This window comes from Zobellella denitrificans (assembly GCF_002407485.1).
GTDB classification, from domain to species: domain Bacteria; phylum Pseudomonadota; class Gammaproteobacteria; order Enterobacterales; family Aeromonadaceae; genus Oceanimonas; species Oceanimonas denitrificans.
In genome coordinates this window covers 2949114-3005260 of the sequence record NZ_CP012621.1, presented here as the reverse complement: position 1 = coordinate 3005260, position 56147 = coordinate 2949114, and the positions used below count along the sequence as shown (strand labels likewise).

Below are 56147 nucleotides of genomic sequence, written 5' to 3'. Positions count from 1 at the left end.
AGCTCCGGTGGCGAGGGGCTGTCCGCGCCCTGGGCCAGCAGCCGGCCCCGGGCGTCGACGAGCCAGATGCCACCCAGCCCGAAGTTTTCGCGGAAGCGATCCAGATCCGCCTGCAGGGGAGCGGCCTGGCGCGGGCTGTTCAGGAAGGCGCGCAGGCTGGAGAGGGAGGCCAGGGTGTGGGCAATGTCCTTGATCTGCTGGCTGCCCCGCTGCAGATCCTGGATGGCGGTGGCGGCGGCCAGGCTGCCCTGTTGCCTGAGTTCTTCCTGCTGGGCCAGGATGCGCAGCCCTATCCAGTGGCGGCTGATAAACCAGCTCGACAGCGCCACCGCCACCAGCAGCAGCAGAATGGCACCGAAGCCATAGTAATCCCGGGGCAGCCAGCGAGTTTTGTTGTGCAGCATCATCCGCGTACCTGTGCGGCCCGGGGGCCTTGTTATCGTTGGGGGTGAGAGCGCTTTTATTTTAGTAGAGAAACGCGGGGACGGCGGTGTGGCAGTGGTGCACGGTTAAAGTTGCAAGTCACATGCCTGTTATGATGATCCAGATCAACGGCGATCCGGAGCCGATGCCACAGTATGGGATCCGCAGAGGGGATGAATGCCTGACCCCGGGAGTGATTATGCGCCTGACCCATTACACCGACTATGCCCTCAGGGTACTGATATACCTGAACCTGCACCGCTCGCGCCGCTGCACGGCGCCGGAGATTGCCGCCCATTTCCGGGTATCCCACCACCATCTGCGCAAGGTGATCCAGGATCTGCACCAGCGGGGCTATGTCACCACCATCCGGGGCAAGGGGGGCGGCCTGCACCTGCTGCGCGCCCCCGAGCAGATAGTGATAGGCACCCTGGTGCGGGAGCTGGAGCCGGACATGAAGCTGACCGACTGTTTCGAGTCGCGCCACCACTGCGTCATCGCCCCGGCCTGCCGGGGCCGGCAGATGTTCAGCCTGGCGCTGAAGCAGTTCCTGGCGGTGCTGGATCAGCACACCCTGGCGGATCTGATGCCGGCCCGGGTGCGCGGCCAGTGCATCGAGCTGCTCTATCAGGAGTGATGCCGGTACCGGGCCAGCTTGTCGTACAGGGTCTTGCGGGGAATGCCGAGCCGCTCGGCGGCCAGGGCCACGTTGCCGTCGGCCCGGGCCATGGCCGACTGGATCAGTTGCTGCTCCAGCTCCGCCAACTGCTGGGGCAGGGAGAGGCGGGTGTCGCTGCCGGCAGGCGGCAGCACCCCCAGCACGTACTGCTCCGCGGTATGGCGCAGCTCGCGCACGTTGCCCGGCCAGTCCCGCTGCAGCAGTTGCTGCATCAGTTCGTCGCCGGGGGGCGGCGTCTCCCGGTTGTACTGAGCCTTGGCCTGCTCCACGAAGTGCAGGAACAGCAGCGGTATGTCGGCCCGTCGTTCACGCAGGGGCGGCAGCGCCAGGGTGACCACGTTGAGCCGGAAATAGAGATCGGAGCGGAACAGTCCGGCCTCGCCGGCGCTCTGCAGATCGATCTTGGTGGCGGCCACCACCCGGGCATCCACCTCGATAAGCTTGTTGCCGCCGAGCCGTTCCAGCACCGACTCCTGCAGCACCCGCAGCAGCTTGGCCTGCAGGTTGAGCGGCATGCCTTCTATCTCGTCGAGGAAGAGGGTGCCGCCGTCGGCGTACTCCACCTTGCCGATGCGGCGCTTGGTCACGCCGGTGAAGGCGCCGGGCTCGGCGCCGAACATCTCGCTCTCGAAGATGGACTCGGGCAGGGCGGTGCAGTTGACCGCCACGAAGTTCCCCTTGCGGCCGCTGCCCTGGTGCAGGCTGCGGGCCACCATCTCCTTGCCGGTGCCGGTTTCCCCCAGGATAAGCACGCTGGCGCTGGTGTCGGCGATATTGTCGATCTGCCGGCGCAGCAGCTCGATCTGCGGGCTGTGGCCGAGCAGCAGGCCCGGATCCCGGCGGGCCGCCAGCTGCTCGCGCAGGCGGCGGTTTTCCAGCACCAGGGCGCGCTTGTCCATGGCCCGGCGCAGGCTGTGCAGCAGTTGCTCCGGTTCATAGGGCTTCTCGAAGAAATCCTGGGCGCCCTGGCGCATGGCGGCCACCGCCATGGGAATGTCGCCGTGGCCGGTCAGCAGCAGCACCGGCAGCTCGGCGTCCTGCTGGCGCAGTTGCTGCAGCAACTGCAGGCCGTCCATGCCCGGCATGCGTACGTCGGACAGCACCACCACCGGCGCCTCGGGGGACAGCGTCTGCAAGGCCTGCTCGGCCCGGGCGAAGCCGCGGGCCTTGATGTCGGACAGCAGCAGGGTCTGCAGCAGGGTCTGGCGCACGTCGTCGTCGTCCTCGACCAGCCAGACTTCAATCTCGGGGTTGTTCATGCTCTCTCCAGCTCAGGGTAAAACAGGCCCCGCCCTCGGGCCGGGCGGCGATCGCCAGCCGGCCGTCGCTGGCCTCCACCAGATCCCGCACTATCGCCAGGCCCAGCCCCAGCCCCTGTCCCGCCTGCTTGGTGGAGAAGAAGGGCTCGGTGACCTTGTCGAGCAGCTCGGGTGCGATGCCGGGGCCATTATCCCACAGGTGGAGGCGGCGGTCGTCCGCGTCCAGGGTGATGGCGGCGTCCGCGGTGTCCGCCAGGGCGTCCAGGCCATTGCCGATCAGGTTGGCCAGCACCTGCTCCAGGGCGTGCAGCTCCATCGGCAGCACCACCCCTGGCGCGGGGCGGTGGAGGCGGACGCCCTGTTCCTCGACCCGGGGGCCGAGCCAGCTCAGCACATTGTCCAGCGCCTCGTCCAGCCGGGCCCGGCCGCGGGTCTTGCGGCGGGTGGCGGCGAACAGCTTGAGCTGGGAGGTCAGCCGGGCGATGCGGTCCACCAGCCGGCCCATGGTCTGCAGGCTCTGCTCCACCTGATCGGCATGGCCGCGCTGGGCCAGCAGCAGGGTGTTGACCGACTGGTTCCTGAGCGCGGTGAGCGGCTGGTTGATCTCGTGGGCCACGCTGGCCGCCATCTGCCCCAGGGCGGCCAGCCGGTTGACCTGGATCAGTTCGTGTTGCATGGATCTGAGCCGGGCTTCGGCCTGGAAGCGCTCCTGTACCTGCCGCTCCAGCTGGCGGTTGGAGGCGGCCAGGGCGGCGGTGCGCGCCATCACCTTGCGCTCCAGCTCGCCCTTGGCCCTGAGCTGGGCCTGCACATAGCGGCGGCGCTGGCGCCAGTAGAGCAACAGCAGCACCAGGGCGATGATGCTCACCCCCGCCACGGCGGTGACCAGGCTGGCGGTGTCGTACAAGGGCCGGCTCGGCCACCACAGCTGCAGCCGCCAGCGCAGCCGGGGCAGGGGCAGCTCGCTCACCCGGTACTGGTGGCCCTGCCAGGACAGCTGCTCGCCCTGGCGGCCAAGCGCCAGGGGGGTGAGGGACATGGGATGGTACTGGCGGGTGCGTTCCAGCCGCGCACGGGCCTGGGGGGACAGGGGAAGCAGGGTCTGGAACTTGAGTTCGGCACGGGAGGCCAGGGCGATCACCTGGTCAGGGTCCACCACCATCACCAGATCCTGGGCCGGCTGCCAGCTCCGCTCCAGCTCGAGCAGGGTGATCTTGGTGGCCAGCACCCCGGTGACCCCGGCTTCCCGCCCCAGGCGCAGGCCGAAGAAGTAGCCGGGAATGCCGGTGGTGGCGCCCACGCCATAGAACTCGCCGAAGCTGCCTTCGAGGGCGTCGGTGAAATAAGGACGGAAGCGGTAGTTCTGGCCGATAAAGGAGTGGGGCTGATCCCAGTTGCTGGCGGCCAGGGTGGTGCCCTCGCCGTCCATCATGTAGAGCGCCTCCACTCCGGTGTCCGCCGCCAGTTGCGCCAGCAGCAGGTTGGCCTGGTGCAGGGCTTGCGCATTCCGGGGCGAGGCCAGGGCGCGAAGCAGCACCGGGTGGGAGCGCAGGGCGCGGGGGATGTTCTCGAAGCGGGCGATCTCCGACTCCAGCGCCGCCCGGTATACCAGCAGTTGCTGCTGGGCCCGGAGTTCCTGCTCCGTGGCCTGGCGTTGCCAACTGCCGTGCCAGATCCAGGCCAGCAGCAGGGCGAACAGGGTGATGCCGAGCAACCACAGCAGTCGCTTCTTGAGTGGGGTATTCAGTCGACCTCCGCAACCTCACAGGCGGTGAGGGTAACGCCGTGCCCGGCCGGCAGCCAGTGGCTCAGGGGCCGGCAGGGCCCCGAGCCCGGGCACAGGGTATATTCGCCGGTAAATTCCGAGCCGGCAAGGGTTAGCTGCGCCAGGTGCAGATCCGGGTGCCAGCGCCAGGCGCCGCCTTCCAGCCGGGCCTCGGGCGGCGGCTCCATGCCGGCGCCAGAGCCCCGCACGCTGGCCTCCACCAGGTGCAGCCGGTCCCCGTCGACCCGGTAGTGCTCGCTCCAGCGGATCTTCTCCACCGAGTGATCCCAGCTCAGGGTGAGGCTGCCGGTCAGCAGCATCACCAGGGCGGATCCCGAGGCCAGGCAGATCATCAGGCCACCGCCAGCGCCCGCTGGCGACGGTACCGCCACCAGTGGCGCCCCAGCAGCAGGGCGGCCAGCCCCAGGCCGAGCTCGTCGGTGAGCGGCAGCGAGAACACCAGCAGGGCGGCGGCGGCCACGGCGGCCAGCCGCTCCCACCAGGCGAAGGGGGCCAGCCAGTAGCCGATGGCGCCCATGCCCCACAGCGACACCGCCAGCAGCGCCTTGAACACTACGAAGACGGTGGCGGCGAGACCGGCATCGCCCTGCAGCATCAGCTCGGGGGCGTACACCGCCATATAGGGCACCACGAAGCCGGCGATGGCGATTTGCAGCGAGCGGATGCCTATTTTCAGCCCCGAGGCCTTGGCGATGGGCGAGGCGGCGAAGGCGGCCAGGGCCACCGGCGGGGTCAGATCCGCCATGATGCCGAAGTAGAACACGAACATGTGCGACACGATCAGCGGCACGCCGAGTTCGAGCAGCGCCGGGGCGGCGATGGAGCTGGTGATGATGTAGTTGGGGATGGTGGGAATGCCCATGCCCAGCACCAGGCAGGTGAGCATGGTCAGCGCCAGGGACAGCAGCAGGCTGTGCTCGCCCAGCTGGATGATGTAGCCGGCGACGATGGTGGCGGCGCCGGTGAGCGAGATCACGCCGATGATGACCCCCACCAGGGCGCAGGCCACGCCCACCGGCAGGGCGTGCAGGGCGCCCTGGTAGAGGGCGTTGACCACGGTGGCGAGGATGCCCTGCTCGCGTTTGGCCAGCAGCAGCACGGTGAGCACCGCCACGATCACGAAGATGGCGGTGATGCCGAACTGGTTGAAGGTGGCGCAGGCCAGGCCCAGGCCAATCCAGAAGGCGTAGCGCAGCCCCTTGGGACCCAGGTGTTTGGCGATGCCGTTGCCCATGATCAGCACCACGGTGAGCGCCAGGCCCATCATGCCGGCGAACAGGGGGGTGAACCCGGAGAACAGCATCACCACCAGCGCCACCAGCGGCAGCAGCAGGTACCAGCGGCTCTTGAGCGCGGCCAGGGGGCTCGGGCATTCATCCTTGGGCAGGCCGTGCAGGCCGGCGCGGCCCGCCTCCAGGTGCACCATCAGGAAGACGGTAAAAAAGTAGAGCACGGCGGGGATCAGCGCGGCCTTGGTGATCTCCACATAGGGCACGTTGATGGTTTCGGCCATGATAAAGGCCACGGCGCCCATCACCGGCGGCATGATCTGGCCGCCCATGGAGCTGGTGGCTTCCACCGCGCCGGCAAACTCGGCCCGGTAGCCGAACTTCTTCATCAGCGGAATGGTGAACTGGCCGGTGCTGACCACGTTGGCCACGCCGGAGCCGTTGATGGTGCCCATCATGCCGGAGGACAGCACCGACACCTTGGCCGGACCGCCACGGGTGTGGCCCACCGAGCCGATGGCCACGTCGTTGAACAGCTTGAGCATGCCCGCCTGCTCGAGGAAGGCGCCGAACAGGATAAACAGGAAGATGTAGCTCGACGACACATAGGTGGGGGTGCCGTAGATGCCTTCGGTGCTGAAGGCCAGCTGCGACACTACCTGATCCAGGCCGTAGCCCCGGTGCATCAGGGCGTCGGGCAGGTACTGGCCGAACAGGGCATAGGCAACGAAGGCCAGGCAGATCAGCGGCAGGGCCCAGCCCATCAGCCGGCGGGCGGCGTCGAACACCATCACCAGGGTGACGCTGCCGATGACCCAGTCCGCCTGGTTCATGTCGCCGGCGCGATAGATGAGGTCCGCCTCGAACCACCAGTGGTAGAAGGCGAACAGCAGGGCGAGGGCGCCCAGCAGCATGCTCCAGACGGACGGCCGGGACAGGGACTGGCCGCGCGCCCCGTAGAGCTGGTACACCAGAAACAGCAGAAAGCCGACGTGGATGGCCCGCACCACGGTGGTGGACAGGGGGCTGAAGGCGGCGGTGACTATCTGGAAGATGGAAAAGGCCAGGGCGCCGTAGAAAATCAGCGCGTGGGGCCGGGTATTGGCACTGTTCATCATGCTTGCTCCTGGGGACGGCGCCCGGGGCGCCGCCTCCTGTGGCCGGATGTGTTCCGGCCTTGTGTTATATGGGGTCGAGGGGGTGGGGGGAGCCGCTCCCCCCAGGGCTCAGTTCAGCAGGCCCTTTTCCTTGAAGTAGCGCTCAGCGCCCGGGTGCAGCGGCAGCGGCAGCCCTTCCACCGCCAGCTCGGGATCGATGCCGTGGGCGGCGCTGTGGGCGTTGCCCAGGGCGGGCAGGTTCTCATAGACCTGCTTGGCCATCTGGTAGGCGGTGTCGTCGGAGACCTTCTCGTGGGTGACCAGCAGGTTGCTGATGCTGACGGTGGGCACGTCCGCGTCCTGGCCGGTGTAGGTGCCGGCGGGGATCACCCCGGTGCGGTAGGCGTCATTGCCGATGCGGGCGACCACCTCCTCGGGAATGGGGATGAACACCACCGGGGCGTGGGAGGCCAGATCCCGGAAGGCGGCCATGCCGAGGCCGGCGGACTGCAGGGTGGCGTCCAGCTGGCGGTTTTTCATCAGCTCCACCGACTCGCCGAAGGGCAGGTATTCGGTACGGGAGAAATCCTCGTAGCCGAGGCCGGCGGCCTTGAAGATGGCGCGGGCATTGAGTTCGGTACCGGAGCGGGGGGCGCCGACCGAAATGCGCTTGCCCTTGAGATCTTCCAGGCTGGTGATGCCGCTGTCGGCCCGGGCCACGATCTGGATATAGTTGGAATAGGTGGAGCCCACGGCACGCAGTTTTTTCAGCGGCGCCTGGAAGCCGGCTTCCTCCACCCCGTTCCAGGCGTCGGCCACGCTGTCGGCCAGGGCGAAGCCGATCTCGCCCCGCCCGCGATCCAGCAGGGTCAGGTTTTCCACCGAAGCGCGGGTCGCCTGCACCTGCACGCGGGCGTTGGGGATGTGTTCGCCGTAGAGCTGGGAAATGGCCACGCCGAGCGGGTAGTAGACGCCGCTGGTACCGCCGGTGAGCACGTTGATGAACTCGTTGGCCTGGGTGGCGGTAACGGAGAGGGCCAGGGTGGCGCCGAGCAGACAGTGTTTGATGACCTTCATTGGTTAGCTTCCTTGGTTATGGGTGTGCAGCAATAAGGTTGCAGTTTTGATGCCAATGGTTAACAGGGTGTTTTATGTGGTAAGTTGTTGATTTAAATGAGAGCCTTTAAGAGGGTATTCCGGGTTTTCAGAATTTTTGCGGATACTGTTCTGATTTTTCAGAAGGCTGGGCGGTGGCGGCCCCATGCCGTTATCCGGCCCCCTGTAGTATGATCGGGCCCGGCCACAGGCTTGGTACCAGGATAATCACAAGGAGCCGACATTGATTTTGCTGAGTTTGGTGGTGCTGGCGATCGCCGCCCGGGGCGTGGACTGGCGGGCATGGCTGGCGGACAAGCCACGGCAGCACCTGTGTTTCGGGGCGGCCATCGCCCTGGTGCCCCTGTGGTGGCTGCAGGCCGGTGTCAAGGAGGGGCTGGAGGTGCACTTTCTCGGCCTGACCACCCTGGCCCTGGTGCTGGGCTGGCGGCTGAGCCAACTGATGGCCCTGCTCAGCCTGTTGCTGGTGACCTTTTTTGGCGTCGAATCCTGGGATGAGTTCGGCGTCAACCTGCTGCTGGGGGTGATATTGCCGCTTGGCGTCAGCTATTTCGTGTTCCTGCTGACCTATAGTTACCTCTACCGGCACCTGTTCGTGTATATCTTTGTGGCCGGTTTCTTCAATGCCGCCCTGACCATCGCCGTCAAGACCCTGGCCCTGGCCGGCTTTATGGTGTGGTCCGGCCAGTATCCCTGGCCGACGGTGCTGGACAACTATGTGGCCATCTTGCCGCTGCTGCTGTTTCCCGAGGCGCTGCTCAACGGCATGGCCATTACCCTGCTGGTGGTGTTCCGGCCCCAGTGGGTCTGTACCTTTTATGACCGGGACTACCTGAACAACAAGTAGTGCCGAGCACTGTTGGTGGCCGAGCCGGTCTGTTAGGCTGCCCTGACCCAAACCGAAGCGAGAACGTGATGAAACAGACATTGCTGAAAACCCTGGTGCCGGTGCTGGCCCTGGGCCTGTTGCCCGCCGCCCAGGCCGAGATGAGCCGGGAGGAATTCAAGGAGCTGGTGCGCGAGACCCTGCTGGAGCGGCCGGAGATACTGCGCGAGGCCATCATCAAGCTGGAAGAGAACGACAAGCTGGCTCAGCAGCAGCAGTTCGAGCAGCAGTTGAAGGAGCAGTCCGAACTGCTGTTTGCCAACAAGACCGACGGCATCATGGGCAACCCTAGGGGCAAGATAGAAATGGTGTATTTCACCGACTACAACTGTCCCTACTGCCGCCGCCTCAACCAGAGCCTGCTGGAGGTGCTGAAGACGGAGCCGGAACTCAAGGTGATCGTCAAGGACATCGGCATCCTGGGGCCGGATTCGGTGCAGGCCGCCCGCCTGGCCCTGGCCGCCGCCCGGGAGGCGCCCCGGCAGTACGAGGAGTTGCACCAGGCGCTGATGAGCCAGCAGCGGGTGCAGGCGGCGGCCCTGGCCACCATCGCCGACAAGGCGGGGCTGGACGCCAAGGCGCTGCAGGCCAAGGCCGACAGCAAGGAGATCGCCGACAAGCTGACCGAGAACCTGAGCCTGTTCCGCAGCCTGGGCCTGAACGGCACCCCGGCGCTGGTGTTCCCCGACGGCACCCTGATCCCCGGCGCCATCGACGCCGCCGGGCTGAAGGAGATCCTCAAGGACAAGCAGTCCTGAGTTCGGCCTGAGCCTAGAGCACCATATAAAGCAAAACCCCGGCCAATGCCGGGGTTTTGCTTGATGACAAGATCGCCTGTGTGATCGGGATGAGCCGGCCCAAGGGCCGGCCATACTGATCATCAGCGGCTTCTTATCCCCACTGGGCGGCGCGCTTGGCCTTTTGCAGCTTCTCGTAGGTGGCCAGCAGCGCCTGGTGGGCGGCGAAGTCCGCCAGGCTTTCGTCGGCGGCGGTCAGGCCGTGGAAACGGGCCTCGCCCGCTACCTGTTGCCAGGCCTGGGCCACGGTGTCGGCGCCGAACATGCTGTCGAAGGCGGCCCGGTATTGCGCCGGCTCGCGGTGCTCGTCCAGGTGCAGCTCCAGGGAGGCCTTGAGGCAGCGGTAGTAGCGGTGGCGTTCTTCGGTAAAGACGGAGGCGTTGAAGCTCAGGGTCCAGTCGGCGTAGTCCAGGGCGGTTTCCAGCTCGCCGGCGGCCAGGGCCAGCATGCACTTGAGTTCGCCCACCCGCAGGGTGTGCCAGGCGGTGCCCTTGTTGGGGGCGATGCCAATCAGCTCCCGTACCCGGGTAAAGTCGTCCAGCCCTTCTTCTTCCAGCTGCTCGTACAGGCCCATCAGCTGCTCGCCGTCGGCGTCGCTGCTGGGCAGGCTCAGCAGGGTGGCGCGCAGGTGGGCCCCCATGTTGTTGTTGGCCAGCTCCAGATCCTCCACCGGGTAGATGTCGGACATGCCGGGCACCAGGATACGACAGGCGTACACGCCCAGGTGTTCATAGTCGGCGATGTACACCGGCTGCTCCAGCTCGTTGAACACCGCCATCAGGTGGTTGAATTCCTGCTCGGACGTGCCGCTGAAGTCCCAGTCGGCAAAGGCGTAATCGGCCTGGTCCTTGAACAGATCCCAGCTGATCAGGCCGGAAGAGTCGATAAAGTGGGTTTCCAGGTTGTGGTGGTCGGCCACTTCGTCGTCGTCGAAGGAAGGCGGCACGAACACGTCCAGATCCTTCAGGCTGCGGCCCTGCAGCAGTTCGGTGACGGTGCGCTCCAGCGCGACCTGGAAGCGGGGATGGGCGCCGAAGGAGGCGAAGCAGGTGCTGTTGGCGGGGTTGAACAGTACCACGCAGATCACCGGATAGCGGCCGCCCAGCGAGGCGTCGAAGGCGTGGATGGGGAAGCCTTCCGCTTCCAGCGCCGCGATGGATTCCTGGATGTGCGGGTAGCGGGCCATCACCTCGGCGGGGATGGTCGGCAGGCTGATGCGCTCACTGATGATGCGGTTCTTGATATGGCGCTCGAACACCTCCGACAGCCCCTGGGTACGGGCTTCGGTCCTGGTGTTGCCGGCGCTCATGCCGTTGGACACATAGAGGTTGCCGACGATGTTCATCGGGATGTAGACGGTTTCATTGTCGCCCTGGCGCTCGAAGGGCAGGGCGCAGATGCCGCGCTCGGCGTTGCCCGATTGCAGATCGATCAGCATGTCGGCGGTAAGTGCCCGCTCCGGATCGTAGAAACCGCGGGTAAAGTCGTCGAGCAGCCCGGCGGGCAGCTGGTTGCTGGCCGGCAGGGGGAACCACTTCTCGTTGGGGTAGTGCACGAAGTCGCCCTCGGCGATGTCCCGGCCCAGGTAGAAGTCGGCGAAGAAGTAGTTGGTGGCCAGCCGCTCGAAGTATTCGCCCAGGGCCGAGGCCAGGGCCGCCTTCTGGCTGGCGCCCTTGCCGTTGGTGAAGCACAGCGGGCAGTCCTTGTCGCGGATATGTACCGACCAGACGTTGGGCACCGGGTTGAGCCAGGAGGCCTCTTCGATGTTGAACCCCAGGGACTGGAGCTGGCGCTGGAAGTAGTCGATGGAGTCTTCCAGGGCAGCATCTTTGCTGGGGATAAAGGTTTTCATGGTGTCCTCGGGCATGATCGGCAAAAAAGGGGGCGATCCTAACCCGAGGTGATAATTTGAACAAGTGGGAAGGAGAAAAGCGTAGCAACCGGGTGCTGGGGGTTATCCCCCCACCGCCCCGTCGTCGCGGTTTCAGCCGCGAGATCCAGCGCCATGTCACTCCCGTGCAGGTGGGAGTCCATCGAACCCAGCCAGGAGCAAGACCTGTGCTGGCCGCTTCTGGATGCCCGCCTTCGCGGGCATGACGGATTTTTGGAACCGGTGTTGTTTGCCGCACGGCTAAAGCTGAGCACCGCAGAGCGGAAATTGAGGTGGCCAAATAAAAACGCCCGCCAAGGGCGGGCGTTAGCTCGGCGCGTTAGTGCTGGCTTACGGCAGCAGGTGCAGCATGCGGCGCAGGGGCTCGGCGGCGCCCCACAGCAACTGGTCGCCCACGGTAAAGGCGGACAGGTACTCGGGACCCATGTTCAGCTTGCGCAGGCGGCCCACCGGCACGGTGAGGGTGCCGGTCACGGCGGCCGGGGTCAGCTCTTCCATCGACAGCTGGCGATCGTTGGGGATCACCTTCACCCAGTCGTTGTGGCTGGCCAGCAGCTTCTCGATCTCGGGGATGGAGATGTCCTGCTTCAGCTTGATGGTGAAGGCCTGGCTGTGGCAGCGCAGGGCGCCGATGCGCACACACAGGCCGTCTACCGGAATGGCGGCGCCGGTCTGCAGTATCTTGTTGGTCTCGGCCTGGCCCTTCCACTCTTCCCGGCTCTGGCCGTTCTCGAGCTGGGTGTCGATCCAGGGGATCAGGCTGCCGGCCAGGGGCACGCCGAAGTTGTCCACCGGCAGATCGCCGCTGCGGGTCTTTTCGGTGATCTTGCGCTCAAGCTCCAGGATGGCGGAGCCCGGGTCGGCCAGCTCGGCGGCCACTTCGTCGCGAAGCATGCCCATCTGGGTCACCAGCTCGCGCATATGGCGGGCGCCGCCGCCGGACGCGGCCTGGTAGGTGGCCACGGACACCCACTCCACCAGATCCTGCTCGAACAGGCCACCCAGGGCCATCAGCATCAGGCTGACGGTGCAGTTGCCGCCGACGAAGGTTTTTACGCCGTTGCTCAGGGCCTGCTGGATCTGCTTGCCGTTGACCGGATCCAGCACGATGATGGCGTCGTCGTCCATGCGCAGGGCGGAGGCGGCGTCGATCCAGTAGCCGTTCCAGCCGGCGGCGCGCAGCCTGGGATAGACTTCCTTGGTGTAGTCGCCGCCCTGGCAGGTCAGCACCACGTCCAGCGCCTTGAGGGCGTCGATGTCGTAGGCGTCCTGCAGGGTGCCGGCGTCTTTACCGAAGTCGGGGGCAGGCTGACCGGCCTGGGAGGTGGTGAAGAAGACCGGATCGATACGGGCGAAATCGCCTTCTTCCACCATGCGGCTCATCAAGACGGAGCCGACCATGCCACGCCAGCCGACCAAACCTACTTTTTTCATCATCGAGTGTCCTTTCTTGGAAAGTGAGTAAACAAAAGCCTCTTTCACAATACTGATTGAGCGCAAAGGTGCAAGGGGCAAGAGGGGATCACGGGAGGATTTTTGGCCGGCTCAACCGGCGAGCAGGGGGTTGGCCTGGGTCATGTCGGCGCAGGCGGCGACCACCGCCAGCGCCAGGGCGGAGCGGATCACCTGCTCCTGTCGCTGCTGCTGCATCTGCAGCAGGCCGGGATCCAGCTCGCCGGCCGGGGGCGGCGCCGTGAAGGGCTGCACCTCCATGGCGGCCACCATGTGCAGCGCCTTGAGCGGCTCGGCGATTTCCGGGTCGGCGAGGCGGTATTCGTGCCCCTGGCTGTTGAGGTAGTCCCTGAGCTTGATCAGCCGGTCGATGTCCTGGTACAGCTGCTGGGAAATGATGCCGAGGCCGTAGATAAGCTTGAGCCGCACCGCCAGATCCGCCAGCGGCCCCATGGTGCCGAGCAGGGGCTCGACCGCGAACTTGACCGCGTAGTCGTCCTTGCGAAACACCTTCTGGATCAACTGATCGAGCATGTCGTCGAACACCTCGACCATGGCGATCACAAAGCCCCGGGCGGAGGGGCTGCGGTGCAGGCGTTCGAAAATCTCGGCTTCTTGCTCGCGGCTTATCATGTTCTGACTCTTCGACTGCTCAATCCGCCCCGGCTCAGTGGCTGAGCGCGAGGTACCTCTGTTCTATCTGCTCGGCGACGACGCTGCCGGCGTCCAGCCCGGTGTAGTGGGCCAGGGCGGTCTTCAGCCCCTCCGTTGCCAGCCGCTGCTGCAGCTCCACCGCCTGGGGATCGTCGTCGTTGCGGTAGCAGAAGGCGGCGGCAATGCCTTTTAACAGATTTGCGTTGTCGATGCCATATTCCAGGGTGCCGAGCAGGGGTTTGATCAGCCGGTCCTCGGGGCCCAGCTTGCGGATGGGCTGGCGGCCGACCCGGTCTATTTCGTCCACCAGGTGGGGGTTGGCGAAGCGGCCGAGGATCTTCTCGATGTAGGCCTGGTGCTGCGCTTGGTCGAAGCCGTAGCGGCGGATCAGCACGGCGCCGCTTTCCTGCATGGCGGCCTTGACTTGCGCCCGGATCGCCGGATCGGCAATGGCCTCGCCGATGGTGCGATAGCCCGCCAAGGCGCCCAGGTAGGCGGTGATGATGTGGCCGGTGTTGAGGGTGAACAGCTTGCGCTCGACAAAGGCCATCAGGTTGTCGGTAAGCTCCATGCCGGGAATGGCGGGAACGGGGCCCCTGAACTGGGTCTGATCCACTATCCATTCGCTGAAGGTTTCCACCGTGACCGCCAGGGGATCGCTCTGGTCGGTGGAGGGGGGCACTATGCGGTCCACCGCCGAGTCGACAAAGCCGACAAACTGCTCCAGCTCGGGCAGGTAGCGGGCATCCAGGTGCTTGAGCACTTCGCCCTTGAGGAAAGTGGTACCGCGCACCTGGTTTTCGCAGGCGATGATGTTGAGCGGGGCGGTGTTGCCGCGCTCGAAGCGCCGTTGCAGGCCCTCGGCCAGGGTCCTGGCGATCAGGGTGAGCACGGTCGGGCCCACGGCGGTGGTGATGAGGTCGGTGTTGGCGATAAGCTCCAGCAGCTCGGGACGGCGGGAGTCGATGGCGTCGACGCCGGTGACGGTGTCGGTGCGCACCTCCTGGCCGACGATGTGCACCGGGTAGCTGTGCCGGCTGCTCAGGGCCTCTACCAGTTGCGGATTGACGTCGGCGAAGGTCACGTGGATGCCGGCGTCGGCCAGCAGCTTGCCGATAAAGCCGCGGCCGATATTGCCGGCGCCGAAATGAATGGCGGTTGTCATGGGTTCACCTGTTTAAGGGAGGCCCGAGGGCCTCGGGTTGCTGACTAGTTTTGGCGTACTCGGGCAAAGGGCCGACTCCACCGACACGCCGCAAGAGATGACACTCGCCGTTTCAGCCTGCTGCGAACATTCACTGGATGTTCGGTCAGGCTGAAACGACTCGTCACGGCGAGACAAGCTCGCCCCCTGGGGGCTCGGACATGCCGTCCCTGGCATGTCACGGTCGGTGGAGTCGCTCCCTTTGCCCTCTGGGTATCGCCAGTACCCTGGCTCAGGCTGGATTGAGCGCCTTCAGTACCTCGTCCACATTGCCGGTGGTGGTCAGTTTGGCGATCACGGCGTCGTCGTCGAGGGCGCCGGTGATGGCGGCGATCACGTCGAGGTGCTCGTTGTTGCGGGCGGCGATGGCGATCACCAGCCTGGCGATGTCGTCCTCGTCGTCACCGAACCTCACCCCCTGCGGGTACTGGCAGACGATGACCCCGGTCTTTTTCACCGCGTCCTTGGCGTCGCTGGTGCCGTGGGGTACGGCGATGGACTCGCCCAGGTAGGTGGAAGTCAGTTGCTCCCGGGCCAGCATGGCGTCCACGTAGGAGGGCTCCACGTAGCCGCCTTGCACCAGTTGTGCGCCGGCGAAGCGGATGGCGTCTTCCTTGCTGGCGGCGCTCAGCCCCAGGTGGATGTTTTCCGCCCGCAGCCGGAAGGGGGCATTGTCATCCGCGCCGGTCCCGTCGGCGGCAACCGGAGCCGCGACCGGGGCCGGTTCGGCCTTGGCGCGACCCTTGCTCAGCCGGGCGACCAGGCTGTCGTAGAGGGAGCCGTCGAGGAAGTTGCTGAGCGAGATATGCTCGGCCTGGGGCGCATGGCGGCGGGCCCGGTCGGTCAGATCCTTGTGGGTGAGCACGATGTCGACGCTGTCGTCCAGGTTGTTGATCGCCAGGTTGCTGACCGAGATGCCGAGTCCCGCCGCCGCCACCTTCTTGGCCAGCATGCTGGCGGCCATGGCGCTGGAGCCCATGCCCGCGTCGCAGGCCACGATGATCTTGCGCACCGCGGCCGGATCCTTGGTGACGCCGGCGATCGCGCCGGCACCCTTGCTCTCGGCCTTCATGGCCTGAACCTTGGCGGCGGCGGCTTCCAGCTCGTCGCCGTTTTCGGTCTGGCGCTGGGTCTTCAGCAGCAGGGAGGCGATGGTGAAGGACACCGCCATCGAGGCCAGTACCGCCAGCACCACCCCGGCATGGGCGCCCTTGGGGGTCATCAGCATCACCGCGAAGATGGAGCCGGGGGAGGCCGGAGCCTGCAGGCCGGCGTTGAACAGGGTCAGGGTGAACACCCCGGTCATGCCGCCGGCGATGACCGCCAGCAGCAGGCGCGGGTTCATCAGCACGTAGGGGAAGTAGATCTCGTGGATGCCGCCGAAGAAGTGGATGATGGAGGCGCCGGCGGCGGACTGCTTGGCGTTGCCGCGGCCGAAAAACATGTAGGCCAGCAGCACGCCCATGCCCGGGCCCGGGTTGGCCTCGATCAGGAAGAAGATGGACTTGCCGAATTCACTGGCCTGCTGCACCCCGAGCGGGGTGAAGATGCCGTGGTTGATGGCGTTGTTGAGGAACAGGATCTTGGCCACTTCCACGAAGATGGAAGTCAGCGGCAGCAGGCCGGCGTCCACCAGGAAGCCGACGCCGGCGGCCAGGGCCGTGGACATCAGCTTGACGAAGGGGCCGATCAGCAGGTAGGCGACGATGGCGCAGAGCATGCCGATGATGCCGGCGGAGAAGTTGTTGACCAGCATCTCGAAGCCGCTCTTGACCTTGCCCTCGATGGCCTTGTCGAAGTGCTTGATGGCCCAGCCGCCGGCGGGGCCGACGATCATGGCGCCCATGAACATGGGGATGTCGGTGCCCACTATCACCCCCATGGTGGTGATGGCGCCCACCACGGCGCCGCGGTCGCCGCCCACCAGCTTACCGCCGGTGTAGCCGATCAGCAGCGGCAGCAGGTAGGTGATCATGGGGCCGACCATGGTTGCCAGGGTTTCGTTCGGCAACCAGCCGGTGGGGATGAAGAGGGCGGTGATAAAGCCCCAGGCGATAAAGGCGCCGATGTTGGGCATCACCATGTTGGACAGGAAGCGTCCGAAGTTCTGAATTTTGATCTTGCTGTTCTGGGATAGCATAACTTTAACCCCGCCTGGTGCGATGTCAGTTCCGTTGTCGGTAGGCGATAGCCACGCCTAGTGTTTGAGCTCGTGAGAAATCTAACACTTCTGCGGGAAACGGGAGCCGGAGAGGTATTTATCGTGATCTGGTTCTCTTTTTGTAATCTGCCGATTCATTTTTAAGGTGATATCGATCACGCTTTCGCTTGGTAATTTTGCAACATTTAACAAAATTGAAGTTTGCCGGTTGCCTTTTTGTGATTTGAGTCACTAATTTTATTGATGCAGCTTCGTTTAACTGAGTGATATAAGTCACATTTATGACAATAACCTTCCCGCTCAAGAACAATGATGGTGATCCTTGTCACGCTTTGATTGGTTGTAAAAACGCCTGCCGTGGCCGGGCGGCCGCCGGCGGCGTCGATATGAAAAAAAATTACAGCCCGGGATCAGGCGGAAAGGGAGAGGAAGCTCAGGATAAACACCGGCGCGGCCAGGCTCAGGATAAAGCCGGAAACGATGGCCACCGGCACCACGGCGACGCCGCCGGAACGCTGCAGCACCGGCAGGGTGAAGTCCATGGCGGTGGCGCCGCCGTAGCCGACGGCACAGGACGGATGGCGCCGCATCAGCGCCGGGATGATCAGGATGGCCACCAGCTCCCGGGCCAGATCGTTGAGAAAGGCGGCGCTGCCGAGCACCGGCCCCAATTGATCGCTGATCAGGATGCCGGAGAGGGAGTACCAGCCGTAGCCCGAGGCGAAGGCCAGGCCCTGGGTTAGGGGCAGGTCGAGCAGCCAGGCGCCGGCCAGCCCGCCCACCCAGGAGCTCACCATCACCACCAGGGCGATGGCCAGGCCCCAGGGATTGAGCACTATCTGGCGCAGCTTCATGCCCGAGTTGCGCAGTTGGACGCCGATCAGCAGCAACAGCAGCATCAGCGCCCATTCGCTCAGGCTGTCCACCGCGAACCATTCCGGATCCAGGAACTGGCCGAGCAGCACGCCACCGAGGATCACCAGGCACAGCTTGGCGGAGTCGAGCAGCAGGGCCCATTTGCTGATGGCGGGCGCGCCGCGCTCGCCGCTGACCCGCCCCCGCTTGATATCGAGCAGCCATAATCCGGCCAGGTTGGCCAGGGTGATGCAGCCGAGGAACACCAGGCAGAGCGTGAAAATGGTGCCCAGGTGGCTGCTCAGGTTGTCGACGAAGGCCAGGCTGATGCCCATCAGGAACAGGATCAGGTACACCATGCGCGCCACCGACACATTGATAACGTGGACGATGGACTGGGAGCGACAGGGGATGCAGTAGCCCAGGGCCAGGGGCAGCAACACGATAAGCAAGCCGGAGTACATAGAATTTATCTTCCAATTTATTGATGCAGCTGGGTTTTTAAGCGCTATATTCGATTTGGGACAGAATACGTGAGGCGATATGGAAAAAAAAGCCGAATATTTGCGCCCGGTGGCGGGCATCCGGGGCTGGTGGCGGTTTTCCGCCCTGGCGGTCGCGGCGGGGGAGATTTTGAATAAATCTGCACGGGTGGGGACCTGATCCGGCGTATACATCACTGTTCCGAATGGTTGATCACCACCGGCAGAGAGCTGTTTCCGCGGCGAGTGTCACATCTCACGGCGTGTCTGCGTGCGGGGGCCGGTTGATATAGCACTATCCTGGGAGCGGCCATTTATCATCGGAGCGCGGAGGGGAACAGTCCGGATCTTGACGATTTATTCGCTATTTTTGAATAATTTTATACTGCAAAAGGATGTTAATGCTGTATAAAAAACCGACCGGTATGGCATTATGAAGGTGATTATGTTGTTATTGGTCGGAACTGATGGTAATTTTCCGGTAGCGGTTAACAAGTCGTTAACCATGGATGAAATACATGCCGCCCTGTCGGCATCGGGAATGAAGGTCTAACGGATGAGTAAACCTGCCCTCGAAGTATCGGGTCTGCACAAGCATTACGGCTCCCTGGAAGTGCTCAAAGGTATCGATTTAAGCGCCGTCAACGGTGACGTCATCTCCATCATCGGTTCCTCCGGATCCGGCAAGTCCACCTTCCTGCGCTGCATCAACCTGCTCGAAACCCCGTCGGCGGGGGAAGTACGGGTGCACGGCGAGCTGATCGAGATGCGCACCAACAAGGCCGGCGAGCGCGAGCCGGTGAGCATGCGCCAGGTGGAGCGGATCCGCTCCCGGCTGGCCATGGTCTTCCAGAGTTTCAATTTATGGTCTCATATGACCATACTTCAGAACATCATCGAAGTACCGGTGCACGTGCTCAAGGTGCCGAAGAAAGAGGCCATCGACAAGGCCGAGGCCCTGCTGCAGCGGGTCGGGCTCTATGAGCGGAGGGAGTACTATCCCGGCCACCTGTCCGGCGGCCAGCAGCAGCGGGCGGCCATCGCCCGGGCGCTGGCGGTGGATCCGGAGGTGATGTTGTTCGACGAACCCACCTCGGCACTGGATCCGGAGCTGGTAGGGGAGGTGCTGGGGGTGATGCGCGGGCTGGCGGAAGAAGGCCGGACCATGCTGGTGGTGACCCACGAGATGAGCTTCGCCCGGGACGTGTCCAACAAGGTGATGTTTTTGCACCAGGGGCGGGTGGAAGAACAGGGCGATCCCAAGCATGTCTTCGCCAATCCGACTTCCGAGCGATTCAAGCAATTCATCTCTTCGGCTTATTGATACACAAGCAATACCAAGGACGTTACACAAGGAGTAAGGCTTATGAAGAAACTGTTGGTTGCAGGCGCCATGATGGCCGCACTGGCCGCGGGCGCGGTTCAGGCCCAGGACTGGAAAACCGTACGCTTCGGTATCGAAGGTGCCTACCCTCCCTTTTCCTGGACCGATGAAAGCGGCCAGCTGCAGGGCTTCGACGTAGACATGGCCAATGCCCTGTGCGAGCAGATGCAGGTGCAGTGCCAGCTGGTGGCCCAGGATTGGGACGGCATCATCCCCGCCCTGCTGGCGCGCAAGTACGACGCCATCATCGCCGCCATGTCCATTACCGAGGAGCGCAAGCGCACCGTCGACTTTACCGGCAAGTATGCCCTGGTGCCCAACAAGTTCGCCGCCAGGAAGGGCGCCGAACTGGAGCTGAGCCGGGAAGGCCTGGCCGGCAAGCGCATCGGGGTGCAGATCGCCACCACCCACGACAAGTACCTGACCGACAACTACGGCAAGGATGTCGCCCTGGTGCGCTACGGTACCGCCGACGAGGCCTACCTGGATCTGAAGGCCGGCCGCATCGACTATGTGTTCCTGGATGCCACCGCCATCGAGGAGGGCCTGCTCAACAAGGAGGGCGGTGATGCCTTCGAGTTCGTCGGTCCCTCGGTGACCGACGAGCAGTGGTTCGGCGAAGGTTTCGGCATCGCCGTGCGCAAGCAGGATCAGAAACTGAAGGAGATGCTGAACAAGGCGATCCTGGAACTGCGTGAAAACGGCAAGTACCAGGAAATCAACAGCAAGTACTTCGAATACGACGTGTACGGCGGTTAATCAGCGGTTACCGGCCCCGGTTCGGGGCCGGTATGATAGGAAGTCGTTATGCTGGATCTGAAAGGATACGAAAGCTCCATTCTGGAAGGAGCCTGGGTGACCATAGAGGTGGCCCTGTTGTCATTGTTGCTGGCGGTCACCCTGGGGTTGCTGGGGGCGCTGGCCAAACTCTCTTCATTCAAGCCTGCCCGCTGGCTCGCCACCGGCTACACCACCGTCATCCGGGGCATACCGGATCTGGTGCTGATGATGCTGATCTTCTTCGGCGGTCAGGTATTGCTCAACAACTCCCTTTATTCGCTCAACCAGAAGCTGAACGAGTGGATCGGCGGCGGCAATCCCGATCACCAGTGGGTCAGCTATCTGCCCGACTATGTGGAAATCAGCCCCTTTATGGCGGGTATCGTCACCATCGGCTTTATCTTCGGGGCCTACATGACCGAAACCTTCCGCGGCGCCATCCTGGCGGTGGACAAGGGTGAGCTGGAAGCGGCCCGCGCCTACGGCATGAGGCCGACCCTGGTGTTTCGCCGCATCCTGTTTCCGCAGATGATGCGCCACGCCCTGCCGGGGCTGGGCAACAACTGGCTGGTGCTGCTCAAGACCACGGCGCTGGTGTCGATCATCGGTCTCGACGACATGGTGCGCAAGGCGTCGCTGGCGGCGGGGGCCACCCAGTTGCCCTTTACCTTCTATATGGCGGTGGCGGTGATCTTTTTGCTGTTCACCACCCTGTCCACCTCCATGCTCAAGTGGGCCGAGCGCCACTACGCCATTCAGACGAGGTAAACCATGGACTTTTCAATCATCGCCAATGAATGGGACGTCTACTGGCAGGGGCTTTATACCACCCTGTTTCTGGTGGCGCTGTCCCTGCTGCTGGGGCTGATCATCGCCATTCCCACCGGCATCTGTCGCAACAGCAACAACTGGCTGCTGAAGGGGCCGGCCTGGGCCTATATCTACTTCTTCCGTGGCACCCCGCTGCTGGTGCAGCTGTTCCTGATCTACTACGGGGCGGGGCAGTGGGACTGGCTGCGGCAGTCGGCGGCCTGGAGCCTGTTCAGCCAGGCCTGGTTCTGCGCCATCCTGGCCTTCACCCTCAATACCGGGGCCTACACCGCCGAGATCATCCGCGGCGCCATCAACGCCATGCCCAAGGGACAAATCGAGGCGGCCTATGCCTACGGCATGAGCCGGATGACCACGCTGCGGCGGATCATTCTGCCCAACTCCTTCCGCCGCGCCCTGCCCGCCTACAGCAACGAGGTGATCTTCATGCTGCACGGCTCAGCGGTGGCGGGGGTGATCACCATAGTGGATCTGACCGGCGCGGCGCGTATCGTCAATTCCCGCTACTACTCGCCGTTCGAAGCCTTCCTGGCGGCCGGCCTGGTCTACATGTGCCTGACCTTCCTGCTGGTGTGGGGTTTCCGCAAGCTGGAGAACCGCTGGTTCCGCCATCTTAAGCCGAGAACGGCGTAAGGGCGGTGACTGGGGACTAGAGCACCGACCAGTGTAACAATCGATCAATCAGCTATTTGTTGTCTGTTGCAACGTAGAGAAGAGTCAACAGGGCCACCTCCGCCGACACGCTGTAAATACATCCCTGTACGCTCGCACCTGCCATCCCTGGCAGGTGACGGTCGGCGGAGGCTATCCCTGTTGCCTTTTTCAAGCTCTGACGCCGTCTGAGGGTAGTGCCAGCAGGCGGCTGCGGTGCGATAGGGAGGGCAAAGGGTACTGCTCCGCCGGCCCTCCGCGCCAGGGAGGGCGCGGCGGAGCCCCCAGGGATGGGTTTACGGCGTGCCGGAGGAGTAGCACCCTTTGGCCGACGGTCTCTGCCTCGCCAGAATCAACAATGTCTTCGACCAAAGGTGTATCAGAGTCGCCTAAGTTTTAAACTATATGGTGCTCTAGGGGTTTGGGGCCCTTGCCCCAAATCCCTGCGCTTTATTCCCCGAAACTGGCCCAGATGGGGGCGTGATCCGAGGGTTTCTCCAGCCCGCGCAGCTCATAGTCGATACCGCTGTCGGTCAGTTGGGCCGCCAGGGGGCGGGTGGCGAGGATCAGGTCGATGCGCAGGCCGCGGTTGTCGTCGAAGCCCCTGCTGCGGTAGTCGAACCAGGAGTAGCACTGGCTTTCCTGCGGATGCTGCAGCCGCCAGGTGTCCACCAGGCCCCAGCCCAGCAGCCGGTCCATCCATTCCCGCTCTTCCGGCAGGAAGGAGCACTTGCCTTCGCGCAGCCAGCGCTTGCGGTTGGCCTCGCCGATACCGATGTCGAGATCCGTGTGGGAGATGTTCATGTCGCCCATCACCACCAGGGCTTCGTCCGGCCGGTGCTGTTCGCTCAGGTAGTGCTGTAGATCCTGATAGAAGCGGGTCTTGGCCGGAAACTTGGTCTCATGGCTGCGGTTTTCTCCCTGGGGGAAATAGCCGTTGAGCAGGGTGAGCGGGCTGCCGTCGGGGCGGGCGAAGCGACCCATGATCATCCGCCGCTGGGCGTCTTCCCCGTCGCCGGGAAAGCCCTTGCGGATCTCCAGCGGCTCGGCCTTGCTCAGCAGGGCCACACCATAATGGCCTTTCTGGCCGTGGAAATGGACGTGGTAACCCATGGCCTCGACCTCCGCCAGCGGAAAGGCGTCGTCGTGCACCTTGGTTTCCTGCAGGCCGATGATGTCCGGCTGGTGTTTGTCGATCAGGGCCTGCAACTGGTGCAGGCGCGCCCTGAGGCCATTGATATTGAAGGAAATGACTTTCATAAGGGTGCCCGTTGCTCAAAATGGGCACCATGCTAGCAGAAAGCGGCCTAGTCGGCAGCCGGCCCGTCCGGATAGATCATCCGTTTGCTCATGCCGCCGTCGATGATGAATTCCTGGCCGGTGATAAAGCCCGCTTCGGGGGACAGCAGGAAACGGGCGAGGGCGGCCACGTCTTCGGCCTCGCCCACCCGCCCGGCCGGGTGTTGGCGGTGATCCTCCGGGCTGGGCGCCGCGCCCTGCCGGTCCGGCTGCAACTGGCTGACGTCGATCCAGCCCGGGCTGATGGCGTTGACCCGGACTTCCGGCCCCAGGCTGATGGCCAGGGCGTGGGTCAGGGCGATAAGGCCGCCCTTGGCGGCGGCGTAGGCTTCGCTGTCGGGCTCTGACTGGTGGGCCCGGGTCGAGCCGATGTTGATGATGGCCGAGCCGGGGCGGAGCAGGCCCGACATATGCTTGCAGATCAGCATGGGGCCGGTGAGGTTGACCGCCAGTACCCGCTGCCAGTGGGCCAGGGACAGCTGGCGGATGGATTCGTGGTAGGGCAGGCTGACGGCGGCGTTGTTGATGATGCCGCTGAGCCGGCCGAACTGGCGTTCGACCAGCCGGCTGAGGGTCTGTACCGCCTGCTCGTCGGCCACATCCAGGTGGACCAGCTGCAGCCCCGGCAGCTGGGCCTCGTCCAGTTCGGTCAGGGCATACTTGTCGATATCCAGTCCCAGCACCTGGTAGTCGTGCCGCAGAAAATAGCGGGTCATGCCCAGCCCCAGGCCCCGCGCCGCGCCGGTGATCAGAATTTTGCCCTGGCTCATGCTGTCTCCTCAACCAAAGGTCATGGCGGTATCTCGGATCTTTTACTAAGCGTAGTGGGATTTTTCACGGGCGTTCAGGGTCTTGGGCTATGGGTTGCCACACTTTGTCACATCTTTCCCGCCGCTTGACATAGTCAGGCCGGATGAAGCGGGTAAACTGGGGCCAGCATCAGACTAGGAATGGAATAATGTTGAACAATAACAAGTACAGGGGGCTGCTGTTTGCCGGTCTGTTCGGCTGTGCGCTGGCGGCGTCGGCCCAGAGCGGCCCCGTGGTGTCCACTGTGCGGGTGACCGAGCAGCCGGTGGAGGCCGCGCTCGAACTGATCGGCACCCTCAAGGCCAACCGGCAGGTGGCGATTGCTCCCCAGGTCAGCGCCCGGGTAACGGAGGTGCACTTCGTGCCGGGTCAGCGTATCGAACAGGGGCAGCTGTTGCTCAGCCTGGACGACAGGGCGGCCCAGGCGGCGGTAAAGGAGGCGGAAGCCGCCCTGATGGACGCCCGCCGCATCCTCGGCAATTTCCAGACCCTGTTCAGCCGCAAGGCGGTGACCCAAACCGAACTCGAGGGCCAGCAGGCGGCGGTGGCCATGGCCGAGGCCAAGCTGCAGGCGGCCCGGGTGCAGGCCGACTACCTCAGCCTGCGCGCGCCCTTCGCCGGGATCATCGGCCTGTCCGATGTGGCGCCAGGCATGTTGCTGGCCGCCAACACCCCGGTGGCGGAGTTGCTCGACATTTCCACCCTCAAGCTGGATCTGGCCGTACCCGAGCGCCATTTCCGCCAACTGAAGGTGGGGGAGCAGCTCAGCGCCCGCACCGATGCCCATGGGGAGCAGGCCTTTATCGGCGAGCTGGCGGTGATCGCCCCCAGCGTCAATCCGGACACCCTCAACGCCGAGGTCCGGCTGCTGTTCGACAACGCCTCGGGGCTGCTGGTGCCGGGCATGCTGATGCGGGTACGTCTGCCCCTGAACAGCAGCGTGCAGGCGGTGATCCCGGCCCAGAGCCTGCTTTATACGGGCAACCAGCGCTACGTGTTCGTGGTGGATGACGAGGGTCGGGCCAGCCGGCGCAGCGTGGCCACAGGCCGCAACCTGGGCGACTGGGTGACCATCACCGAGGGGCTGAGCCCGGGGGAGCGGGTGGTCAGCGAAGGCACCGTCAAGGTGCGCGACGGCATGCAGGTGGAGGTCCAGGGTGAAGCTCTCTGACATTTCCATCGCCCGGCCGGTATTGGCCATAGTGCTCAGCCTGATGCTGTGCGTGTTCGGGCTGATCTCCTTCCTGGAGCTGCCGCTGCGGGAAATGCCGGACACCACCTCGCCGGTGGTGACGGTGCGCACCGATTACAGCGGTACCAGCGCCAGCGTGCTGGAAACCCAGGTCACCAAGCGGCTGGAGGACGAGCTGTCCGGCATCAGCGGGGTCAAGTTCATCAGTTCCAGCACCACCGACGGCCGTTCCAGTATCACCATCGAATTCGATCCCAGCCGGGATCTGGACAACGCCGCCAGCGACGTGCGCGAGGCGGTGTCCCGGGCCTCGCGCCGGCTGCCGTCCGACGCCGACGCGCCCATCGTCACCAAGGACACCGGCCGCAACGACGTCATCCTCTGGGTCACCCTCAGATCCACCGGCATGTCGCCGCTGGATCTGGGGGACTATGCCCAAAATGTGCTGGCGGATCGCTTCAGCCTGCTCGACGGGGTCAGCTCGGTATGGGTGGGGGGACGCAAAGAGCGGGTGATGAACGTGCGCCTGGATCCCGCCGCCATGGCGGCGCGGGGGGTGACGGTGGCCGATATCGCCGCCGCCCTGAGAGCCCAGAACGTGGAACTGCCCGCCGGCACCCTGGAGAACGCCCAGCAGAATTTCGCCGCCCGTATCCAGCGCGGCTACGATCAGGCGGTGAACTTCGAAACCCTGACCATCCGCCGGCTCGGCACCGGGGAGCGGGTCTACCTGCGTGACGTGGCCCAGGTGTGGGAAGGGGAAAAACCCGAGGACACCCTGTTCCGCTCCAACGGCCAGAACGTGGTGGGGCTGGGTATCGTCAAGCAGACCCAGGCCAACACCCTGGACGTGGTCAACGAGGTGAAGCAGGCCGTCATCGCCCAGCAGCCCTTCCTGCCGGAAGGCACCGAACTGACCTGGACCTACGACAGCTCGGTGTTTATCGAGAGCGCCATCGGTGAAGTCTACAAGACCCTGACGATCACCATGGCCCTGGTGGTGCTGGTGATCTACATCTTCCTGGGCCAGGTGCGGGCAACCCTGATCCCGGCGGTGACGGTGCCGGTGTCGCTGATCAGCGCCTTCATCCTGGCCTATGCCCTGGGCTTTTCGGTCAATCTCATCACCCTGATGGCGCTGATCATGGCCATCGGCCTGGTGGTGGACGACGCCATAGTGGTGCTGGAGAACATCTATCACCACCTGGAGCGGGGCCGCTCCCCCCTGGCCGCCGCCTGGCACGGCACCCGGGAGGTCGGCTTTGCGGTGATCGCCACCACCCTGACCCTGATCTCGGTGTTTCTGCCCATCGTCTTCATGGGCGGCATCATCGGCCGCATCTTCACCGAATTCGCGGTGCTGCTGGCGGCGGCGGTAGGGTTTTCCTCCCTGGTGGCCCTGACCCTGACCCCGGTGATGGGCAGCAAGATATTGCGACCGCACCGCCAGTCCGGCTGGCTGGCACGCCACTTCGATGCCGGTTTCGCCTGGCTGGAGGGGCGCTACCGCCGCCTGCTCGGCAGCGAACTGGGCCATGTATGGTGGGCGCCCCTGGTGATGGTGGCGGCGCTGGGGCTGATTGCCCTGCTGTTCCGGGAAATTCCCCAGAGCCTGACCCCGCGGGAGGACAGGGGGGTGGTGTTCGTGATGGTGCGGGGGGCCGAGGGTGCCAGCTTCGAGCGCATGAGCCGGGCCATGGGTGAGATAGAGTCTCGCATGACGCCTCTTCTGGAGGAAGGGCTGGCCACCAGCCTGACGGTGCGTACCCCCGGCTTCGGTGGCGGCGTCAACAGCGGCATGGTGATCGCCAGCCTGGAAACCTGGGACAAGCGGGAGGTGCCGGCGGAAGCGCTGGTGAGCCGGATCCGCAGCCTGACCCGGGACGTGGCCGACGTGCTGGTGATCCCCATATTGCCGTCCTCCATCCGCAGCGGCTCGACCTCGCCGGTGGAGTTTGTGCTGAGCGGCGCCGATTACGACGAACTCTACACCTGGGCCGAGCAGCTCAGGGAGCTGGCGCGGGACAACCCGGGCCTGAGCGACCTGGATCTGGACTATGCCCAGACCAAGCCCGAGCTGCTGGTGGAAGTGGATCAGCAGCGGGCGGCCAAGCTCGGCATTTCGGTCACCGACGTGGCCGACAGCCTCAACGTCATGCTGGGCGGCCAGGCCATCACCACCTATTCCCGTCAGGGAGAAGAATACGACGTTTACCTCAAGGGAGAGGAAAGGGCGTTCCGCCAGCTGCATGATCTGGCCGCCATCTATCTGCGCAGCGCCAACGGCGACCTGGTCTCGCTGGACAACCTGGTGAGCCTGAACGAGCAGGGGGCGTCGCCTTCGCTCAACCACTACAACCGCAAGAAGGCGATCACCCTGAGCGCCAACCTGGTGGGCAACTACAGCCTGGGCCAGGCCCTCGACTATCTGGATGGACTGGTGCGGGAGCACCTGCCGGACAACGCCACCGTCGACTACAAGGGCGAGTCCCTGGAGTACAAGAACAACCAGGGCGACGTGGCCTTCGTGTTCGGGCTGGCGCTGGTGGTGGTGTTCCTGATCCTGGCGGCCCAGTTCGAGAGCTTCATCCATCCCTTCATCGTGCTGCTGACGGTGCCCCTGGGGCTGTTGGGCGGCCTGCTCGGCCTGTACCTGGCGGGCATGACCCTCAATGCCTACAGCCAGATAGCCCTGGTGATGCTGATCGGCCTGGTGACCAAGAACGGCATCCTGATAGTGGAGTTTGCCAACCAGTTGCGGGACAGGGGGCTGGAATTCCAGCAGGCGCTGGTGGAAGCGGCGGTGCGCCGGCTGCGGCCCATACTGATGACCGCCTTCACCACGGTGGCGGGCTCCATTCCCTTGATCCTGGCCAGCGGCGCCGGCGCCGAAAGCCGGCAGGCGGTGGGGACAGTGGTGTTCGCCGGCGTGGCCCTGGCCACCCTGCTCACCCTCTTTATCGTGCCCGCCATGTACCGCATGCTGGCGCGCCACACCCAGTCGCCGGAGCACCAGCAGCGGCTGCTGGACAAGGCATTGCGGGAAAAGCCTGAATAGGCCGGAAGCGGTTGCGGGCGGTGAACGGGGGCTGGGGATCATCGCCCAATCCCCATCGCCTGCGCGCTCCTGCGATTGTAGGGTCGACTTCAGTCGACCAAAGCAGGGGGCGCCATTGATATGGACCTACGCAGGCGGAAAATAAAAAAGCCGGTGCAATGCACCGGCTTGAAGGATGGTGGAGGGGACTGGATTCGAACCAGTGAAGGCGGAGCCGTCAGATTTACAGTCTGATCCCTTTGGCCACTCGGGAACCCCTCCACGAGTAAACTTGCAACTTGTCCGCCGACGCTTGGCGCCGGCGCGGGAATATGGTGGAGGGGGCTGGATTCGAACCAGCGAAGGCTGAGCCGTCAGATTTACAGTCTGATCCCTTTGGCCGCTCGGGAACCCCTCCGCGTTTGTGGGGCGCATACTACCAAAAAGAATCGCTTTGTGAACCCCTAGAAAGCAATTAATTTACTAAATTAAAGGGATTTGCTGCCGATAACAGTTCAAATGCCTAATATTTGCACTTTTTATGCTGCCAGAAATCTCCGCCAACCTGCTCGTCAATGACAGTCAGCTCGGTGACAGCCTAAACCAGGCGGTCCACCAGGGCCGTCGTGGCGATTTTGGCCTGTTGCTGGCGCTGTTGTCGGAGGATGCCCGGGATCTGCCCCGGCTGGACGAGCCGGAGGACGAGCGGGGGCTGCCGGACTGGCGGCGCTATTTCGATTTGCCTGCCCCTGACCCCCTCTATGCGGAGGAGGCCGACGCCATCCGCGCGCCCCAGTTGTCCGCCCTGGCCGGCGGCTTGCAGCAGGACAGCCTGCGGCTGTTGCTGGCGATGCGGGCCGAGCCGCTCAGGCCGAGCGACGAGCGGCTGCCGGCGGAGGTGAGCGGCAACCTCAACCCCCGTACCCTGGCCCGGCTGGACGGTGAACTGAAGGTCGGGTTGCCGGTGCAGCCGTCCCGCATGCTGGCGGTGCTGGAGTCGGTCAGGGCGATGGCCTGAGGGTCAGGCGGGAAGAAGGGAAGACAACGGCGTGCCTTGTCTGCCTCGGCTTGTTGGTAAAACAGTCTGATTCACGGGGTATGAGTCGGCCCTTTGTCCGTCTGTTTGGTATGCGTGTTGCTTGTTTCAGCGGGCCTTGCCCGCCCTTGGTCAGCCGCCGTGGGCCCGACGGCAGCCTTCGATGGCCGGGGCCAGCAGCTCGAGTGCCGTCTGCTCGCAGGGGGGCAGGGCGGCATCGGACTGGGCCAGGGGGGTGATGCGCTCGCCCCAGCGGATCAGGGCGGCGCCCCAGGTCAGGCCGGCGCCGAAGGCGGCGGTGAGCAGCAGGGCGCCGGGCTTGATGCGGCCCTGCTCCAGCGCCTCGCACAGGGCGATGGGCACGGTGGCGGCGGAGGTGTTGCCGTACCGGCCGATATTGACCATCACCTTGTCCTCGGGCAGTTCCATCTTTTTGGCCAGGGTTTCGATGATGCGGATATTGGCCTGGTGCGGCAGCAGCAGGTCGATATCCTGCCCGGTCACGCCGGCCTGCTCCAGCACCATGGCGGCGGCATCGCCCATGCCCTTCACCGCCCGTTTGAAGATTTCCTTGCCCTCGAAATTCACCTCGAACAGGCCGTCCACATGGGCGAAGCGGCGCCGGCAGGTGCCGGAGTCGGGCACCGCCAGTATCTCCCGCGCCTCGGCGTCGCAGCCCAGCTTGTCGGCGATGACGCCCTGGGGCTCCTCACCGGCTTCCAGCACCACGGCGCCGGCGCCGTCGCCGAACAGCACGGCGGTGTCCCGCTGGGTCCAGTCCAGGTAGTGGGTCAGCCGCTCGGCGCCGATCACCAGGATCCGCTGCATGCTGCCGGCCTTGATCAGGGCGTTGCCCACGCTCAGGGCGTAGAGGAAGCCGGTGCAGGCGGCGTTGATGTCGAACACCGCCGCCCGGCCGGCCCCCAGGGCCTGCTGCACCGCCGAGGCGGCGCTGGGCACCAGGCTGTCGGGGCTGGCGGTGGCCAGGATGATGCCGTCGAGCCGGCCGGCATCGAGCCCGGCGGCGGCCAGGGCGTGGCGGGCGGCGACCACGGCCAGCTCGGAGGTGTTGACGTGGGCGATACGGCGTTCCCTGATGCCGGTGCGGCTATGGATCCAGTCGTCGGAGGTGTCGAGGAAGGTGCTGAGGTCGTCGTTGCTCAGCATGGCCGGAGGCAGGCATTTGCCCCAACCGGTAATATTGGCATAACGCATGGCGGGCCCGTATAGCGATGAAGGGATAGCCGCGATTATGCCCTAGCCGTCACAGGCTGTCATGCTCATGTAACAGGATTAGAGCAAAACCTCGGTGCCCTGTCCGCCGCGGGACACCGAGGGGGCGCCTGGACCTTCGGCTCTCAGCGCGCTTGGTATTGGCGAATGGCGTCGACCATGCCGTCCGCGTCCAGGCCCAGGAGGGCCAGGATCTGCCGCTGCTCGCCCTGCTCGATAAAGCGGTCGGGCAGGCCCAGGTTCAGCACCGGCACCGGCCGCTTGTGGCGCATCAGGCACTCGTTCACCGCCGAGCCGGCGCCGCCCATAAGGGCGTTTTCCTCTATGGTCACCAGCAGTTCGTGGTTATCCAGCAACGACAGCAACAGGGCTTCGTCCAGGGGCTTGACGAAGCGCATGTCGACCAGGGTGGCGTCCAGCCGTTCGGCGGCAAGCTGCGCTTCTGCCAGCAGGGTGCCGAAGTTGAGCAGGGCCACGCCGCTGCCCCGGCGGACGATCCGGCCCTTGCCCAGTTCCAGCGCCGTCATCGATGCTTCGATCTCCACGCCGCAGCCGCCGCCGCGCGGGTAGCGCACCGCCGCCGGTCCCGGGTGCATGTAGCCGGTGTACAGCATCTGCCGGCATTCGTTTTCGTCGGCGGGGGTCATGATCACCATGTTGGGCACGGTGCGCAGGTAGCCGAGATCGAAGGCACCCTGGTGGGTGGGGCCGTCGGCGCCGACGATGCCGGCCCGGTCGATGGCGAACAGCACATCCAGGTGCTGCAGCGCCACGTCGTGGATCAGCTGATCGTAGGCCCGCTGCAAAAAGGTGGAGTAAATAGCCACCACCGGCTTCTTGCCCTCTATCGCCAGGCCCGCCGCCAGGGTCACCGCGTGCTGCTCGGCGATGGCCACGTCGAAGTAGCGCTGGGGATATTCCCGGGAGAAACGCACCAGGCCCGAGCCTTCGCGCATGGCCGGGGTGATGGCCATCAGCCGGGGATCCAGCCGGGCCATGTCGCACAGCCAGTTGCCGAAGATGGCGGAGTAGGACAGGCCGCCCCCGCCGCTCTTGGGCAACTGATGGTGGTTGGGGTCGAACTTGGGCACGCCGTGGTAACCGATGGGATCCTGCTCGGCGGGCAGGTAGCCCTTGCCCTTGCGGGTCATCACATGCAGGAACTGGGGGCCCTTGAGCTTGCGCATGTTGCGCAGGGTTTCCACCAGGGTCTCGATGTCGTGGCCGTCGATGGGGCCGACGTAATTGAAGCCGAACTCCTCGAACAGGGTGCCGGGCACCACCATGCCCTTGAGGTGCTCCTCGGCCCGGCGGGCCAGCTCCTTGATCGGGGGCACCATCTCCAGCGCCTTCTTGCCCCCTTCGCGCAGGGTGCTGTAGAGGGAGCCGGACATGATCCGCGCCAGGTGGTTGTTGAGGGCGCCCACGTTCTCGGAGATGGACATCTCGTTGTCGTTGAGCACCACCAGCATGTCCTTGTGGATGTCGCCGGCGTGGTTGAGTGCCTCGAAGGCCATGCCGGCGGTGAGGGCGCCGTCGCCGATCACCGCCACCACCTTGCGGCCCTTGTTCTCTTCCGCGGCGGCGATGGCCATGCCCAGCGCCGCGCCGATGCTGGTGCTGGAGTGGCCCACCGACAGGGTGTCGTACTCGCTTTCTTCCCGCCAGGGAAAGGGATGCAGACCCTGGTACTGGCGAATGCTGGCCATGCGCTCGCGCCGGCCGGTGAGGATCTTGTGCGGATAGGCCTGGTGGCCCACGTCCCACACCAGGCGGTCGAAGGGGGTGTTGTAGACGTAGTGCAGGGCGACCGTCAGTTCCACCACGCCCAGGCCGGAGGCCAGGTGGCCGCTGCTGCGGCTCACCGAATGCAGCAGGTAGGCCCGCAGTTCGTCGCACAGGGCGGGCAGCCGCTCCTGGGGCAGGCTGCGCAGTTCGTCCGGCAGGTTGGCCAGGGCCAGGGTCGGGTAATCGGCAATATTCAGACTCATAGGCTTATTATTATCCTCGCCCTAGAACTCGCGTTTCACGATGTAGTGGGCGAATGCTTCCAGTGTATGGGTGGGGTAGGGGATCTCCGCCAGCGCCGCCAGCGACTGCTGATAGAGCTGCTGTGCCAGTTGCCGGGCGCCGTCCAGCCCGAGCAGCGCCGGGTAGGTACTCTTCTGCTGCACCAGATCCTTGCCCCGGGTCTTGCCCAGGGTCTGGGTATCGGTGGTGATGTCCAGGATGTCGTCCTGCACCTGGAAGGCCAGGCCGATGGCTTCGGCGTAGCGGCTCAGGGCGTTCAGGTGGGCTTCGTCCAGATCCCGGGCGCAGAGGGCGCCCAGGCGCACGGCGGCGCGGATCAGGGCACCGGTCTTGTGGCGGTGCAGGGTCTCCAGCCGGGACTGATCGATAAGCTTGCCTTCGCTTTGCATGTCCAGGGCCTGACCGCCGCACATGCCGGCGTAGCCGCTGGCCCGGGCCAGCTCCTGCACCATGCGCAACCGGCGGCCGGCATCGAGGCCGTCGTCCCACTGGCGGCTGAGCAGTTCGAAGGCCAGGGTCTGCAGGGCGTCGCCGGCGAGGATGGCGGTGGCTTCGTCGAATGCCTTGTGCACAGTGGGCTTGCCCCGGCGCAGGTCGTCGTTGTCCATGGCCGGCAGATCGTCGTGGATCAGCGAATAGGCGTGGATGCACTCGACGGCGGCGGCGGCGGCATCCAGTGCCCGGGGGCTGGCGTTGCCCAGCAGCTCACCGCTGGCGTACACCAGCATGGGGCGAACCCGCTTGCCGCCCTGCAGCAGGCCGTATTCCATGGCGGCCTTGAGTTCAGGCGCCAGTTCGTCCAGCTCGTGCAGGGTCCGGGACAGGACGGCGTCTATCCGCTCGCCGTACTGCTGCTGTAACAGCACAACGCTCACCTCAGCGCTCCTCTTGTCCTGGATTAAAGGCCACCAGCCGCTCTTCGCCTTCCTGTTGCAGCAGCACCTGCACCTGTTGCTCGGCCTGGGCCAGCCGCTGTTGCCCGGCCCGCACCAGCTGCACGCCCCGTTCGAAGGACTTGAGCGCCTGCTCCAGGCTCAGCTCGCCCTCCTCCAGTTGGCTGACCAGGCTTTCCAGCTCCGCGAGGGCGCTTTCAAAATCCATGTTTTCCGGTTTTTTGGTGGCCACGGCGATCCCCTGTGGTTCGACTTGCAAAATTGTCGGCAATAGTAACATTGCCGCCCGGGGTTTGGCGAAAGATATAGAGGGCGGGCCGGAGCCGGCTCGTCCTTTTCGGCTAAAGAAAATCTGCCGCTGCCGATAACAACATCGGCGACAAGAGAAGTCGTGACGAGGTAAGATTGGCGCCGTTTCAGGTACGCGATAACAGCAGAGTGAGGACCCTATTTTGGATCTGGCAACCCTTCTTGGATTGATCGGTGGTATGGCTTTTATCGCCATGGCGATGGTGCTGGGCGGTGGCATCACCATGTATATGGATGTGCCGTCGATCTTTATCGTCTTCGTCGGCTCCCTGTTCGTGGTGATGATGAAATTCAACCTCGGCCAGTTCCTGGGAGCGGCCAAGGTGGCGGTCAAGGCCTTTATGTTCAAGCTGGAAAAACCCGAGGAGTTGATCGAACGGGTGGTGCAACTGGCCGATGCGGCGCGCAAGGGCGGCTTCCTGGCGCTGGAGGAAGCGGAAATTACCAACCCTTTCCTGCAAAAAGCGGTCAACATGCTGGTGGACGGCCATGAGCAGGGGGTAGTGAAGGCGGCCCTGGAAAAGGACATCGAGCTCACCGCCGAGCGCCAGACCGAAGGGGCGCGTATCTTCCGCGCCCTGGGCGATGTGGCGCCGGCCATGGGCATGATAGGCACCCTGATCGGCCTGGTGGCCATGCTGGCCAATATGGACGATCCCAAGGCCATAGGGCCGGCCATGTCCATTGCCCTGCTGACCACCCTCTATGGCGCCATGCTGGCCAACATGGTCGCCTTGCCGATCGCCGACAAGCTCGAGTTGCGCATGGGGGAAGAGCGGCTGAACCGTACCCTTATCCTCGATGCGATCATGAGTATTCAGGACGGGCAAAATCCTCGCATCATGCAAGGCCTGCTGGAGAACTACCTGGCTGATGCCAAGCGTTTGCGGGAGGAATAGTGGCAAAACATAAAAAGGACAAGCCGAAACCGGCGGGCGCGCCCGCCTGGATGACCACCTTTGCCGATCTGGCCACCATACTGATGAGCTTCTTCGTGCTGTTGCTGGCCTTTGCCGAGATGGACGTGCTCAAGTTCAAGCAGATCGCCGGCAGCATGAAATATGCCTTCGGGGTACAGAACCAGCTGGAAGTGACCGAAATCCCCAAAGGCACCTCGGTGATCGCTCTGGAGTTCAGGCCCGGCCGGCCCGAACCGACCCCCATAGATACCGTGATGCAGCAGACCCTGGACTCCACCCAGGCGGAACTGGATTTCCAGCCCGGAGAATCCGATCGTTCCGCCGGCTTCGCCCGGGAGGTCGGGAACCTGAGCGGCAGCGAGCAGCCGGACATTCCGCAGACCGAGCCGGAAACCCTGACCATAGCCCAGGAGCTGGCAGAAAGCCTGAGCGAGCCCATCGAGCAGGAAGCGATAGAAATCGAGGCCCTGGGCCAGCAGGTGGTGATCCGCATCCGGGAGAATGCCTCCTTCCCCGCCGGCTCGGCCTTCCTGCAACCCCAGTTCTGGCCGGTGGTGCGCCAGATAGGCGGCCTGATCAAGGAGCTGCCCGGCGAGATCCTGGTGTCGGGGCATTCGGACGATATCCAGACCAGTAACGAGCTGTTCCGCTCCAATTGGGAACTGTCGACCCAACGGGCGCTGGTGGTGGCGGATCAGCTGCTGCGGGTGGAGGGGTTCGACGATGGCCGCATGGTGGTGATGGGCATGGCGGACACCCGGCCGCTGGCGCCCAACGACACCGCCGAAAACCGCAGCCGCAACCGTCGGGTGGAGATCACCATTTCCCAGGGCAAGCCCAAGTTCACCCCGCCGCTGGAACTGCTGTCGCCCTGAGGCGGCTCCCCGCTATTTTTTAAGCAAAGACCCGGCATTGTTGTATAATGCCGGGCTTTCGTTTTTTCGCTGTCCCGGACGTACCGAACCATGAAATTTATTATCAAGCTGCATCCCGAAATCACCATCAAGAGCAAGTCGGTGCGTCAGCGCATGAGCAAGATCCTGCAGGGCAATATCCGCAATGTGCTCAAGCCGCTGGACGAGCACGTCAAGATCCGCGCCGACTGGGACAAGCTGGTGCTGCGCAGCAATATCCTGACCGAGGAGCACCGTGCGGCCATGATCGCCGCCCTGGCCTGCATTCCCGGCATCCAGAGTTTTCTGGAGGTCAAGGAATACCAGGTGACCACCCTCGACGAAATCCTGGAACTGACCCAGGCCATGTTCGGCGACAGGCTGGCGGGCAAGACCTTTTGCGTGCGCGCCAAGCGCCGGGGCCAGCAGTCGTTCAGCTCCCTGGATGTGGAGCGCTACGTGGGCGGCGGCCTCAACCAGCGCTGCGCTACCGGCGGCGTCCGGCTGAAAAATCCCGATCTGCAGATCAACCTGGAGCTGGACGGTGATCGCCTCTTTCTGGTGAGCGGGCAACATGCCGGGCTCGGTGGCTTTCCCATCGCCACCCAGGAGAGCGTGCTCAGCCTGATGTCCGGCGGCTACGACTCGGGCGTGGCCTCCTACCAGTTCATCAAGCGCGGCAGCCGGGTGCATTACTGCTTCTTTAACCTGGGCGGGCGCGAGCACGAGGCCGGGGTGCGGGAGGTGGTGCACTACCTGTGGAAGAAGTACGGCGCGTCCCACCGGGTCAAGTTTATTTCGGTGCCCTTCGAGGGGGTGGTGGCCGAGATCCTGGACAAGATCGACAAGGGCCATATGGGCGTGGTGCTCAAGCGCATGATGATGCGTGCCGGCGCCGCCGTGGCCGAGAAGCTGGATATCAGGGCGCTGGTGACCGGCGAGTCCATGGGCCAGGTATCGAGCCAGACGGTGACCAACCTCAACGTCATCGACAGGGTCACCGACACCCTGATACTGCGTCCGCTGATCGCCGCCGACAAGCAGGACATCATCGATCAGGCCCGGCAGATAGGCACTGCCGCCTACGCCGAAAAAATGCCGGAATACTGCGGGGTCATCTCCCAAAAGCCCACCATCAAGGCGGACCTGGCCAAGGTGGAGGCCGAGGAGGCCAGGTTCGACTTCGGTGTGCTCGATACCGCCATCCAGGCGTCCTTCGTGGAGGATGTGCGGGATCTGGCCAGGGCCTGGACCCTGCCGGAGGTGGAGTTCAGCGAGGCGGCCGGCAACGACGAGGTGATCCTGGATATCCGCGCCCCGGAGGAAGAAGAGGAGGCGCCGCTGCAGGTGGACGGCCACCAGGTGCTGCACCTGCCGTTCTTCAAGCTGGCCCACCAGTTCGGCGAGCTGGATTCAAGCAAGACCTATCTGCTCTACTGCGCCCGGGGCGTGATGAGCCGGCTGCAGGCCATCCACCTGAAGGAGCAGGGCTTCGACAACGTCAAGGTGTACAAGCCTTAAATAACAGTTCCGCATGGTAGCTCACTACCGGCAGCGACTGGGTTTCGCTAAGCAGACCCTCCGCGCCAGGGATGGCGCGGCGGAGCCCCCAGGGACGGGTTTACGGCGTGTCTGCGTGCGGGACCCGGTCGATGTAGCACTATTAGGATCAGTTATTTAACACGGTGAGGCGCGAGGGGGAATGAGGAGACTCGCTCCCCCTCACCCCTCACGCCCCTTTACCCGCCCAGTTTTTTCACTTCGTTATACAGCTGACGGCATACCGGTACCGGTAAATGTCCCGCGTGCTTGAGCACGTAACCGGTGATGTAATCGATTTCGGTCGGCCGGCCATGGGCCAGATCCTGGTGCATGGAGGAATAATTGGTGGCGGTCAGCTCTATCACCTTGTGCAGGCGGCGGCGGAAATCCTCCAGCGGCTCCTGCTCGCCGAGGGCCGCCATCACCTGGTGCACTTCCTCGGACAACTGCGCCAGCACGGCATTGAAGCGAGGCTCCAGCAACTGGCCGTTGCGGATCCGGTGACAGGCGGTAAGCGGGTTGATCACCGCATTGATGGCCAGCTTGCGGTGCTGCAGGCGGGCGATGTCCGGGCTCCAGCGGATCTGCCCCAAGGCGCCGGCCAGGGCATCGGCCAGGCCGGCGTGGGCGTTGGCCGCCGGGTTGGCCGGCCCCAGCCAGGTTTCGCCCCGGCCGGTATGGCGCACCAGCCAGGGGCCTTCCTTCATGGCGCCGTGGCTGCTGACGCCGACGATGAGCGGGTTTTGGGGATACAGCGCCAGGACCTGTTCGGCCACGCCCAGACCATTGTGCAACAGTATGATGGGGGTCTCGTTCGGCAGCCCCCGCAGCGCCTGCAGCGCCGGCACCACCTGGTAGGCCTTGGTCAGCACCAGCAGGCGGCGGATTTGCCCCGCCTGCTCGGCGAAGAGGGGACGGGTGTGGACCAGTTGGTGGCGCCCGGCCAGGGTGATGAGATCCAGGCTGGGATGCAGGTGGCCCCGATGGCGTTCGGACAGCAGCAGCGACACCGGCTCGCCCCGGCCGCGCAACAGCCCGGCCATGACGCAACCCAAGGCGCCGGCCCCCAGAATGGTCCACTCCGTCATCGCAGTTCCCCTGTTATTTGGTATCATTATTTTTTCGAGTGAATCTATACGTTAACGGTGAAGCCGCATCGGTGCCAGTGTATTTTTTGTGGCGACCATGGGCCACCATCCAGATACAGGAGTCAAGATGCCGTCTTTTGATATTGTCTCTGAAGTGGAGATGAACGAGGTCCGTAACGCGGTGGACAACGCCAACCGGGAGCTGGATACCCGTTTCGATTTCCGCGGGGTGGAGGCCAGCTTCGAACTCAAGGACGACAAGGTCAAGCTGGGGGCCGATGCCGAGTTCCAGCTGCAGCAGATGCTGGACATACTGCGTGGCAAGCTGATCAAGCGCAACGTGGACACCAATGTGATGGACGAAGGAGAGGTGGTGCACTCGGGCAAGCGCTACTACCAGGAAGTCGGCTTCAAGCAGGGTATCGACAGCACCTTTGCCAAGAAGCTGGTCAAGCTTATCAAGGACAGCAAGATCAAGGTGCAGGCCTCGATCCAGGGCGATCAGGTGCGGGTCAGCGGCAAGAAACGCGACGACCTGCAGGAAGTGATGGCGTTGCTGCGCCAGAGCGAGCTGGAGCAGCCGGTGCAGTTCAACAACTTCCGGGATTGAATGGAAAGGGGCCGAATGGCCCCTTTGTCTTGTCAGAACTTGTAGGTGACGGAGAAGTAGTGGCCCAGGCCGGAGGTGTCCTGGGTGAAGCCGGTGCCGTCGCTGCCGTCCTTGAAGAAGGCCATATTGTTGTAGGCCTTGAGGCCGTAGCCCACGGCGTAGCGGTCGGAGTGCCAGTAGAGGCCGTTGAACCACTCCAGGGCGTTGGACGTGCGGCCCGGTTCGGCACCGATGGTGTCGGCGCCGAACTTGTAGTCCAGGTAGCCCTGGTAGGCCACGAAGCTGCCGTTGTCGAAGTGGTAGAAGGGCTTGAACCAGTTGGTGGACAGCATGTAGCCGTCCCACTTGCCCTCGTCCGGGGCGCCGTAGTTTTCGCGCACGTAGCGGCCGTAGAGGTTCAGCCCCATCTTGCCGAACCAGGGCACCTGGATATCGGAGCCCAGGCCCACGTAATGCTCGAACAGGCCGCCGAAGGCGCCGCTGTCGGCCACGTTGGTGACGGTGGCGATATAGAGTTCCTGCACCGGGCCGAAGGACAGATCGGTCTTGGTCAGGGCGTCCAGGGACAGGCGGGGCGCGAACTTGAAGAAGAAGTTGTCGCCGCCGTAGCGGTCGTCGCCCTTGCTGTCGAAGATGTCGAACACGTCCAGGTAGCCGTAGAGATCGAACAGGCCGGAGCGGCCGCCGAATTCCATTTCCAGGTAGGTGGTGTCCTGGGCGCCGAAGGGGATCTTGTTGCCTTCGCTGCGCATCAGGTTGAACTGCAGCCACTTGTAGTCGTTCTTGTGGATGTCGTCGCCGTAGTCGGCGGCAAGGGCCGCGGGGGTGGCGAGGGCGGCCAGCACGCCGGCGGCGACCAGGTTGGTAAGCATCTTAGCCATCTGTCTGTCTCTTCTTTTCATTTGAAATGACAAGGTTTTCCTTAACCGTCGAGGCAGGAATCCCTGGGGTGGAGGGGAGTCTAGGCGGGTGAAAAAACGGCGCAAGACCGCAAACGATTGCGCCGTTTCAGTTTTGTGACCGCGGTGGCATTCGCCTATCTGGCGGGGGGATGCAGCCGGGTCACCAGGTGGATCAGCAGCAGCACCGGAGCGCCGATGGCGGCGGTGCCGATAAAGAAAGTGGCATAGCCATAAGAGTCCACTACTATGCCGGAGAAGCCGGCGATAAACTTGGGCAGCAGCATCATCACCGAGCTGAACAGGGCGTACTGGGTGGCGGAGAAGGCCACGTTGGTCAGGCTGGACAGGTAGGTGATAAAGGCGGCGGTGGCGATGCCGGCGCTCAGGTTGTCGAGGGAGATGATCAGGGTCAGCAGCAGCAGGTCGGCGCCCAGCTGGCTCATCAGCGCGAACAACAGGTTGGTGCTGGCGGCCAGCATGGCGCCCAGCATCAGGATGCGCAGGGTGCCGAAGCGCATCACCAGCAGACCGCCCAGGGCCGCCCCCACCAGGGTCATGATGACGCCGTACACCTTGGTGACGGTGGCGATTTCCGACTTGCTGAAGCCCATGTCCACGTAGAAGGGATTGGCCATGACGCCCATCACCACGTCCGAGATGCGGTAGCAGGCGATCAGCGCCAGGATCAGCAGCGCCTGCCAGCCGAAGCGCTGGAAGAACTCGGCGAACGGCGCCACCACGGCGCTTTGCAAAAAGGCCAGTAGGGCCGCCAGGGGGCGGGGCCAGCCCCGTTCCATCAGAGCCTGCTTGTGCTCGGCCTGGGCCTGTTGCTGGGCGGCCAGATCCACCTCGGGCTCGTGCAGCAGCAGGCAGGTGATCACCCCCACCAGCATAAAGCCCATCATGCACAGATAGGCCACCTTCCAGCCGACGGGATCGTAACCCAGATCCGAACCGGCCCAGGCGGCGATGGCCAGCGCCCCGGCCCCCGCCAGTATCATCGCCAGCCGGTAGCCGGTCATGTAGGCGGCGGCCAGCGCCCCCTGCAGCCGTTCCGGTGCGGCCTCGATGCGGTAGGCGTCGATGACGATGTCCTGGGTGGCGGAGGCGAAAGCCACCGCCAGGGCGAACAGCGCCAGGCTGACCAACTGGGTGGTGGGATCGGAAAACGCCATGCCGGCCAGTGCCGCCATGATGGTGAGCTGGGAAAACAGCATCCAGCTGCGCCGCCGGCCCATCCTGCGCGACAGCCAGGGCAGCGGCAGCCGGTCGACCAGGGGCGACCACAGCCACTTGACACCATAGGCCAGCGCCACCCAACTGAAAAAGCCGATGCTGGTGCGGCTGACGCCGGCCTCCCGCAACCAGAATGACAGGGTGCCGAACACCAGCAGCAGCGGCAGGCCGGAGGAAAAGCCGAGGGCGAACAGAATAAGGACCCGTCGCTCCAGGTAGATCGACAGGCTCTGCTGCAACCGGGTCATGGTCAGGGCTCTGATGGGGGTTCTCCCGCATCGTCGGCGAGCCGGCGCACTTCCAGCAGGATAATGGGCTGCTGGGGCACGTCCCGGGCGCGCAGCTGCAGGTTCATGCCGGTGGGCACGGCCGCCATCTTGCCCAGTACTTCCTCGCCCCTGATCACCTTGCCGAACACCGTATAGCCGGGTTGGCTCCCCGCATCCAGGGCGGTGTTGTCCTTCAGGTTGATGTAAAACTGGCGGGTGGCGCTGTCGGGCGCCTGGGTACGGGCCATGGCGATGGTACCGCTCAGGTTGGACAGGCCGTTGGCCGACTCGTTGGCCACCGGCTCATAGGTGGGCAGGGGGCTGAAATCGGTACCGTAGCCGCCGCCCTGCACCACGAAGCCGGGGATCAGACGGTGGAACAGGCTGTTGTTGTAGCTGCCGTCGTCGACGTAGCGCAGGAAGTTGGCGACCGTCCTGGGAGCCGCCACTTCGTCCAGCTCGACTTCCAGCCGGCCCATGTTGGTGACCAGCTCGACCCGGGGGCCGGCCAGCACCGGCAGGGCCAGCAGGGTGCCCAGTAACCAAAGGATAGCTTTCATATGTTCTCCTTGCCCCAGGCCCGGGCGGCGAAGCCCGGGCCATGATGCCGCTGCGGGGACAGCGATGACTCAGTTGCCGCTGATAAAATTCTGTACGTCGCGATCGGCCAGCATGTCCTGCACCAGCAACGACAGCTGCTTGTTCAGGGCTTCCTTCACCTTGTCCAGCTCGGGGTGCAGGCGACCGGGGAATTCCTCCTGGGCGCTGCGGCGGTACTGCTTGGTCATGGTGCGGCCGTTGCGCTCCAGGGTCAGCTGCAGGCGCAGTTGCTGGACCACGTCGTAGCTGATATGGCCGCGGATCACCCGGGCCAGTACCTCCTGCAACTGCAGGTTGACGCGGGTGCCGGCACCCTGTTCGATAAAGGCGCCCTGGGTGCTCAGGCCCTGGGCCAGGGCCTGCTCCAGCTGGATGCGCAGGTTGTTGCTGGCGCCGACCACCACCGGGGATTTGTTCTGCTGCTCTATCTGGATGATAAAGTCGTTGGCGCGCGCGTCACTGCTGCTCAGGGCGACCGACTGGCCGCGATAGACGCCGCCGCCGACCTGGGCAGAAGGGCTGACGTCGACGGCGATGGGATAATAGCTGGCACAGGCGCTCAAACCCAGGGTCAGAATGATGGCGGTTAACCATTTCATGGATTTCATCTACAGGCTTCCTTAAGGGGTTTTAATGGCTCTCAGGATAACGAATTTGCGATTGGATGCCACTACCCGCTGATTACCGAACAGCCGCTTCAGCTTCTGATGGTAATCGAGGTGGCGGTTGGCCACCAGCAGCAGCTCGCCGCCCCGGCGCAGCACCCGTTTGGCGTCCACGAACATCTGCCAGGCGATATGATCGGTGATCGCCTGCTGCTGGTGGAAGGGCGGGTTGCACAGCACCAGATCGGCGCTGTCGGCCGTCAGGCCCTCGAGACAGTTGTTGACCATAAAGCGGGCGCGCTCCATCGCCCCGGGCAGGTTGTGCTCCAGGTTCAGCCGGGCGCTGGCGATGGCCATATGGGACTCGTCCACGAAGCAGACCCGTGCCTGGGGATTGCGGGCCAGGGTCATCAGCCCCAGTACGCCGTTGCCGCAGCCCAGATCGATGATCCGGCCCGGATGATCGCTCGGCAGGTGCTCGAGCATAAAGCGGGCGCCGATATCCAGGCCGGCGCGGGAAAACACGTTGGCGTGGTTATAAATGGTAAAGCCGGTGCCGTCCAGCGGCCAGGCCAGGGGTGGCGGCAGGGGGGAGGGGGCCCTGGCCGGGTCCGGGGTGCAGAAAATAAGGCGGGCCTTCTTCCAGGCCAGGCTGGTGCGGGTGGGCCCCAGGTACTGTTCGAACAGCGCCAGGGTGGAGCTGTGGATATCCCTGGCCTTGGCGCCGGCGATGACACGGGTTTGCGGGCCCGCCACCCGGCTCAGGGCGGCCAGCTGGTACTCCAGCAGGGCCTTGGTCTTGGGCAGTTTGAGCAGCACCAGCCCGGGTTGCTCGGGCCAGGGCGCCAGGCTGTCGAGCGACTGCCAGTCGGGCGCCAGGCCGTTGTCCATGGCGTTGGCGTTGAGGGCCAGCTCGGCTACCCGGGAGTCGGTCATGGTCCAGGGCTTGAGGTGGTGCAGGGCAAGGGTGAGGGCGCCGCAGCCGTCGTTGACGATCAGCAGCGGGGCTTGCCGGTCCCATTCCTGTGAGGCCAGCTCGTTCATGATATATTCATCGGCTGCGTCCCAGGCCTGCAGGCCGTGCTGGGCGTGGCGGGGGTAGCGGTGCAGTATCAGCTCGCCGCCCTGGGGCAGGGGAAAGTGATGATTCATAACGATGGATGGCCCGAATAGCAAAAAAGGGGCATTTTAACAGCTCGGGAGGGAAAAGCAGCATGGGCTTGTGGGGCGGGGCACCCGAGTGGATAGAACTGAGCGGCGGACGCCTGTTGTGGTGGCCCGGGGCCTTCGCCGCCGAGGCGGACGCCTGGCTGGCGCAACTCGGGCGGGAGATCCCCTGGCGGCAGCACCGGCTCCGGCTGTTCGGGCGCGAGCTGGACGAACCCCGCCTGTCCTGCTGGATGGGGGAGGCGGCCTATCGTTACTCGGGCCGTACCCGTGCGCCCGAACCCTGGCATCCGCTGGTGGCCGAGATGAGGCGGCGGCTGGAAGCCCTGTGCGAGCGGCCCTTCAATGGGGTGCTGCTCAACCTGTACCGGGACGGCCGGGACAGCATGGGCTGGCACGCGGACGACGAACCCGAACTCGGCCCCGATCCGCTGATCGCCTCGGTCAGCCTGGGCGCCGGCCGCCGCTTCCTGCTGCGCCATGGCGGCGGCGAGCGGCGCGAGCTGATGCTCGACCATGGCAGCCTGCTGGTGATGGCGGGCGAAATGCAGCATCATTGGCAGCATGCTCTGCCCAGGATGGCCGGCGTGACCGAGGCACGGATCAACCTGACCTTCCGTTATCTGCCGCCCCAGGGCCGTGAAGAGTGAGGGGGTAGGCGTGAGGGTCACTCCACACCCCGCCTTCCTCACGCCTACCCCTTACCCCTCACAATACCAGGAGTCGATTATGTCCATACAAGCCGCCATAGAACGCAAGGTGCAAGAGGCCCTCGCCCCCCAGCATCTGGAAGTGATCAATGAAAGCTATATGCACCGGGTGGCCCCCGGCTCGGAAACCCATTTCAAGCTGGTGGTGGTGAGCGACCGCTTCGAGGGCCAGCGCCTGCTGGCCCGGCACCGGCTGTTGAACAGCCTGCTGGCCGAGGAGCTGGCGGGCGGCGTCCATGCCCTGGCGCTGCACACCCTGACCCCGGCCGAGTGGCAGGCCCGGGGCGGGGTGCCGGACAGCCCTGCCTGCCGTGGCCAGGGCGGCGTGTCGGCCTGAAGACCATGTTGCCCGGGCTTGACGGTGTTGTTGCCCGCCGGCTCCGACATCATGATGGGGCGGGCTCCAAGTGGGGCTGAGTCATCTTCGACCAAGGCATAATAACTGGCCGAATATCATGGCGTTATTCTTGCTTACCCGGTGCGTGGCCCCGTCGTTTTTGGCGAAACAGGCGGTAATTTTTGGTAATTGCCATGGCAGCCGTCGCGTTAAAAGTGCTAGAATTATGCGCCTTTTATATCGGGCTGGATGTTACCGGACTGTAGTCACGCTGTTGCCAAGACGATAGAGGCAGGCCGGTAGCGACTCATCAGCATGTTGTCATGTCTGACATGGCAAGTACCTGTCTTCCCCTAACAAGTAGTGCAAGTGAGTATGATTACAATTAAAAAAGGACTGGACCTCCCGATCTCCGGGGCCCCAGAGCAAGTAATCTACGATGGTCCTGCCATCAAGCGCGTTGCTACGCTGGGCGAAGAGTATGTGGGCATGCGCCCTACCATGTATGTCAAGGTAGAGGACCGCGTCAAAAAAGGTCAGGTGATCTTCGAGGACAAGAAGAACCCTGGCGTTAAGTTCACAGCTCCCGCCGCCGGAACAGTGGTTGAAATCAACCGTGGCGCCAAACGTGTACTGCAATCGGTCGTGATTGCCGTCGATGACAGCGAAGAGCAGATTACTTTTTCAAAATATTCTTCCGCCGAACTGTCCAAACTGGAACGTGACACCGTCAAAGAGCAGCTGGTTGAGTCCGGCATGTGGACCGCCCTGCGCACCCGTCCCTTCAGCAAGGTGCCTGCCGTCGACTCCGCTCCGCGTTCCATCTTTGTGACCGCCATGGACTCCAACCCCCTCTGTGCCAACGCCGAACTGATCATCAAGGAAAACGCCCAGGCGTTTACCGATGGTCTGCAGGTGCTGAGCCGCCTGACCGATGGCCAGGTGCACGTGTGCAAGGGAGAAGGCAGCCTGCCCCAGGCCCAGGCCGACAACATCAAGGAACACGTCTTCGTGGGCGTGCATCCCGCCGGTCTGCCGGGCACCCACATTCACTTTATCGACCCTGTCGTTCCGGGCAAGGTGGTCTGGTACATCAACTACCAGGACGTCATCGCCTTCGGCAAGCTGTTCACCAGCGGTGAGCTGTTCACCGACCGGGTGGTGGCCCTGGGTGGTCCCGTGGTGCAGAAGCCGCGCCTGCTGCGCACCCGTATCGGCGCCTCCCTCGACGAGCTGACCGCCGGTGAACTGCAGAACGGGGAAAATCGTGTCATTTCCGGCTCGGTGCTGTCCGGCACCACCGCCAACGGTCCCCATGCCTACCTGGGCCGCTATCACCTGCAGGTGTCGGTGCTGAAGGAAGGCCGCGACAAGGAGTTCATGGGCTGGCTGGCGCCGGGCGCCAACAAGTTCTCCGTGACCCGCGCCTACCTGAGCCACCTGGCCAAGGGCAAGCTGTTCGACCTGACCACCACCACCAACGGCTCCAGCCGTGCCATGGTGCCGATCGGCAACTACGAGCGCGTCATGCCGCTGGATCTCCTGCCCACCCTGCTGCTGCGTGATCTGCTGTCCGGCGATACCGACAGCGCCCAGACCATGGGCTGCCTGGAGCTGGACGAAGAAGATCTGGCGCTGTGCACCTATGTGTGCCCGGGCAAGTACGATTACGGCCAGGTACTGCGTCAGTGTCTGACCAAGATTGAGCTAGAGGGCTAAGTGAAATGAGTTTGAAGCACACTCTGGAAAAGATCGAACACCATTTCGAGCCGGGTGGTAAGTACGAGAAGTTTTACGCCCTGTACGAAGCGGTGGCGACCGTGCTCTACACCCCGGGCATGGTGACCCGCAACGCCTCCCATGTGCGCGACAGCATCGATCTGAAGCGCATCATGATCATGGTGTGGATGGCGACCTTCCCGGCCATGTTCTTCGGCATGTACAACGCCGGCGGCCAGGCCATCGCGGCCCTGACCAGCATGTACAGCCCGGCCGATCTGGCCGCGGTGATCGACGGCAACTGGCGCTATGGCCTGGCCCAGGGCCTGGGGGCAACCCTGGGTGAAGGCGCCGGCTGGGGCAGCAAGCTGCTGCTGGGCGCCACCTACTTCCTGCCCATCTACCTGACCGTGTTCGTGGTGGGTGGTTTCTGGGAAGTGCTGTTCGCCACCGTGCGCAAGCACGAAGTGAACGAAGGCTTCTTCGTGACCTCTGTGCTGTTCGCCCTGATCGTGCCCGCCACCCTGCCCTTGTGGCAGGCCGCCCTGGGTATCACCTTCGGCGTGGTCATGGCCAAGGAAATCTTCGGCGGTACCGGCAAGAACTTCCTCAACCCCGCCCTGGCGGGACGGGCCTTCCTGTTCTTCGCCTACCCGGCCGAGATCTCCGGCGACGCGGTCTGGACCGCGGTCGACGGCTTCTCCGGTGCCACCGCCCTGGGTCAGTGGGCCGCAGGCGGCCAGGCCGCGCTGCTGGACGTGAACACCGGCGCCGCCATCAGCTGGATGGACGCCTTTATCGGCAACATGCAGGGTTCCATCGGCGAGGTCTCCACCCTGGCCATTTTGATCGGTGGTTTCTTTATCATCTACCTGGGCATCGCTTCCTGGCGCATCGTCGCCGGCGTGATGATCGGCATGGTGCTGACCGCGACCCTGTTCAACGTCGTCGGCTCCGACACCAACCCCATGTTCTCCATGCCCTGGCACTGGCACCTGGTTCTGGGTGGCTTCGCCTTCGGCATGATGTTCATGGCCACCGATCCGGTGTCCGCCTCCTTTACCAACAAGGGTAAATGGTGGTACGGCGCCCTTATCGGTGTCATGGTGGTGCTGATCCGCGTGGCCAACCCGGCCTTCCCCGAAGGCATGATGCTGGCCATCCTGTTCGCCAACCTGTTCGCTCCCTTGTTCGACCACTTCGTGGTGCAGGCCAATATCAAACGGAGGCTGGCTCGTGGCTAAGAAAGAAACAATGGGCAGAACCTTTGCCGTGATCGGCGGACTCTGCCTGGTCTGCTCCATAGTGGTGTCCGTCGCCGCCGTGGGACTGAAGCCGATCCAACAGCGCAACCAGGTACTGGATGTGCAAAGCAACATCGTCAGCGTGGCCGGTTTCGATGCCAGCTCCGCCCGGGCGGTGGAAGAGAGCTATGCCCGCTTTATCGAGGCCCGCCTGGTGGACCTGGATACCGGCGAGTTCTCCGACCTGCCGGTAGAGGGATACAACCAGCGCAATGCCGCCAAGGATCCGAATGCCAGCATCCGCCTGAGCAGCGATGAAGACCCGGCCGGCATCCGCCGCCGCGCCAACCTGGCGCCGGTGTACCTGGCCAAGGACGAGAACGGCGAGCTGGACAGCATTATCCTGCCGGTACACGGCCAGGGCCTGTGGTCCACCATGTACGCCTTCGTCGCGGTCGCCCCGGACGGCAACACCATCAAGGGCATCACCTACTACGAGCAGGGGGAAACTCCCGGACTCGGCGGTGAAATTGAAAACCCCAACTGGCGCGCCCAGTTCGTCGGCAAGCACCTGTTCGACGGCAACGGCCAGCCGGCGCTGCGGGTGGTCAAGGGCGGTGCGCCCGAAGGATCCGAGCACGGTGTGGACGGCCTGTCCGGCGCCACCCTGACCTCCAACGGCGTGCAACACACCTTTGAATTCTGGATGGGTCCCAAGGGCTTCGGTCCTTTCCTGGCCAAGATTCGTGAAGGAGAGCTGAACAATGGCTGATAAAGCTGAAATGAAAAAGGTTCTGTTCGGGCCCGTCATCGGCAACAACCCCATCGCCCTGCAGGTACTGGGGATTTGCTCGGCCCTGGCGGTGACCACCCAGATGCAGACGGCATTCGTGATGTCGCTGGCGGTAATCGCGGTAACGGCGTTTTCGAACCTGTTTATCTCGCTGATCCGCAACCAGATCCCGAACTCGGTACGGATCATCGCCCAGATGGCGATCATCGCCTCCCTGGTTATCGTGGTGGACCAGATCCTCAAGGCCTACGCCTACGACATCTCCAAGCAGCTGTCGGTATTCGTGGGTCTGATCATCACCAACTGTATCGTGATGGGGCGCGCCGAAGCCTACGCCATGAAGAGCCCGCCCATGATGTCCTTCCTGGACGGCATCGGCAATGGCCTGGGCTACGGCCTGATCCTGCTGGTGGTGGCGACCGTGCGCGAGCTGTTCGGTGCCGGCACCTGGTTCGGCATCGAGATCCTGCCGCTGATCAAGAACGGTGGCTGGTACCAGGCCAACGGCATGCTGCTGCTGCCGCCGAGCGCCTTCTTCATCATCGGTGGTTTTATCTGGATTCTGCGTACTTTCCGTCCGGAGCAGGTGGAGGCGAAGGAGTAACATGGAACATTTTCTGAGTCTGTTTGTCCGCGCCGTCTTTATCGAGAACCTGGCGCTGGCCTTCTTCCTGGGGATGTGTACCTTCCTGGCGGTGTCCAAGAAGGTGAAAACCTCCTTCGGCCTGGGGGTGGCGGTGACCGTGGTACTGACCATTTCGGTGCCGGTCAACAACCTCATCTACAACTTCATCCTCAAGGATGGCGCCCTGGCGCCCGGGGTGGATCTGAGCTTCCTGAACTTCATTACCTTTATCGGGGTAATCGCAGCGCTGGTGCAGATCCTGGAGATGACCCTGGACAAGTTTTTCCCCGCGCTCTACAACGCGCTGGGGATCTTCCTGCCACTGATCACCGTGAACTGCGCCATCTTCGGCGGCGTGTCCTTCATGGTACAGCGGGACTACAACTTCGCCGAGTCCATTGTCTACGGCTTCGGTTCCGGTATCGGCTGGATGCTGGCGATCGTGGCCCTGGCCGGTTTGCGTGAGAAGATGAAGTATGCGGATGTGCCCGATGGCCTGCGTGGCCTGGGGATCACCTTTATTTCCGCCGGCCTGATGGCCCTCGGCTTCATGTCTTTCTCTGGCATTTCTCTGTAAACCCAGTGACGGAAAAGGAATAATCGATGGAAATCATTCTAGGCGTGGTCATGTTCACCGTGATCGTGCTGGTCCTGGTAAGCATTATCCTGTTTGCCAAGTCCAAGCTGGTCGCGGAAGGGGATGTGACTATCAGCATCAACGACGATCCCGAAAAGGCGATCACCTCCGGTGCCGGCGTCAAGCTGCTGGGCGCCCTGGCCGCCAACGGTATCTTCGTGTCTTCTGCCTGTGGTGGCGGTGGCTCCTGCGGCCAGTGCCGGGTGCGCGTGATCGAGGGGGGCGGTGAAATCCTGCCCACCGAGCTGGATCACATCTCCAAGCGCGAAGCGCGCCACGGCGAGCGCCTGTCCTGCCAGGTGAACGTCAAGAGCGACATGAAGATCGAGCTGCCGGAAGAAGTGTTCGGCATCAAGAAGTGGGACTGCGAAGTTATCTCCAACGATAACAAGGCCACCTTCATCAAGGAACTCAAGCTCAAGATCCCCAACGGCGAAAGCGTGCCTTTCCGTGCCGGTGGTTACATCCAGATCGAGGCGCCGCCCCACCACGTCAAGTACAAGGACTTCGACGTGCCCGAGGAATACCGGGAAGACTGGGACAAGTTCAAGATCTTCGATCTGGAGTCCAAGGTAGACGAGGAAACCATCCGCGCCTACTCCATGGCCAACTACCCGGAAGAAGAAGGCATCATCATGCTGAACGTGCGGATCGCGACCCCGCCGCCCAGCAACTGGAGCGCGCCTCCCGGCAAGATGTCCTCCTATATCTGGTCACTGAAGCCCGGCGACAAGGCCACCATTTCCGGCCCCTTCGGCGAGTTCTTCGCCAAGGACACCGATGCCGAGATGGTGTTTATCGGTGGTGGTGCCGGTATGGCGCCGATGCGTTCGCACATCTTCGATCAGCTCAAGCGCCTGCACTCCAAGCGCAAGATCAGCTTCTGGTACGGTGCCCGTTCCAAGCGCGAGATGTTCTACGTGGAAGACTTCGACGGCCTGCAGGAGCAGTTCGACAACTTCAAGTGGCATGTGGCACTAAGCGATCCCCAGCCCGGTGACAACTGGACCGGTTATACCGGCTTCATCCACAACGTGCTGTACGAGAACTACCTGCGGGATCACGACGCCCCCGAGGATTGCGAGTACTACATGTGTGGTCCGCCCGTGATGAACGCGGCCGTGATCAACATGCTCAAGAACCTGGGTGTGGAAGACGACAACATCCTGCTGGATGACTTTGGTGGTTAAGCGATAGTGGTCAAACACTGATGAAACTTCCTGTAAGCAACTGGCTGGCCCCCCTGGGGCTGGCCTTTTTATTGGCGGCCTGCCAACCGGCGGGCTCCGAACAACCCCAAGTCCATCTGACCGGCAGCACCATGGGTACCTATTACTCGGTCAAGGTGGTGGGAACCGATGAAACCCGGGCCCATGAGCTGCAGGCGGAGATCGATCGGCGGCTGGAGCTGGTCAACGATCAGATGTCCACCTACCGGGAAGACTCCGAACTGAGCCGCTTCAACCGCCATGCGGACGACAGCCCCTTCCCGGTGTCGGCCGATACTGCCCGGGTGGTGACCGCGGCCCTGCAGCAGGGGCGGCTGACCGGTGGTGTTCTGGACGTGACCGTGGGGCCCCTGGTCAACCTCTGGGGCTTCGGACCCGATGCCCGGCCGACGCGGATCCCGAGCGAGCAGCAACTGGCCGAGGTGCGCACCCGAACCGGCCTGCAGCACCTGCGGGTGCTGGTCGATGACAAGGGGGAATACCTGCAGAAAAGCGTGCCCGGCCTGTATGTGGATCTGTCCGCCATCGCCAAGGGCTTTGGCGTGGACGTGGTTTCCGAATACCTGGCGGAAGAGGGGCTGACCAACCACCTGGTGGAGATCGGCGGCGAAGTGCGGGTATCCGGGCTGAACGCCCGGGGCCAGCAATGGCGCATCGCGGTGGAAAAACCGGGGCCGGGAACCGGCTCGGTGCAGCAAGTCGTCGGGCTCGACAACAACAGCATCGCCACCTCGGGCGACTACCGCAATTACTATGAGCTGGACGGCAAACAGTTGTCCCATACCATAGATCCGGCCACCGGCCACCCCATCGACAACCGGCTGGCTTCCGTGACAGTGATTCACCCCTCCTGTATGATCGCGGATGCCCTGGCCACGGCGCTGCAGGTGATGGGCACGGAGCGGGCCCTGGCCTTCGCCGAGGAGCACCGCCTGGCCATCTACCTGCTGACCAAGACCGACGAAGGCTTCAGGGTGGACATGTCCAGCGCCTTCGAGAAATATCTGAGAGGTTGATATGCTGTATTTCTTTATTACGCTCGGAGTCTTCGCCCTGGTGATCGCCGCCATGGCCATCGGCTATATCGTCCAGCGCAAGACCATTTCCGGCTCCTGTGGCGGCCTCGGCAGTATCGGCGTGGAAAAGGCCTGCGACTGCCCGGACCCGTGCGACAACCGCAAGAAGAAGATGGCCAAGGAAGAAGCCCGCCGCAAGATGCTGGAAGAAAACCGCATCATTTAGCGTTAAGCCAGAAGCTGGAAGCCTGAAGCAATCCGGGTTGCCTTGAACGACACAGGCGGCCATTCTTGCCCGGCTTCCGGCTTCCGGCTTCCGGCTTCCGGCTTCCGGCTTCCGGCTTCCGGCTTCCGGCTTCCGGCTTCCGGCTTCCGGCTTCCGGCTTCTAGCTTCCGGCTTCCGGCTTCCAGCTTCCAGCTTCCAGCTTTTCGCGTTAGTATCTGGGTACTGTCTATTTATCCAGTCTGGTCATGCGCAAGATCATCCACGTCGATATGGACTGCTTTTTCGCCGCGGTGGAAATGCGCGCCCATCCCGAGTGGCGTGATATTCCCCTGGCCATCGGCGGCAGCGCCAGCCGGCGCGGGGTGATCGCCACCTGCAACTACCCGGCCCGGGCCTTCGGCGTACGTTCGGCCATGGCCAGCCACCAGGCGCTCAAGCTCTGCCCGGGACTGCTGCTGATCCCCGGCAACATGGCCGAGTACAAGGCGGTATCGCGCCAGATCCGCGAGATCTTCCATCGCTATACCCCCCTGGTCGAACCCCTGTCCCTGGACGAAGCCTACCTCGACGTGACCGACAGCCCCTGGTTCGGCGGCAGCGCCACCCTGATCGCCCGGGATATCCGCCGGGCCATCCGGGAGGAGCTGCAACTGACCGCCTCCGCCGGGGTGGCGCCCAACAAGTTCCTGGCCAAGATCGCCTCGGAAGAAAATAAGCCGGACGGGCTCTTCGTGCTGTCGCCGGAGCGGGTCCAAGACTTCGTGCACCGGCTGCCCCTGGCCAAGATCCCCGGGGTCGGGCGCAAGACGGCGGAGAAGCTGTCGGCCCTGGGGCTGGAAAGCTGCGGCCAGTTGGCGGCGGTGGGCGAAGCCGAACTGGTGCGCCGCTTTGGCAAGTTCGGCCGGCTGCTGTGGCAACGGGCCAGGGGCATCGACGAACGGCCGGTGGAGACGGAATGGGTGCGCAAATCGGTGGGGGTGGAGACCACCCTGGCCGAGGATCTCCACCAGCCGGAGCAGGGGCGGCTGGTGCTGGCCAGGCTCTGGCCGGAGCTGATCCGCCGGCTGGACGGCAGGCCGGTGTGCGGCCTGTGCATCAAGCTCAAGTTCAGCGATTTCGAACAGACCACGCTCTCGCGGCGCACCCATGCGCCCGAGCTGGACTCGGCACTGAAGCTTTGCGAACGGGCCTGGGAGCGCGCCGAAGGCCGGGGCGTCCGGCTGGTGGGAGTCAGCGTGGAGCTGGCCGACGACAGCCAGGGCATTCAACTGGGGTTTGAATGGTAGCCCTTGCCGGGCTCAATGGGCAGCCTGCGTCAATCATTCGGCTATCACATTCGCGCCTCACGCCTTACACCTCACTGCCCCTTGAGATGGTCTTCCTCCACAAACTGCCAGCCCTGGTTGGCGGAAGGGGAGGCCGGCGGCGGCAGACTGGCGGACTCGGCAGGCGCCACCGGACCCAGCTCTATTGCCGGGCTGTGCCGGCCGTCGTCCGGGGCGGCCTGGCTGACCTGGGCCGGTTGTTCATGGCGGCGATCGTTCTGCACGCCGGGCGCCAGCTTGCGGGTTTCATCCAGCACTTCCCGACCGAAGTTCACCATCCGGTTCAGCAGGTTGTCGGCCATGGCCGGCGCCGCCAGCAGGGACAGCAACACACACAGGGGGGCGAATTTCATGGCGTCTTCCTCCATTCGGGCTATTGGCCAAGAGCATAAGCCAATTTGCCCTCCTTGCCTACCGGGGACGCCATGGCTGGGTCCGATGCTGACGCTCAGCGGCCGTCGCTCTCGGGGATTTGCCTGAGCACCCGTACCAGCAGTTGCCAGAAGCGGGACACCGCTTCGATATGCACCCGCTCGTCCGGGGAATGGGCGCCCTGAATGGTGGGTCCGAACGACACCATATCCCACTCCGGATAGACCGCCTTGAACAGGCCGCATTCGAGGCCGGCGTGGATCACCTTGACCGCCGGCTGCACCCCGAACAGGGCTTCGTGGGTGTCGAGCAGCAGCCTCATGATGGGGGAGTCGGGATCCGGTTGCCAGCCCGGGTAGGCGCCGTCGAAGCGGCAGTCGGCCCCGGCCAGGCGGAACACCGCCGCCGTCATTTCCGCCACCCGGTCCCGGCCTGCATCGCTCAGAGAACGGATCAGGCACTGGACGTAGACCTGCTCCGCTTCCGTCTTGATCACCCCCAGGTTGGTGGAACTCTGCACCACCCCGGCCAGGGCCCGGCTCATTTCCATCACCCCGTGGGGGCAGGCGAGCAGGGCGGCCACCAGCCGGCGCTGCAGGTCCGGGCTCATCACCCGCGGCGGCAGCCCGGCGGGCTCGAGTTCCAGGCGGATAAAGTCGTCTACGCCGGCGAACTCGGCGGCGTACTGGCGACGGTATGACTCAATCAGATCTTGCGCCCGCGCCAGCCCGGCGGCGGGCAGGGTCAGCAGGGCCCAGGCTTCCCGGGCGATGGCATTGCGCAGGGTGCCGCCGTGCAGTTCCGCCAGGCGGATGTCGCCCGACTGACCGAGTTGGTGCAGCAGCTCCGCCAGCAGCTTGTTGGCACTGGCCCGGCCCTGGTGGATATTGATGCCGGAGTGGCCGCCGCGCAGGCCGGTGATGGCCAGGCGCACCGCCTGGTGCCCGGTGGGGACGGGCTCGGCCTCATAGGGCAGGGTGATGTTGGCGTCCACCCCGCCGGCGCAGCCCATGTAGACGTCGCCGTCCTGCTCCGAGTCGGTGTTGAGCAGGATCTCGCCGCGCAACAGACCGGGCTCCAGGCCGAAGGCGCCGGTCATGCCGCTTTCCTCGTCCACGGTCAGCAGTACCTCCAGCGGGCCATGCTGCACCTTGTCGTCGGCCAGCACCGCCAGGCAGGCGGCCAGGCCGATGCCGTTGTCGGCGCCCAGGGTGGTGCCGCGGGCGCGGACCCAGTCGCCGTCGATCCAGGGCTGGATCGGATCCCGGGTAAAGTCATGGGGGCTGTCGGCGTTGGCCTGGGGAACCATGTCCATATGAGCCTGCAATATGACGCCCTTACGGTGTTCCATGCCGGCGGTGGCGGCCTTGCGGATGACGAGGTTGCCGACCCTGTCCTGGCGCACGTCCAGCTCCCGCTCCCGCGCCCAGTCGGCAATCCACTGGCGCAGGGCCGCCTCATGGCCGGAAGGGTGGGGAATGCTGCAGAGGGTGTCGAAAAACTGCCACAGCAGGGCAGGGGAAAGGCTGCGGATCTCGCTCATGGGGTACCTTGCATCAGACGTCGGTAGGGGAAAGCCGATAGCTTACTCCCCCACCGCGGTCAGGATCCATCATTCAACTGCTTGCTCTGTTTATTTTGGTTTATTGCTCTGTAAATTTATTAAATTAAAGATAAATATTCCTTTTTTATGCCTTGAACATGTTTACTTCGTCCGACAGCTGGCGCCCCAGGCCGGACAGGGCCTCGCCGGCGCTGTCGGTCTCCTGGGTTTTCAGGCGCGCCTCCGCCGCCAGTTCGCTCAGCCGCTCCAGGTTGCGGCTCATCTTTGCGGTGGTTTGTCGCTGCTGTTCGGCGGCGGTGGCGATCTGGCCGTTCATGTCGTTGATAAGCGTCATGCGCTCGCTGATGGCGGTTAGGGCGTCGCCGGCCTCATCGGCGGTACCCTGGGTGTCCTTCGCCTGCTGCATCAGGCCGTGCATATGGGCCACGGTGTCGTTGGCCTCGGACTGCAGCCCCTGGATGATGTCCTGGATCTCGTCGGTCGAGCGCTGGGTACGGGTGGCGAGGCTGCGCACCTCGTCGGCCACCACCGCGAAACCGCGCCCCTGCTCGCCGGCCCGGGCCGCCTCGATGGCGGCATTGAGGGCCAGCAGGTTGGTCTGCTCGGCGATGGCGCTGATCACCTCCAGTACCTTGCCGATGTCCTGAGCCCGCTCGGACAGGGCGGCCAGGCGGTGCTGGGACGAGGTCAGCTCGGACACCAGGCCGGTCGCCACCTGGCGGGTCTGGGCCATCTTGCCGGTGCCGTCCCGGGCGGCCTCGGCCGAAGCATGGCTGGCCCGGGCCGCCTGCTCGGCGGATCTGGCCATTTCCTGGCTGGTGGCCAGCATCTGCTGCATGGCGGCGGCCACCTTCTCGGTTTCGGCCGACTGCTGCTCGGCAAGCTGGCGGTTGTGGCGCACGATGTCGGACAGGCGGCCGGCGGCGGCGTTCACTTCCTGGCTGATGGGGGAGAGCCGGCGGATGGTGGCGGCCAGCCGCGAGCAGAACTGGTTGAAGCTTTTACTGAGCTGGGTCACCTCGTCCCGGCCGTGCTCGTCCAGCCGCCGGCGCAGATCCGCC

The 56147-nt window shown here is 64.1% G+C and carries 52 protein-coding genes and 2 tRNA genes (2 of these 54 cut by a window edge); 25 read left to right on the top strand and 29 right to left on the bottom strand.

Annotated elements, in window-relative coordinates; genetic code table 11:
- Positions 1 to 407, bottom strand: the 5' portion of a protein-coding gene (locus AN401_RS14220; protein WP_094038366.1) for a GGDEF domain-containing protein. The gene continues 1114 nt to the left of window position 1, outside the view; the window shows 407 of its 1521 coding nt (coding positions 1–407); its start codon is at positions 405 to 407; its stop codon lies off the left edge, out of view.
- 215 nt (positions 408 to 622) lie between these two features.
- Here AN401_RS14220 and AN401_RS14215 point away from each other — a divergent pair, with 215 nt between their 5' ends.
- Complete coding sequence (locus AN401_RS14215) at positions 623 to 1060, top strand: RrF2 family transcriptional regulator (protein ID WP_094038378.1); 438 nt, start codon at positions 623 to 625, stop codon at positions 1058 to 1060.
- On the opposite strand, the gene AN401_RS14210 is transcribed toward AN401_RS14215, so the two are convergent.
- The 5 genes from AN401_RS14210 to AN401_RS14190 all read right to left on the bottom strand — a co-directional run bounded on the left by AN401_RS14210 (position 1051) and on the right by AN401_RS14190 (position 7550).
- Entirely contained in the window at positions 1051 to 2361 is a 1311-nt protein-coding gene (locus tag AN401_RS14210; protein WP_096779714.1) for a sigma-54-dependent transcriptional regulator, read from the bottom strand. The genes AN401_RS14215 and AN401_RS14210 overlap by 10 nt on opposite strands.
- Entirely contained in the window at positions 2342 to 4075 is a 1734-nt protein-coding gene (locus AN401_RS14205; protein ID WP_232513321.1) for an ATP-binding protein, read from the bottom strand. The genes AN401_RS14210 and AN401_RS14205 overlap by 20 nt, the downstream gene beginning before the upstream one ends.
- A gap of 29 nt (positions 4076 to 4104) precedes the next feature.
- Complete coding sequence (locus AN401_RS14200; protein ID WP_094038363.1) at positions 4105 to 4479, bottom strand: DUF1850 domain-containing protein; 375 nt, start codon at positions 4477 to 4479, stop codon at positions 4105 to 4107.
- A complete protein-coding gene (locus AN401_RS14195) occupies positions 4479 to 6494 on the bottom strand; it encodes a TRAP transporter permease (RefSeq protein WP_232513320.1) in 2016 nt (671 codons plus the stop codon). Before AN401_RS14195 ends, AN401_RS14200 begins: the two co-directional genes overlap by 1 nt.
- A 108-nt stretch (positions 6495 to 6602) precedes the next feature.
- Positions 6603 to 7550: a TAXI family TRAP transporter solute-binding subunit gene (locus AN401_RS14190; protein ID WP_094038362.1), complete on the bottom strand. Its 948-nt coding sequence runs from the start codon at positions 7548 to 7550 to the stop codon at positions 6603 to 6605.
- Positions 7551 to 7812: 262 nt separating this feature from the next.
- Here AN401_RS14190 and AN401_RS14185 point away from each other — a divergent pair, with 262 nt between their 5' ends.
- Positions 7813 to 8436, top strand: a complete 624-nt coding sequence (locus AN401_RS14185; RefSeq protein WP_094038361.1) for an energy-coupling factor ABC transporter permease — start codon at positions 7813 to 7815, stop codon at positions 8434 to 8436.
- A 68-nt stretch (positions 8437 to 8504) separates the two neighbouring features.
- Positions 8505 to 9233, top strand: a complete 729-nt coding sequence (locus AN401_RS14180; protein WP_094038360.1) for a DsbA family protein — start codon at positions 8505 to 8507, stop codon at positions 9231 to 9233.
- A 133-nt stretch (positions 9234 to 9366) separates the two neighbouring features.
- Here AN401_RS14180 and ycaO read toward each other — a convergent pair whose 3' ends face one another.
- From ycaO to AN401_RS14150, 6 genes are all read right to left on the bottom strand, one after another.
- Complete coding sequence (gene ycaO, locus AN401_RS14175; protein WP_094038376.1) at positions 9367 to 11124, bottom strand: 30S ribosomal protein S12 methylthiotransferase accessory factor YcaO; 1758 nt, start codon at positions 11122 to 11124, stop codon at positions 9367 to 9369.
- A gap of 369 nt (positions 11125 to 11493) precedes the next feature.
- Positions 11494 to 12597 (bottom strand): aspartate-semialdehyde dehydrogenase, encoded by a 1104-nt coding sequence (gene asd / locus AN401_RS14170; RefSeq protein ID WP_096780380.1) that lies wholly within the window; start codon positions 12595 to 12597, stop codon positions 11494 to 11496.
- Positions 12598 to 12708: 111 nt separating this feature from the next.
- Entirely contained in the window at positions 12709 to 13248 is a 540-nt protein-coding gene (locus AN401_RS14165; RefSeq protein ID WP_096779712.1) for an MltR family transcriptional regulator, read from the bottom strand.
- Positions 13249 to 13282: 34 nt separating this feature from the next.
- Positions 13283 to 14434 (bottom strand): mannitol-1-phosphate 5-dehydrogenase, encoded by a 1152-nt coding sequence (locus AN401_RS14160; protein ID WP_096779711.1) that lies wholly within the window; start codon positions 14432 to 14434, stop codon positions 13283 to 13285.
- 271 nt (positions 14435 to 14705) lie between these two features.
- Complete coding sequence (locus AN401_RS14155) at positions 14706 to 16613, bottom strand: PTS mannitol transporter subunit IICBA (RefSeq protein ID WP_096779710.1); 1908 nt, start codon at positions 16611 to 16613, stop codon at positions 14706 to 14708.
- Between the two features lie 431 nt (positions 16614 to 17044).
- A complete protein-coding gene (locus tag AN401_RS14150) occupies positions 17045 to 17953 on the bottom strand; it encodes a lysine exporter LysO family protein (RefSeq protein ID WP_094038356.1) in 909 nt (302 codons plus the stop codon).
- Between the two features lie 574 nt (positions 17954 to 18527).
- Here AN401_RS14150 and AN401_RS14145 point away from each other — a divergent pair.
- Genes AN401_RS14145 through AN401_RS14130 form a run of 4 tightly spaced genes read left to right on the top strand, consistent with a single transcriptional unit; the run spans position 18528 to position 21599 of the window.
- Positions 18528 to 19295 carry an ABC transporter ATP-binding protein gene (locus AN401_RS14145; RefSeq protein ID WP_094038355.1) on the top strand — a complete coding sequence of 256 codons (768 nt, stop codon included), beginning with the start codon at positions 18528 to 18530 and terminating at the stop codon, positions 19293 to 19295.
- A 42-nt stretch (positions 19296 to 19337) separates the two neighbouring features.
- Complete coding sequence (locus AN401_RS14140; RefSeq protein ID WP_094038354.1) at positions 19338 to 20114, top strand: ABC transporter substrate-binding protein; 777 nt, start codon at positions 19338 to 19340, stop codon at positions 20112 to 20114.
- 48 nt (positions 20115 to 20162) lie between these two features.
- Complete coding sequence (locus tag AN401_RS14135; protein ID WP_094038353.1) at positions 20163 to 20903, top strand: ABC transporter permease; 741 nt, start codon at positions 20163 to 20165, stop codon at positions 20901 to 20903.
- A 3-nt stretch (positions 20904 to 20906) separates the two neighbouring features.
- A complete protein-coding gene (locus tag AN401_RS14130) occupies positions 20907 to 21599 on the top strand; it encodes an ABC transporter permease (RefSeq protein WP_094038352.1) in 693 nt (230 codons plus the stop codon).
- A gap of 468 nt (positions 21600 to 22067) precedes the next feature.
- Here the strand turns inward: AN401_RS14130 and xthA are convergent, their stop codons facing one another.
- Together xthA and AN401_RS14120 are read right to left on the bottom strand one after the other, a co-directional pair.
- The gene (gene xthA / locus AN401_RS14125) at positions 22068 to 22877 is read right to left on the bottom strand and encodes an exodeoxyribonuclease III (protein ID WP_096779709.1); all 810 of its coding nucleotides are present in this window, start codon (positions 22875 to 22877) and stop codon (positions 22068 to 22070) included.
- A gap of 47 nt (positions 22878 to 22924) precedes the next feature.
- A complete protein-coding gene (locus AN401_RS14120; protein ID WP_094038350.1) occupies positions 22925 to 23686 on the bottom strand; it encodes an SDR family oxidoreductase in 762 nt (253 codons plus the stop codon).
- Between the two features lie 188 nt (positions 23687 to 23874).
- Between AN401_RS14120 and AN401_RS14115 the strand changes: the two genes are divergently transcribed.
- Together AN401_RS14115 and AN401_RS14110 are read left to right on the top strand one after the other, a co-directional pair.
- Positions 23875 to 24897, top strand: coding sequence for an efflux RND transporter periplasmic adaptor subunit (locus tag AN401_RS14115; RefSeq protein ID WP_096779708.1), 1023 nt, complete (start codon positions 23875 to 23877; stop codon positions 24895 to 24897).
- The gene (locus tag AN401_RS14110; protein ID WP_096779707.1) at positions 24884 to 27976 is read left to right on the top strand and encodes an efflux RND transporter permease subunit; all 3093 of its coding nucleotides are present in this window, start codon (positions 24884 to 24886) and stop codon (positions 27974 to 27976) included. The genes AN401_RS14115 and AN401_RS14110 overlap by 14 nt, the downstream gene beginning before the upstream one ends.
- Before the next feature lie 176 nt (positions 27977 to 28152).
- Here AN401_RS14110 and AN401_RS14105 read toward each other — a convergent pair.
- Positions 28153 to 28237, bottom strand: a tRNA-Tyr gene (locus AN401_RS14105).
- Between the two features lie 51 nt (positions 28238 to 28288).
- A tRNA-Tyr gene (locus tag AN401_RS14100) sits at positions 28289 to 28373 on the bottom strand.
- Positions 28374 to 28496: 123 nt separating this feature from the next.
- Between AN401_RS14100 and AN401_RS14095 the strand changes: the two genes are divergently transcribed.
- Positions 28497 to 28973 (top strand): VC2046/SO_2500 family protein, encoded by a 477-nt coding sequence (locus AN401_RS14095; RefSeq protein ID WP_094038347.1) that lies wholly within the window; start codon positions 28497 to 28499, stop codon positions 28971 to 28973.
- 150 nt (positions 28974 to 29123) lie between these two features.
- On the opposite strand, the gene AN401_RS14090 is transcribed toward AN401_RS14095, so the two are convergent.
- The 4 genes from AN401_RS14090 to xseB form a co-directional block, all read right to left on the bottom strand.
- Positions 29124 to 30206, bottom strand: a complete 1083-nt coding sequence (locus AN401_RS14090; protein WP_094038346.1) for a ketoacyl-ACP synthase III — start codon at positions 30204 to 30206, stop codon at positions 29124 to 29126.
- Between the two features lie 143 nt (positions 30207 to 30349).
- The gene (dxs, locus tag AN401_RS14085; RefSeq protein WP_094038345.1) at positions 30350 to 32215 is read right to left on the bottom strand and encodes a 1-deoxy-D-xylulose-5-phosphate synthase; all 1866 of its coding nucleotides are present in this window, start codon (positions 32213 to 32215) and stop codon (positions 30350 to 30352) included.
- 21 nt (positions 32216 to 32236) lie between these two features.
- Positions 32237 to 33130, bottom strand: a complete 894-nt coding sequence (gene ispA, locus AN401_RS14080; RefSeq protein ID WP_198401739.1) for a (2E,6E)-farnesyl diphosphate synthase — start codon at positions 33128 to 33130, stop codon at positions 32237 to 32239.
- 1 nt (position 33131) lies between these two features.
- The gene (xseB, locus tag AN401_RS14075) at positions 33132 to 33380 is read right to left on the bottom strand and encodes an exodeoxyribonuclease VII small subunit (RefSeq protein WP_176441984.1); all 249 of its coding nucleotides are present in this window, start codon (positions 33378 to 33380) and stop codon (positions 33132 to 33134) included.
- A 220-nt stretch (positions 33381 to 33600) separates the two neighbouring features.
- Here xseB and pomA point away from each other — a divergent pair, with 220 nt between their 5' ends.
- From pomA to thiI, 3 genes are all read left to right on the top strand, one after another.
- Positions 33601 to 34356, top strand: a complete 756-nt coding sequence (gene pomA, locus AN401_RS14070) for a flagellar motor protein PomA (protein WP_096779706.1) — start codon at positions 33601 to 33603, stop codon at positions 34354 to 34356.
- Between the two features lie 50 nt (positions 34357 to 34406).
- A complete protein-coding gene (locus AN401_RS14065) occupies positions 34407 to 35252 on the top strand; it encodes a flagellar motor protein MotB (protein ID WP_096779705.1) in 846 nt (281 codons plus the stop codon).
- 90 nt (positions 35253 to 35342) lie between these two features.
- A complete protein-coding gene (thiI, locus tag AN401_RS14060; protein ID WP_096779704.1) occupies positions 35343 to 36791 on the top strand; it encodes a tRNA uracil 4-sulfurtransferase ThiI in 1449 nt (482 codons plus the stop codon).
- Positions 36792 to 37009: 218 nt separating this feature from the next.
- Here thiI and AN401_RS14055 read toward each other — a convergent pair whose 3' ends face one another.
- Positions 37010 to 37900 (bottom strand): ketopantoate reductase family protein, encoded by an 891-nt coding sequence (locus tag AN401_RS14055; protein WP_096779703.1) that lies wholly within the window; start codon positions 37898 to 37900, stop codon positions 37010 to 37012.
- A gap of 127 nt (positions 37901 to 38027) precedes the next feature.
- Between AN401_RS14055 and AN401_RS14050 the strand changes: the two genes are divergently transcribed.
- Positions 38028 to 38510 (top strand): YajQ family cyclic di-GMP-binding protein, encoded by a 483-nt coding sequence (locus AN401_RS14050; RefSeq protein WP_094038340.1) that lies wholly within the window; start codon positions 38028 to 38030, stop codon positions 38508 to 38510.
- Between the two features lie 32 nt (positions 38511 to 38542).
- Here AN401_RS14050 and AN401_RS14045 read toward each other — a convergent pair whose 3' ends face one another.
- The 5 genes from AN401_RS14045 to AN401_RS14025 all read right to left on the bottom strand — a co-directional run bounded on the left by AN401_RS14045 (position 38543) and on the right by AN401_RS14025 (position 43274).
- Positions 38543 to 39391, bottom strand: coding sequence for a nucleoside-specific channel-forming Tsx family protein (locus AN401_RS14045; protein ID WP_096779702.1), 849 nt, complete (start codon positions 39389 to 39391; stop codon positions 38543 to 38545).
- Positions 39392 to 39546: 155 nt separating this feature from the next.
- Positions 39547 to 40896 carry an AmpG family muropeptide MFS transporter gene (locus AN401_RS14040; RefSeq protein ID WP_096779701.1) on the bottom strand — a complete coding sequence of 450 codons (1350 nt, stop codon included), beginning with the start codon at positions 40894 to 40896 and terminating at the stop codon, positions 39547 to 39549.
- Between the two features lie 2 nt (positions 40897 to 40898).
- A complete protein-coding gene (locus AN401_RS14035) occupies positions 40899 to 41477 on the bottom strand; it encodes a peptidylprolyl isomerase (protein WP_094038337.1) in 579 nt (192 codons plus the stop codon).
- Between the two features lie 69 nt (positions 41478 to 41546).
- Positions 41547 to 42125 (bottom strand): YajG family lipoprotein, encoded by a 579-nt coding sequence (locus tag AN401_RS14030; protein ID WP_096779700.1) that lies wholly within the window; start codon positions 42123 to 42125, stop codon positions 41547 to 41549.
- A 12-nt stretch (positions 42126 to 42137) separates the two neighbouring features.
- Positions 42138 to 43274: a methyltransferase gene (locus AN401_RS14025; RefSeq protein ID WP_096779699.1), complete on the bottom strand. Its 1137-nt coding sequence runs from the start codon at positions 43272 to 43274 to the stop codon at positions 42138 to 42140.
- Positions 43275 to 43336: 62 nt separating this feature from the next.
- Between AN401_RS14025 and AN401_RS14020 the strand changes: the two genes are divergently transcribed.
- The 11 genes from AN401_RS14020 (at position 43337) to dinB (ending at position 53111) form a co-directional block, all read left to right on the top strand.
- On the top strand, positions 43337 to 43939 hold the full coding sequence (locus tag AN401_RS14020) for an alpha-ketoglutarate-dependent dioxygenase AlkB family protein (RefSeq protein WP_096779698.1): 603 nt from the start codon (positions 43337 to 43339) through the stop codon (positions 43937 to 43939).
- 79 nt (positions 43940 to 44018) lie between these two features.
- Entirely contained in the window at positions 44019 to 44336 is a 318-nt protein-coding gene (locus AN401_RS14015) for a BolA family protein (RefSeq protein ID WP_096779697.1), read from the top strand.
- Positions 44337 to 44711: 375 nt separating this feature from the next.
- On the top strand, positions 44712 to 46055 hold the full coding sequence (locus AN401_RS14010; protein ID WP_094038332.1) for a Na(+)-translocating NADH-quinone reductase subunit A: 1344 nt from the start codon (positions 44712 to 44714) through the stop codon (positions 46053 to 46055).
- A gap of 5 nt (positions 46056 to 46060) precedes the next feature.
- Positions 46061 to 47299: an NADH:ubiquinone reductase (Na(+)-transporting) subunit B gene (locus AN401_RS14005; protein WP_094038331.1), complete on the top strand. Its 1239-nt coding sequence runs from the start codon at positions 46061 to 46063 to the stop codon at positions 47297 to 47299.
- Positions 47300 to 47309: 10 nt separating this feature from the next.
- Entirely contained in the window at positions 47310 to 48071 is a 762-nt protein-coding gene (locus AN401_RS14000; RefSeq protein ID WP_176441983.1) for a Na(+)-translocating NADH-quinone reductase subunit C, read from the top strand.
- Positions 48064 to 48696 carry an NADH:ubiquinone reductase (Na(+)-transporting) subunit D gene (locus AN401_RS13995; RefSeq protein WP_094038329.1) on the top strand — a complete coding sequence of 211 codons (633 nt, stop codon included), beginning with the start codon at positions 48064 to 48066 and terminating at the stop codon, positions 48694 to 48696. The genes AN401_RS14000 and AN401_RS13995 overlap by 8 nt, the downstream gene beginning before the upstream one ends.
- Position 48697: 1 nt before the next feature.
- A complete protein-coding gene (gene nqrE, locus AN401_RS13990) occupies positions 48698 to 49294 on the top strand; it encodes an NADH:ubiquinone reductase (Na(+)-transporting) subunit E (RefSeq protein WP_094038328.1) in 597 nt (198 codons plus the stop codon).
- Positions 49295 to 49320: 26 nt separating this feature from the next.
- Complete coding sequence (gene nqrF, locus AN401_RS13985; RefSeq protein ID WP_094038327.1) at positions 49321 to 50544, top strand: NADH:ubiquinone reductase (Na(+)-transporting) subunit F; 1224 nt, start codon at positions 49321 to 49323, stop codon at positions 50542 to 50544.
- A gap of 20 nt (positions 50545 to 50564) precedes the next feature.
- Positions 50565 to 51599 carry an FAD:protein FMN transferase gene (locus AN401_RS13980; RefSeq protein ID WP_094038326.1) on the top strand — a complete coding sequence of 345 codons (1035 nt, stop codon included), beginning with the start codon at positions 50565 to 50567 and terminating at the stop codon, positions 51597 to 51599.
- 1 nt (position 51600) lies between these two features.
- Entirely contained in the window at positions 51601 to 51825 is a 225-nt protein-coding gene (gene nqrM / locus AN401_RS13975) for a (Na+)-NQR maturation NqrM (RefSeq protein WP_094038325.1), read from the top strand.
- 245 nt (positions 51826 to 52070) lie between these two features.
- Positions 52071 to 53111, top strand: a complete 1041-nt coding sequence (dinB, locus tag AN401_RS13965) for a DNA polymerase IV (RefSeq protein ID WP_096779696.1) — start codon at positions 52071 to 52073, stop codon at positions 53109 to 53111.
- A 71-nt stretch (positions 53112 to 53182) separates the two neighbouring features.
- Here dinB and AN401_RS13960 read toward each other — a convergent pair whose 3' ends face one another.
- The 3 genes from AN401_RS13960 to AN401_RS13950 all read right to left on the bottom strand — a co-directional run.
- Positions 53183 to 53503, bottom strand: a complete 321-nt coding sequence (locus AN401_RS13960) for a hypothetical protein (RefSeq protein ID WP_094038323.1) — start codon at positions 53501 to 53503, stop codon at positions 53183 to 53185.
- Between the two features lie 95 nt (positions 53504 to 53598).
- The gene (locus AN401_RS13955; protein WP_094038322.1) at positions 53599 to 55065 is read right to left on the bottom strand and encodes an aminoacyl-histidine dipeptidase; all 1467 of its coding nucleotides are present in this window, start codon (positions 55063 to 55065) and stop codon (positions 53599 to 53601) included.
- Between the two features lie 145 nt (positions 55066 to 55210).
- On the bottom strand, positions 55211 to 56147 hold the 3' portion of the coding sequence (locus tag AN401_RS13950; protein WP_096779695.1) for a methyl-accepting chemotaxis protein. 698 nt of this gene lie beyond the right edge of the window; only the last 937 of its 1635 coding nucleotides appear in the window; the start codon falls outside the window, past its right edge; its stop codon occupies positions 55211 to 55213.

Excerpts from the sequence above, each read along its gene's own strand:
- AN401_RS14215 (WP_094038378.1), top strand. The coding sequence starts at position 623 with ATGCGCCTGACCCATTACACCGACTATGCCCTCAGGGTACTGATATAC.
- AN401_RS14210 (WP_096779714.1), bottom strand. The coding sequence starts at position 2,361 with ATGAACAACCCCGAGATTGAAGTCTGGCTGGTCGAGGACGACGACGAC.
- AN401_RS14200 (WP_094038363.1), bottom strand. The coding sequence starts at position 4,479 with ATGATCTGCCTGGCCTCGGGATCCGCCCTGGTGATGCTGCTGACCGGC.
- AN401_RS14195 (WP_232513320.1), bottom strand. The coding sequence starts at position 6,494 with ATGATGAACAGTGCCAATACCCGGCCCCACGCGCTGATTTTCTACGGC.
- AN401_RS14190 (WP_094038362.1), bottom strand. The coding sequence starts at position 7,550 with ATGAAGGTCATCAAACACTGTCTGCTCGGCGCCACCCTGGCCCTCTCC.
- AN401_RS14180 (WP_094038360.1), top strand. The coding sequence starts at position 8,505 with ATGAAACAGACATTGCTGAAAACCCTGGTGCCGGTGCTGGCCCTGGGC.
- ycaO (WP_094038376.1), bottom strand. The coding sequence starts at position 11,124 with ATGAAAACCTTTATCCCCAGCAAAGATGCTGCCCTGGAAGACTCCATC.
- asd (WP_096780380.1), bottom strand. The coding sequence starts at position 12,597 with ATGAAAAAAGTAGGTTTGGTCGGCTGGCGTGGCATGGTCGGCTCCGTC.
- AN401_RS14165 (WP_096779712.1), bottom strand. The coding sequence starts at position 13,248 with ATGATAAGCCGCGAGCAAGAAGCCGAGATTTTCGAACGCCTGCACCGC.
- AN401_RS14160 (WP_096779711.1), bottom strand. The coding sequence starts at position 14,434 with ATGACAACCGCCATTCATTTCGGCGCCGGCAATATCGGCCGCGGCTTT.
- AN401_RS14155 (WP_096779710.1), bottom strand. The coding sequence starts at position 16,613 with ATGCTATCCCAGAACAGCAAGATCAAAATTCAGAACTTCGGACGCTTC.
- AN401_RS14150 (WP_094038356.1), bottom strand. The coding sequence starts at position 17,953 with ATGTACTCCGGCTTGCTTATCGTGTTGCTGCCCCTGGCCCTGGGCTAC.
- AN401_RS14145 (WP_094038355.1), top strand. The coding sequence starts at position 18,528 with ATGAGTAAACCTGCCCTCGAAGTATCGGGTCTGCACAAGCATTACGGC.
- AN401_RS14140 (WP_094038354.1), top strand. The coding sequence starts at position 19,338 with ATGAAGAAACTGTTGGTTGCAGGCGCCATGATGGCCGCACTGGCCGCG.
- AN401_RS14135 (WP_094038353.1), top strand. The coding sequence starts at position 20,163 with ATGCTGGATCTGAAAGGATACGAAAGCTCCATTCTGGAAGGAGCCTGG.
- AN401_RS14130 (WP_094038352.1), top strand. The coding sequence starts at position 20,907 with ATGGACTTTTCAATCATCGCCAATGAATGGGACGTCTACTGGCAGGGG.
- xthA (WP_096779709.1), bottom strand. The coding sequence starts at position 22,877 with ATGAAAGTCATTTCCTTCAATATCAATGGCCTCAGGGCGCGCCTGCAC.
- AN401_RS14120 (WP_094038350.1), bottom strand. The coding sequence starts at position 23,686 with ATGAGCCAGGGCAAAATTCTGATCACCGGCGCGGCGCGGGGCCTGGGG.
- AN401_RS14115 (WP_096779708.1), top strand. The coding sequence starts at position 23,875 with ATGTTGAACAATAACAAGTACAGGGGGCTGCTGTTTGCCGGTCTGTTC.
- AN401_RS14095 (WP_094038347.1), top strand. The coding sequence starts at position 28,497 with ATGCTGCCAGAAATCTCCGCCAACCTGCTCGTCAATGACAGTCAGCTC.
- AN401_RS14090 (WP_094038346.1), bottom strand. The coding sequence starts at position 30,206 with ATGCGTTATGCCAATATTACCGGTTGGGGCAAATGCCTGCCTCCGGCC.
- dxs (WP_094038345.1), bottom strand. The coding sequence starts at position 32,215 with ATGAGTCTGAATATTGCCGATTACCCGACCCTGGCCCTGGCCAACCTG.
- AN401_RS14065 (WP_096779705.1), top strand. The coding sequence starts at position 34,407 with ATGACCACCTTTGCCGATCTGGCCACCATACTGATGAGCTTCTTCGTG.
- thiI (WP_096779704.1), top strand. The coding sequence starts at position 35,343 with ATGAAATTTATTATCAAGCTGCATCCCGAAATCACCATCAAGAGCAAG.
- AN401_RS14055 (WP_096779703.1), bottom strand. The coding sequence starts at position 37,900 with ATGACGGAGTGGACCATTCTGGGGGCCGGCGCCTTGGGTTGCGTCATG.
- AN401_RS14050 (WP_094038340.1), top strand. The coding sequence starts at position 38,028 with ATGCCGTCTTTTGATATTGTCTCTGAAGTGGAGATGAACGAGGTCCGT.
- AN401_RS14045 (WP_096779702.1), bottom strand. The coding sequence starts at position 39,391 with ATGGCTAAGATGCTTACCAACCTGGTCGCCGCCGGCGTGCTGGCCGCC.
- AN401_RS14040 (WP_096779701.1), bottom strand. The coding sequence starts at position 40,896 with ATGACCCGGTTGCAGCAGAGCCTGTCGATCTACCTGGAGCGACGGGTC.
- AN401_RS14035 (WP_094038337.1), bottom strand. The coding sequence starts at position 41,477 with ATGAAAGCTATCCTTTGGTTACTGGGCACCCTGCTGGCCCTGCCGGTG.
- AN401_RS14030 (WP_096779700.1), bottom strand. The coding sequence starts at position 42,125 with ATGAAATCCATGAAATGGTTAACCGCCATCATTCTGACCCTGGGTTTG.
- AN401_RS14025 (WP_096779699.1), bottom strand. The coding sequence starts at position 43,274 with ATGAATCATCACTTTCCCCTGCCCCAGGGCGGCGAGCTGATACTGCAC.
- AN401_RS14020 (WP_096779698.1), top strand. The coding sequence starts at position 43,337 with ATGGGCTTGTGGGGCGGGGCACCCGAGTGGATAGAACTGAGCGGCGGA.
- AN401_RS14015 (WP_096779697.1), top strand. The coding sequence starts at position 44,019 with ATGTCCATACAAGCCGCCATAGAACGCAAGGTGCAAGAGGCCCTCGCC.
- AN401_RS14010 (WP_094038332.1), top strand. The coding sequence starts at position 44,712 with ATGATTACAATTAAAAAAGGACTGGACCTCCCGATCTCCGGGGCCCCA.
- AN401_RS14005 (WP_094038331.1), top strand. The coding sequence starts at position 46,061 with ATGAGTTTGAAGCACACTCTGGAAAAGATCGAACACCATTTCGAGCCG.
- AN401_RS14000 (WP_176441983.1), top strand. The coding sequence starts at position 47,310 with ATGGGCAGAACCTTTGCCGTGATCGGCGGACTCTGCCTGGTCTGCTCC.
- AN401_RS13995 (WP_094038329.1), top strand. The coding sequence starts at position 48,064 with ATGGCTGATAAAGCTGAAATGAAAAAGGTTCTGTTCGGGCCCGTCATC.
- nqrE (WP_094038328.1), top strand. The coding sequence starts at position 48,698 with ATGGAACATTTTCTGAGTCTGTTTGTCCGCGCCGTCTTTATCGAGAAC.
- nqrF (WP_094038327.1), top strand. The coding sequence starts at position 49,321 with ATGGAAATCATTCTAGGCGTGGTCATGTTCACCGTGATCGTGCTGGTC.
- AN401_RS13980 (WP_094038326.1), top strand. The coding sequence starts at position 50,565 with ATGAAACTTCCTGTAAGCAACTGGCTGGCCCCCCTGGGGCTGGCCTTT.
- nqrM (WP_094038325.1), top strand. The coding sequence starts at position 51,601 with ATGCTGTATTTCTTTATTACGCTCGGAGTCTTCGCCCTGGTGATCGCC.
- dinB (WP_096779696.1), top strand. The coding sequence starts at position 52,071 with ATGCGCAAGATCATCCACGTCGATATGGACTGCTTTTTCGCCGCGGTG.
- AN401_RS13960 (WP_094038323.1), bottom strand. The coding sequence starts at position 53,503 with ATGAAATTCGCCCCCCTGTGTGTGTTGCTGTCCCTGCTGGCGGCGCCG.
- AN401_RS13955 (WP_094038322.1), bottom strand. The coding sequence starts at position 55,065 with ATGAGCGAGATCCGCAGCCTTTCCCCTGCCCTGCTGTGGCAGTTTTTC.